Source organism: Streptomyces sp. NPDC048248 (assembly GCF_043201875.1).
In the GTDB taxonomy this organism is placed as follows: domain Bacteria; phylum Actinomycetota; class Actinomycetes; order Streptomycetales; family Streptomycetaceae; genus Streptomyces.
In genome coordinates this window covers 1-48,892 of sequence record NZ_JBICZL010000033.1, presented here as the reverse complement: position 1 = coordinate 48,892, position 48,892 = coordinate 1, and the positions used below count along the sequence as shown (strand labels likewise).

General features: G+C 70.8%; 50 protein-coding genes and 2 pseudogenes. 23 read left to right on the top strand and 29 right to left on the bottom strand.

The genetic code is table 11. The annotated features are described in order from the left end of the window. Positions 1–91: 91 nt before the first annotated feature. Positions 92–1,420: an MFS transporter gene (locus ACGFZW_RS37340; protein WP_393897787.1), complete on the bottom strand. Its 1,329-nt coding sequence runs from the start codon at positions 1,418–1,420 to the stop codon at positions 92–94. Between the two features lie 378 nt (positions 1,421–1,798). Between ACGFZW_RS37340 and ACGFZW_RS37335 the strand changes: the two genes are divergently transcribed. From ACGFZW_RS37335 to ACGFZW_RS37325, 3 genes and pseudogenes are all read left to right on the top strand, one after another. Next, a complete protein-coding gene (locus ACGFZW_RS37335) occupies positions 1,799–3,124 on the top strand; it encodes an enolase C-terminal domain-like protein (RefSeq protein ID WP_393897786.1) in 1,326 nt (441 codons plus the stop codon). Between the two features lie 4 nt (positions 3,125–3,128). After that, positions 3,129–3,872 (top strand): FadR/GntR family transcriptional regulator, encoded by a 744-nt coding sequence (locus tag ACGFZW_RS37330; protein ID WP_393897785.1) that lies wholly within the window; start codon positions 3,129–3,131, stop codon positions 3,870–3,872. Between the two features lie 90 nt (positions 3,873–3,962). Then, positions 3,963–4,361 (top strand): annotated as a pseudogene (locus tag ACGFZW_RS37325) (hypothetical protein); the annotation flags it as partial. Between the two features lie 42 nt (positions 4,362–4,403). On the opposite strand, the gene ligD reads toward ACGFZW_RS37325, so the two are convergent. Next, on the bottom strand, positions 4,404–5,414 hold the full coding sequence (ligD, locus tag ACGFZW_RS37320; protein WP_393897784.1) for a non-homologous end-joining DNA ligase: 1,011 nt from the start codon (positions 5,412–5,414) through the stop codon (positions 4,404–4,406). A gap of 124 nt (positions 5,415–5,538) precedes the next feature. On the opposite strand from ligD, the gene ACGFZW_RS37315 reads away from it, so the two are divergent. Continuing rightward, positions 5,539–6,600, top strand: coding sequence for an ATP-dependent DNA ligase (locus ACGFZW_RS37315; RefSeq protein ID WP_393897783.1), 1,062 nt, complete (start codon positions 5,539–5,541; stop codon positions 6,598–6,600). Between the two features lie 46 nt (positions 6,601–6,646). Here the strand turns inward: ACGFZW_RS37315 and ACGFZW_RS37310 are convergent, their stop codons facing one another. The 3 genes from ACGFZW_RS37310 to ACGFZW_RS37300 all read right to left on the bottom strand — a co-directional run bounded on the left by ACGFZW_RS37310 (position 6,647) and on the right by ACGFZW_RS37300 (position 8,979). After that, complete coding sequence (locus tag ACGFZW_RS37310; protein ID WP_393897790.1) at positions 6,647–7,636, bottom strand: MASE1 domain-containing protein; 990 nt, start codon at positions 7,634–7,636, stop codon at positions 6,647–6,649. 63 nt (positions 7,637–7,699) lie between these two features. Further along, on the bottom strand, positions 7,700–8,530 hold the full coding sequence (locus ACGFZW_RS37305) for a PP2C family protein-serine/threonine phosphatase (RefSeq protein ID WP_393897782.1): 831 nt from the start codon (positions 8,528–8,530) through the stop codon (positions 7,700–7,702). A 236-nt stretch (positions 8,531–8,766) separates the two neighbouring features. Next, on the bottom strand, positions 8,767–8,979 hold the full coding sequence (locus ACGFZW_RS37300; protein ID WP_393897781.1) for an acyl-CoA carboxylase subunit epsilon: 213 nt from the start codon (positions 8,977–8,979) through the stop codon (positions 8,767–8,769). A 353-nt stretch (positions 8,980–9,332) separates the two neighbouring features. Here ACGFZW_RS37300 and ACGFZW_RS37295 point away from each other — a divergent pair, with 353 nt between their 5' ends. Next, the gene (locus ACGFZW_RS37295; protein ID WP_393897780.1) at positions 9,333–10,595 is read left to right on the top strand and encodes a Dyp-type peroxidase; all 1,263 of its coding nucleotides are present in this window, start codon (positions 9,333–9,335) and stop codon (positions 10,593–10,595) included. A gap of 93 nt (positions 10,596–10,688) precedes the next feature. Here ACGFZW_RS37295 and ACGFZW_RS37290 read toward each other — a convergent pair whose 3' ends face one another. After that, positions 10,689–11,858 (bottom strand): lipase family protein, encoded by a 1,170-nt coding sequence (locus ACGFZW_RS37290; protein WP_393897779.1) that lies wholly within the window; start codon positions 11,856–11,858, stop codon positions 10,689–10,691. 84 nt (positions 11,859–11,942) lie between these two features. Next, positions 11,943–13,046 (bottom strand): AraC family transcriptional regulator, encoded by a 1,104-nt coding sequence (locus ACGFZW_RS37285; protein ID WP_393897778.1) that lies wholly within the window; start codon positions 13,044–13,046, stop codon positions 11,943–11,945. Between the two features lie 625 nt (positions 13,047–13,671). On the opposite strand from ACGFZW_RS37285, the gene ACGFZW_RS37280 reads away from it, so the two are divergent. The 14 genes from ACGFZW_RS37280 to ACGFZW_RS37215 all read left to right on the top strand — a co-directional run bounded on the left by ACGFZW_RS37280 (position 13,672) and on the right by ACGFZW_RS37215 (position 21,243). Beyond that, entirely contained in the window at positions 13,672–13,968 is a 297-nt protein-coding gene (locus ACGFZW_RS37280) for a gas vesicle protein (RefSeq protein ID WP_393897777.1), read from the top strand. 70 nt (positions 13,969–14,038) lie between these two features. Then, positions 14,039–14,479, top strand: a complete 441-nt coding sequence (locus tag ACGFZW_RS37275; protein WP_393897776.1) for a gas vesicle structural protein GvpA — start codon at positions 14,039–14,041, stop codon at positions 14,477–14,479. A gap of 3 nt (positions 14,480–14,482) precedes the next feature. Then, complete coding sequence (locus ACGFZW_RS37270; protein ID WP_393897775.1) at positions 14,483–15,196, top strand: GvpL/GvpF family gas vesicle protein; 714 nt, start codon at positions 14,483–14,485, stop codon at positions 15,194–15,196. A 19-nt stretch (positions 15,197–15,215) separates the two neighbouring features. Then, positions 15,216–15,473 (top strand): gas vesicle protein GvpG, encoded by a 258-nt coding sequence (locus ACGFZW_RS37265; RefSeq protein WP_393897774.1) that lies wholly within the window; start codon positions 15,216–15,218, stop codon positions 15,471–15,473. A 25-nt stretch (positions 15,474–15,498) separates the two neighbouring features. Further along, the gene (locus ACGFZW_RS37260; RefSeq protein WP_393897773.1) at positions 15,499–16,146 is read left to right on the top strand and encodes a hypothetical protein; all 648 of its coding nucleotides are present in this window, start codon (positions 15,499–15,501) and stop codon (positions 16,144–16,146) included. Further along, positions 16,139–17,311, top strand: coding sequence for an SRPBCC family protein (locus ACGFZW_RS37255; RefSeq protein ID WP_393897772.1), 1,173 nt, complete (start codon positions 16,139–16,141; stop codon positions 17,309–17,311). Before ACGFZW_RS37260 ends, ACGFZW_RS37255 begins: the two co-directional genes overlap by 8 nt. Before the next feature lie 32 nt (positions 17,312–17,343). Beyond that, positions 17,344–17,814, top strand: a complete 471-nt coding sequence (locus tag ACGFZW_RS37250) for a gas vesicle protein (RefSeq protein ID WP_393897771.1) — start codon at positions 17,344–17,346, stop codon at positions 17,812–17,814. After that, complete coding sequence (locus ACGFZW_RS37245) at positions 17,811–18,686, top strand: GvpL/GvpF family gas vesicle protein (protein WP_393897770.1); 876 nt, start codon at positions 17,811–17,813, stop codon at positions 18,684–18,686. The genes ACGFZW_RS37250 and ACGFZW_RS37245 overlap by 4 nt, the downstream gene beginning before the upstream one ends. After that, on the top strand, positions 18,683–18,916 hold the full coding sequence (locus ACGFZW_RS37240; protein ID WP_393897769.1) for a gas vesicle protein: 234 nt from the start codon (positions 18,683–18,685) through the stop codon (positions 18,914–18,916). Before ACGFZW_RS37245 ends, ACGFZW_RS37240 begins: the two co-directional genes overlap by 4 nt. 58 nt (positions 18,917–18,974) lie before the next feature. Further along, the gene (locus tag ACGFZW_RS37235) at positions 18,975–19,367 is read left to right on the top strand and encodes a gas vesicle protein K (protein WP_393897768.1); all 393 of its coding nucleotides are present in this window, start codon (positions 18,975–18,977) and stop codon (positions 19,365–19,367) included. A gap of 53 nt (positions 19,368–19,420) precedes the next feature. Then, complete coding sequence (locus ACGFZW_RS37230) at positions 19,421–19,807, top strand: hypothetical protein (RefSeq protein ID WP_393897767.1); 387 nt, start codon at positions 19,421–19,423, stop codon at positions 19,805–19,807. 112 nt (positions 19,808–19,919) lie between these two features. Continuing rightward, complete coding sequence (locus ACGFZW_RS37225) at positions 19,920–20,090, top strand: hydrophobic protein (protein WP_393897766.1); 171 nt, start codon at positions 19,920–19,922, stop codon at positions 20,088–20,090. Positions 20,091–20,365: 275 nt separating this feature from the next. Then, positions 20,366–20,716, top strand: a complete 351-nt coding sequence (locus ACGFZW_RS37220) for a PRC-barrel domain-containing protein (RefSeq protein ID WP_393897765.1) — start codon at positions 20,366–20,368, stop codon at positions 20,714–20,716. Between the two features lie 131 nt (positions 20,717–20,847). Continuing rightward, positions 20,848–21,243, top strand: a complete 396-nt coding sequence (locus ACGFZW_RS37215; protein ID WP_393897764.1) for a VOC family protein — start codon at positions 20,848–20,850, stop codon at positions 21,241–21,243. A 138-nt stretch (positions 21,244–21,381) separates the two neighbouring features. Here the strand turns inward: ACGFZW_RS37215 and hypE are convergent, their stop codons facing one another. From hypE to ACGFZW_RS37135, 16 genes are all read right to left on the bottom strand, one after another. Continuing rightward, positions 21,382–22,497, bottom strand: coding sequence for a hydrogenase expression/formation protein HypE (gene hypE / locus ACGFZW_RS37210; protein WP_393897763.1), 1,116 nt, complete (start codon positions 22,495–22,497; stop codon positions 21,382–21,384). After that, positions 22,490–23,614, bottom strand: a complete 1,125-nt coding sequence (gene hypD, locus ACGFZW_RS37205) for a hydrogenase formation protein HypD (protein ID WP_393897762.1) — start codon at positions 23,612–23,614, stop codon at positions 22,490–22,492. The genes hypE and hypD overlap by 8 nt, the downstream gene beginning before the upstream one ends. Next, positions 23,611–23,931, bottom strand: coding sequence for a HypC/HybG/HupF family hydrogenase formation chaperone (locus ACGFZW_RS37200; RefSeq protein ID WP_393897761.1), 321 nt, complete (start codon positions 23,929–23,931; stop codon positions 23,611–23,613). Before ACGFZW_RS37200 ends, hypD begins: the two co-directional genes overlap by 4 nt. Before the next feature lie 55 nt (positions 23,932–23,986). Next, positions 23,987–26,398, bottom strand: coding sequence for a carbamoyltransferase HypF (hypF, locus tag ACGFZW_RS37195; RefSeq protein ID WP_393897760.1), 2,412 nt, complete (start codon positions 26,396–26,398; stop codon positions 23,987–23,989). Beyond that, positions 26,398–27,285, bottom strand: a complete 888-nt coding sequence (gene hypB, locus ACGFZW_RS37190; protein ID WP_393897759.1) for a hydrogenase nickel incorporation protein HypB — start codon at positions 27,283–27,285, stop codon at positions 26,398–26,400. The genes hypF and hypB overlap by 1 nt, the downstream gene beginning before the upstream one ends. 12 nt (positions 27,286–27,297) lie before the next feature. After that, entirely contained in the window at positions 27,298–27,693 is a 396-nt protein-coding gene (locus ACGFZW_RS37185; RefSeq protein WP_393897758.1) for a hydrogenase maturation nickel metallochaperone HypA, read from the bottom strand. 125 nt (positions 27,694–27,818) lie between these two features. Beyond that, positions 27,819–27,923 (bottom strand): DUF6893 family small protein, encoded by a 105-nt coding sequence (locus tag ACGFZW_RS37180; protein WP_393897757.1) that lies wholly within the window; start codon positions 27,921–27,923, stop codon positions 27,819–27,821. Then, positions 27,917–28,498, bottom strand: coding sequence for a hydrogenase maturation protease (locus ACGFZW_RS37175; protein WP_393897756.1), 582 nt, complete (start codon positions 28,496–28,498; stop codon positions 27,917–27,919). Before ACGFZW_RS37175 ends, ACGFZW_RS37180 begins: the two co-directional genes overlap by 7 nt. Then, positions 28,495–29,889 (bottom strand): hypothetical protein, encoded by a 1,395-nt coding sequence (locus ACGFZW_RS37170; RefSeq protein ID WP_393897789.1) that lies wholly within the window; start codon positions 29,887–29,889, stop codon positions 28,495–28,497. The genes ACGFZW_RS37175 and ACGFZW_RS37170 overlap by 4 nt, the downstream gene beginning before the upstream one ends. Before the next feature lie 23 nt (positions 29,890–29,912). After that, entirely contained in the window at positions 29,913–30,614 is a 702-nt protein-coding gene (locus ACGFZW_RS37165) for a DUF6084 family protein (protein ID WP_393897755.1), read from the bottom strand. Next, positions 30,611–31,276, bottom strand: a complete 666-nt coding sequence (locus tag ACGFZW_RS37160) for a DUF5947 family protein (RefSeq protein ID WP_393897754.1) — start codon at positions 31,274–31,276, stop codon at positions 30,611–30,613. Before ACGFZW_RS37160 ends, ACGFZW_RS37165 begins: the two co-directional genes overlap by 4 nt. Beyond that, on the bottom strand, positions 31,273–31,857 hold the full coding sequence (locus ACGFZW_RS37155; RefSeq protein WP_393897753.1) for a hypothetical protein: 585 nt from the start codon (positions 31,855–31,857) through the stop codon (positions 31,273–31,275). Before ACGFZW_RS37155 ends, ACGFZW_RS37160 begins: the two co-directional genes overlap by 4 nt. Further along, complete coding sequence (locus tag ACGFZW_RS37150) at positions 31,854–33,638, bottom strand: nickel-dependent hydrogenase large subunit (protein ID WP_393897752.1); 1,785 nt, start codon at positions 33,636–33,638, stop codon at positions 31,854–31,856. Before ACGFZW_RS37150 ends, ACGFZW_RS37155 begins: the two co-directional genes overlap by 4 nt. A gap of 81 nt (positions 33,639–33,719) precedes the next feature. Then, on the bottom strand, positions 33,720–34,811 hold the full coding sequence (locus tag ACGFZW_RS37145) for a hydrogenase expression protein HypE (protein ID WP_393897751.1): 1,092 nt from the start codon (positions 34,809–34,811) through the stop codon (positions 33,720–33,722). Positions 34,812–35,015: 204 nt separating this feature from the next. After that, the gene (locus ACGFZW_RS37140; protein ID WP_393897750.1) at positions 35,016–35,753 is read right to left on the bottom strand and encodes a DUF4232 domain-containing protein; all 738 of its coding nucleotides are present in this window, start codon (positions 35,751–35,753) and stop codon (positions 35,016–35,018) included. A gap of 343 nt (positions 35,754–36,096) precedes the next feature. Further along, a complete protein-coding gene (locus ACGFZW_RS37135) occupies positions 36,097–37,635 on the bottom strand; it encodes a hypothetical protein (RefSeq protein WP_393897749.1) in 1,539 nt (512 codons plus the stop codon). Positions 37,636–38,273: 638 nt separating this feature from the next. Between ACGFZW_RS37135 and ACGFZW_RS37130 the strand changes: the two genes are divergently transcribed. Continuing rightward, positions 38,274–38,807 carry a GNAT family N-acetyltransferase gene (locus tag ACGFZW_RS37130; protein WP_393897748.1) on the top strand — a complete coding sequence of 178 codons (534 nt, stop codon included), beginning with the start codon at positions 38,274–38,276 and terminating at the stop codon, positions 38,805–38,807. Positions 38,808–39,374: 567 nt separating this feature from the next. Here the strand turns inward: ACGFZW_RS37130 and ACGFZW_RS37125 are convergent. Together ACGFZW_RS37125 and ACGFZW_RS37120 are read right to left on the bottom strand one after the other, a co-directional pair. Continuing rightward, the gene (locus tag ACGFZW_RS37125) at positions 39,375–41,903 is read right to left on the bottom strand and encodes an MFS transporter (protein WP_393897747.1); all 2,529 of its coding nucleotides are present in this window, start codon (positions 41,901–41,903) and stop codon (positions 39,375–39,377) included. Between the two features lie 761 nt (positions 41,904–42,664). Then, a complete protein-coding gene (locus tag ACGFZW_RS37120) occupies positions 42,665–43,363 on the bottom strand; it encodes a ScbR family autoregulator-binding transcription factor (protein WP_393897746.1) in 699 nt (232 codons plus the stop codon). Between the two features lie 227 nt (positions 43,364–43,590). Between ACGFZW_RS37120 and ACGFZW_RS37115 the strand changes: the two genes are divergently transcribed. Next, positions 43,591–44,526 (top strand): ScbA/BarX family gamma-butyrolactone biosynthesis protein, encoded by a 936-nt coding sequence (locus ACGFZW_RS37115; protein WP_393897745.1) that lies wholly within the window; start codon positions 43,591–43,593, stop codon positions 44,524–44,526. 96 nt (positions 44,527–44,622) lie between these two features. Here the strand turns inward: ACGFZW_RS37115 and ACGFZW_RS37110 are convergent, their stop codons facing one another. The 3 genes from ACGFZW_RS37110 to ACGFZW_RS37100 form a co-directional block, all read right to left on the bottom strand. Continuing rightward, positions 44,623–45,378: a 2OG-Fe(II) oxygenase gene (locus ACGFZW_RS37110; protein WP_393897744.1), complete on the bottom strand. Its 756-nt coding sequence runs from the start codon at positions 45,376–45,378 to the stop codon at positions 44,623–44,625. Positions 45,379–45,437: 59 nt separating this feature from the next. Next, on the bottom strand, positions 45,438–45,968 hold the full coding sequence (locus tag ACGFZW_RS37105; protein ID WP_393897788.1) for a methylated-DNA--[protein]-cysteine S-methyltransferase: 531 nt from the start codon (positions 45,966–45,968) through the stop codon (positions 45,438–45,440). Between the two features lie 564 nt (positions 45,969–46,532). Next, positions 46,533–46,760 (bottom strand): hypothetical protein, encoded by a 228-nt coding sequence (locus ACGFZW_RS37100; RefSeq protein WP_393897743.1) that lies wholly within the window; start codon positions 46,758–46,760, stop codon positions 46,533–46,535. Between the two features lie 226 nt (positions 46,761–46,986). Between ACGFZW_RS37100 and ACGFZW_RS37095 the strand changes: the two genes are divergently transcribed. Next, entirely contained in the window at positions 46,987–47,454 is a 468-nt protein-coding gene (locus ACGFZW_RS37095) for a MarR family winged helix-turn-helix transcriptional regulator (protein ID WP_393897742.1), read from the top strand. Positions 47,455–47,534: 80 nt separating this feature from the next. Beyond that, positions 47,535–48,716 carry a cytochrome P450 gene (locus ACGFZW_RS37090; RefSeq protein ID WP_393897741.1) on the top strand — a complete coding sequence of 394 codons (1,182 nt, stop codon included), beginning with the start codon at positions 47,535–47,537 and terminating at the stop codon, positions 48,714–48,716. A gap of 82 nt (positions 48,717–48,798) precedes the next feature. Here the strand turns inward: ACGFZW_RS37090 and ACGFZW_RS37085 are convergent. Continuing rightward, positions 48,799–48,892 (bottom strand): annotated as a pseudogene (locus ACGFZW_RS37085) (2-hydroxy-3-oxopropionate reductase); the annotation flags it as partial.

Here is a 48,892-nt window from a genome sequence, read left to right as displayed (position 1 = left end):
TCCTCCACACCTACAACCACCACCGAAGCCACACCGCACTCGGCGGCCAGCCACCCGTCAGCCGAGTTAACAACGCTCCAGGTCAATACACCTAGTCGACGACGTCGGCCGTGGGCCGGCCTGCTCGCGGGGCGGGTCGTCCCGCGTCACGGCCCACCCAGCGGAAGCCGGTGACGACCACCGCGCCGGCGGCGACCACCGCGCCGATGACGTACAGGCCGGCGGCGCCCGACCCGGTGGCGGTCTCGACCAGGCCCATCAGATACGGCCCGAGGAAGCCGCCGAGGTTGCCGAATCCGGAGATCAGCGCGATGGTGCCGGCCATCCGGGCACCGGTGAGTATCGTGGGCGGCACCTGCCAGAACACCGGCTGGGCGCCCAGGAATCCGAAGGCGGCGACGCCGAGCGCGCCGATCGCGGCGACCGGCGGCAGGACCACGGCGCCGATCAGCCCGGCGACGGTGAGCACCATCGCCAGCCGGAGCGGTCCGCGCCGGTCGCCCGTACGGTCCGAGATCCACGGCAGCAGGAGCACGCCGAGCAGCGCGAAAACCCAGGGCAGCGCCGACACGAAGCCGATGCCGAGGTCGCCGAGGCCGTCGATGCGCCCGACCAGCGCGGGCAGCCAGAAGGTGACGCCGTAGACGCCGATCTGGATGGCGAAGTACACGAACATCAGGCGCAGTACACGACTGTCGGAGAGGATCTGGCGGATCGCACGGGGTGGTCTGGCGTCGTCCCCCGGCCGGTCTGCGGCGATACGGTCGGACAACAGCCGTCGCTCCTCGGGCGTCAGCCACTTCGCCTGTTCCGGACGGTCGGTCAGCAGCCACGGGATGGCCACCGCGAGCAGTACGGTGGGCAGGCCCTCCAGGAGGAACATCCACTGCCAGCCGGCGAGTCCGCCAAGGCCGTGCAGGCCGATGAGATAGCCGCCGACGGGGTTGCCGATGAGGCTGGCGACGGCCACCGCCGACTGGAACACTCCGGTCGCCTTGCCTCGGTCGGCCCCTGGGAACCAGTAGGTGAGGTAGAGGATCACCCCGGGGAAGAAGCCGGCCTCGGCCGAGCCGAGCAGAAAGCGCAGGACGTAGAAGCTGGTCGGGCTGCTGACCAGGGCCATCGCGCAGGACAGCACGCCCCAGGCAAGCATCATCACCGACAGCCAGCGACGGGCCCCGATGCGGTGGAGTACGAGGTTGGACGGAACGCCGAGCAGCGCGTAGCCGAGGAAGAAGATGCCGGCGCCGAAGCCGTAGGCGGCCGCGGAGACCCCTACGTCCGTGGCGAGATGGGTTTTGACCAGGGCGACATTGGTGCGGTCCAGGAAACTCAGCACGAACATGACGAACAGCGGCGGGAGCAGACGCCGGGACACTTTCCGGCGCACGCTCTCCGCGGTGATGACGGCCGTGGTCATCGAACCTCCCTGCGGGACAGGCTGACGGGTGGGCGGTCGGGTGACGGGGGACGGTGGGGGCGTCGGCGGCTCGCGTGACGTCCGGCCGGGCGGGAACGGGTCGGAGAAGGCTTTCACCGAGCTGTTCCGGCCGAAGGGTGGCCGTGACGCCGGGACGGGAGACCTGACGGCAACCCCCGAGACATCTGACCGGTGCAACGTAGCCGCCCCTCTCGATCCCTAACAAGGGGCCGGTGAACGGCCTTTTTCTTTGATGTGTCCCCTGGCGACCGACCAAGACATCTGACATGTTGGCTTTCCCGGGGCGCACTCCGACGCGGAGGCCGCTCCTCGTTCGCCCTGCGCAGGACATCCGTTCGCTGTCACAGGAGAGTGCAGATGACCGCTCGTATCGTCGACGTCGAGACCATCGACGTCCGCTTCCCCACCTCGCGCGACCTCGACGGTTCCGACGCGATGAACGAGGCGCCGGACTACTCCGCCGCGTACGTGGTGCTGCATGTCGCCGGCGGCGACAAGCGCACGGCCGAGGTCGCCGAGGGGCACGGCTTCACCTTCACCATCGGCCGGGGCAACGACCTCGCGGTACAGGCTGCCCGCGCCATAGGCGAGCGTGCCGTCGGAATGTCCGTCGCGGAGATCGTCGGTGACCTGGGCGGCTTCTCCCGGCATCTGCTGGGCGACAGCCAACTGCGCTGGCTGGGCCCGGACAAGGGCGCGATCCACCTCGGCACCGCCGCGGTGGTCAATGCCGCCTGGGACCTTGCGGGCAAGCTCGCGGGCAAACCGGTGTGGAAACTGCTCGCCGATCTCTCGCCACGGCAGCTGGTCGACCTGGTCGACTGGCGCTACCTCAAGGACGCGCTGACCCCGGATGCCGCGCTGGAGATGCTGGAGGCCAGGGCCCCGGGCCGCGCCGAACGCGAGGCCCTGGTCCGCCGGCAGGGCTACCCCGCGTACACCACGAGTGCCGGCTGGCTGGGCTACGACGACGCCCAACTGACCCGGCTCTGCCAGGAGGCGGTCGAGCAGGGCTGGGACGCCGTCAAGCTGAAGGTCGGCGCCGATCTGGCCGACGACGTACGCCGATGCCGCATCGCCCGCAAGATCATCGGTCCTGGCAGGCGGCTGATGATCGACGCCAACCAGACGCTGGGTGTCGACGAGGCGATCGCGTGGATGGACGCACTGGCCGAGTTCGACATCTGGTGGTTCGAGGAGCCCACCAGCCCCGACGACATCCTGGGGCACGCGGCGATCGCCCGGAGCATCGCTCCCACCCATGTGGCGACCGGCGAGCACGCCCACAACGCCGTGATGTTCAAGCAGTTCCTGCAGGCGGAGGCGATCGGCATCTGCCAGATCGACGCCTGCCGGCTGGGTGGCGTCAACGAGGCGGTCGCCGCACTGCTGCTGGCCGCCGCGCACGGGGTGCCGGTCTGCCCGCACGCCGGCGGGGTGGGCCTGTGCGAGCTGGTCCAGCACCTGTCGATCTTCGACTACATCGCGGTGAGCGCGAGCATGGAGAACCGCGTCATCGAGTACGTCGACCATCTGCACGAGCACTTCCATGACCCGGTACGCATCCGCGGCTCGCGCTACCTGGTGCCCGAGGCCCCCGGATACAGCGCGCGGATCCGCCGCGAGACCCTTCGCGACCACCGCTACCCCGACGGGCCGGTATGGGCCGGGATGACATCCTGAGGCCATGGCATCGCAGAAAGAGGGGGGTGGTGGGGTGGGGAGCGTCGTCGACGAGGCGATCGGGCTGCTCAAGCACCGTATCGAGACCGGCGAATTCGCCCCCGGCCACCGGCTGCCTCCGGAGGCGACTCTCGCCGCGGAGCTTCAGCTCTCCCGCCCCTCGCTCCGCGAGGCGGTACGCGCGCTCGCCATGGCCGGAGTGCTCGAAGTGCGCCGCGGCGACGGCACCTTCGTCACCGACCTGCGGCCGGACCGCCTGCTCAACGCCATCGGCAGCTTCCTCGAACTCGCCCAGGACACCGGCATCGGCGAGATGTTCGAGTGCCGCAAGGTGCTGGAGCCGGGTGCGACCGCGCTGGCCGCCACCCGGATCGACGACCGGGCGCTGGCCGGCCTGCGGGAGCGGATCGAGCGGATGCGCACACTCCAGGACCCCGAGGAGCTGGTCCGTGAGGACCTGGCGTTCCATGCCGACATCGTGGCGGCGACCGGCAACCTCACCCTGCAGTCCCTGGTGTCCTCGGTCAGTCAGCTGACGGCCAGGGCTCGTATCTGGCGTGCCCTGGTCAAGAGCGACGTGCTGTCCTGGACCCACCAGCAGCACATGGACATCTACACCGCGCTGAGCGCGCACGACAGCCTGGGCGCCTTCACCGCGGCGACCCGCCACGTCAGCGATGTGGAGAGCTGGGTGCGCGAACGGCTGGACGCGGTGCGCGAGCACGAGGAGAACCTGCCGGATCGCTAGTCACGCGCCGCGCAGGACCGGGGCGGCCGACTTCCTGGAGCGTCTTCCCCCACGCGTCATCAGGACAACTGCATTCGGCCCGGCCCGACCCGTACGGTCGACGAGCTGGAGCGCGGTATGACCGAGGCGGGCCCCGTCATCGCCCGGTCCGGCGGGCGCCTCGACGGGGTGGCGCTGGGTGAGTGGGTCCACGCCGGGGACGTACGCGACGCGTTCGGGGAGCCCGGAGCGTACGGAGGCGCCGGGCTGGAGCACGCACTGGGGATCCTGGCCCACGTCTCCCGGCAGCGTGCCGCCCTGCCGTTGCGGGCCGACATCGCCGGCCGCGATGACCCGCTGGTGCTCGGGGCCGTCGGCGGCAGCCGGTCACCGGCCCACTACGTCGGCGATGCGCCGAGCCTCATCCGGCTGTACACGGGACGGCCACTCACCGGCACGCGCTATGAGCTGGTGGGCGCGAAGGAGAGCGAACTGAACCTCTTCGGCTAGGGCGGACACGCCCCAGGGGCGCGGGCCGGGAGCGGGGAGCGCTCATTTCTTCTTGGCCCGGCTCGGCTGTACCCGGGACGGCTCCCCCGGCATCTTCGGGTGATCGGGGGGATACGGCATCTCCCCGAGTCCGTCGTCCGCCGCCTGCCGGTCGGCGAGTTCCAGGACCGCTTCCAAACCGAAGGCGTGGTCGCTCATCTCCGCGTGCAGATCGCCGAGTTCGGCGAACCGCGGCGGGACGGTACGCAGGTCGAAGTCCTCCGGCTCGACGTCGGACAGCTCCTCCCAGCGCAGCGGGGCGGAGACGGTCGCCCGCGGCCTGGAGCGCAGGGAGTAGGGCGAGGCGATGGTGCGGTCCCTGGCCATCTGGTTGTAGTCCACGAACACCTTCTCGCCGCGCTCCTCCTTCCACCAGGCCGACGTCACCAGGTCCGGCAGCCGGCGCTCCAGGGCGCGGGCGAGCGCGATCGCCGACCGCCTGACCTCGGTGAACGTCCATTCGGGCCGGATCGGTACGTAGACGTGCACACCACGGCCGCCGGATGTCTTGGGCCAGCCGCGCAGCCCGAGCTCGGTCAGCAGCGCACGCAGTTCGTGGGCGGCCCGTGCGGCGTCGGCGAAGCCGGTGCCGGGCTGCGGGTCGAGGTCGATCCGCAGCTCGTCGGGGTGCTCGGTGTCGCCGCGGCGCACCGGCCAGGGGTGGAACGTCAGACAGCCCAGGTTGGCCGCCCAGAGCACCGCGGCGGGCTCCGTGGGGCACATCTCGTCGGCGAACCGTCCGCTGGGAAACGCGATACGCGCAGTGGGCAGCCACTCCGGCAGCCCCTTCGGCGCCCGCTTCTGGTAGAAGAACTCGCCCTCGACGCCATCGGGGAAGCGCTGCATGGTCGTGGGCCGGTCGCGCACCCCGCGCAGCACCCCGTCCGCGACGGCGATGTAGTACTGCGCGACGTCCATCTTGGTGAAGCCACGCTCCGGGTAGTACGTCTTGTCGGGGTGCGACAGGCGTACCTTGCGTCCGGCGACATCCAGCTCGACAGCTCCTGCGGCCATGCCTCAACGCTAAATTGCGCGGGCCGGGGCCGCGCGCCGGGAGCGAATGGCGCCCGGCCGGGCGCGGTCGCCGGTGCGGCGGCCCAGCGCGCGGGAACGCGGCACTCCGCGCAGGATCGGAACCATGGATCTGCCTGTCATGCCCCCGGTCTCCCCCATGCTCGCGAAGCTGGTGGCCGACATCCCCGCCGGCATGCAGTACGAGGCCAAGTGGGACGGCTTCCGCGTCATCGTCTTCCGGGACGGCGACGACATCGAGATCGCCAGCCGCACGACGAAGTCGCTCACCCGCTACTTCCCCGAGGTGGTGACCGCGGCGCGGGCCGAGCTGCCGCCCCGCTGCGTCGTCGACGGTGAGATCGTCATCGCCCATGACGGCCGGCTGCACTTCGAGGAGCTGCTGGAACGCATCCACCCGGCCGACTCCCGGGTCCGTACGCTCGCCGAGCGGACGCCCGCCTCGCTCGTGGCCTTCGACCTGCTCGCCCTCGGTTCGGAGTCGCTGCTGCACGAGGCGCAGTCGGACCGCAGGGAAGCGCTCGTGGCGGCGCTCGCGTCGGCCGGGCCGCCGGTGTACACCGCGCCCGCCACCACGGATCAGGAGCTGGCGCGGACCTGGTTCGACCAGTTCGAAGGGGCCGGTCTGGACGGAGTGATCGCCAAACCACTGCACCTGCCCTACCGGCCCGGCGACCGGGCCATGTACAAGATCAAGCACGCTCGTACCGCCGATTGCGTCGTCGCCGGCTACCGCCTCCACAAGAGCGGCCCCGTCGTCGGCTCCCTGCTGCTGGGGCTGCACGACAAGGAAGGGCGGTTGCAGCACGTCGGGGTGTGCGCGTCGTTCCCGATGGCGAAACGGCGCGCGCTGGTCGCTGAGCTGGAGCCGCTGCGGATGGACGAGGTGACGGGCCACCCCTGGGGCGACTGGACCGACGAGGCGGCACACGCGTCGAAGCGGATGCCCGGCGGCCCCAGCCGGTGGAGCGGCGGCAAGGACCTGTCCTGGGTGCCGCTGCGCCCGGAGCGGGTCTGCGAGGTCGCCTACGACCACATGGAGGGCGACCGGTTCCGCCACACGGCCCAGTTCCGCACCTGGCGCCCGGACCGGACCCCGGAGAGCTGCACCTACGCGCAGCTGGAGGAGCCGGTCAACTACGACCTCGGGGAACTGCTCGACAGCTGACGAAACCGGGGCGCTCGTACGCAACCGCCGAGCGGCCGTCCGTACGTCATCGTTCGTCGCCTTCCGGGGGCGGCCACCGTCGCATGGTCTCTCCGGGCGCGAGCCGTTCCACCACCTCCGCAAGGTCCTTGCACGCCTGCTCGATCTTCCGCCGGACGCTGTTCTGCTCGGTGACGATCGCCGAGAGCAGCAGCGCGGTGAGTGCCGCGGAACCGTTGAGAGCCTGGAGATTGACCATGGCCTCCAGCAGGCTCTGACCGGAGAAGGGCCCGCTGCGGCTCTTGGCCGCCGAGATGGCCAGCACCGACACCAGCAGCACGCACGGTGCCGCGCCCGCGAGCTGGAATCGCAGGGCGGCCCACACGATCAGCGGAAAGACCAGGAAGAGCACCGCCAGCGGGCTCTGCGTCGCCAGGACCGCGACGGCCGCGGAGCAGACCGCCAGCAGGGTCGCCTCGATCCACCGGTAGGGGCGCAGGTCACGGGGCCTTCTGACGGTACGGAAGACGAGCAGGAGCGGGGTGATCACGAGCACGCCCATGGCGTCGCCGACCCACCACGCCGCCCACGTCGGCCAGAAGCCGCTCGACGGCAGCGATCCCGCCAGCCATTGCACACCGCTGCCCAGGGTCGCGCTGATCAGCATGCCGCCGAAGGCGCCCAGGGTCACCAGCGCGATGCCGTCCCGCAGCCGGTCCAGCGCGAGGTGGAAGTCCACCGCCCTGAGCATCAGGCAGGCGCACACCGGCGCGAGGGTGTTGCCGGCGATGATCCCCAGGGTCGCGTAGGAGAGCGGGCCCAGACTCAGGATGACGAAGAGCGTGCCGAGCGCGATACCCGGCCAGGTCGCGAGTCCCAGGTAGAGCAGGCAGCTCAGCGCGATGCCGGTGGGCGGCCACAGGGGGGTCACCACCACCCCGTCGATCACCACCTGCTCCAGCAGGCCGACCCGTGCGGACGCGAAGTAGACGGCGGCGAGTGCGAGGATCTTCAGGACTGCTGGAGCGAGACGCCGGACTTCCTCGGTGCGCACCACGTCAGCCATCAGACAATGCCGACGCCCCGCCACCGGCCGCGACACGCGCGCCCGGTCCCCGCTTCACCCCGCCCTGTCCGCCGCGTCGTAGCGCAGGACGATCACCGCGGCGTCATCGGTGTGCCCGGTGAACTCCGCGACGCTCATCACCGCGTCGGCCACCGCGCCCGGGGCTTCGCCGGCCCGGGCGCTGACCAGGCGGCTCACCTGCGCCAGCCCCGCCTCGATCGGGAACGACGGGCCCTCGACCACGCCGTCGGTGAGCAGCACGAACACTCCGGCGGTGGTGAGCCGTCGACGCGTCACCGGGTACTGCTCGCCCGGCACGATGCCGAGCGGCAGTCCCCCGGCGTCCTCGGCGAGGCCGTAGCGGCCGTCGGTCGTGGCCCAGACGCCGGGCACATGCCCGGCCCGGGCGCTCGACACCTCCCAGGTGACCGGGTCGAAGCGCACGAACGTGCAGGTGGCGAAGAGGCCGCTGTCCACCGACAACAGCAGGTCGTTGGCCCGGCTCAGCACTTCTCCCGGATCGGCGGCGTGCGCTGCCACCGCGCGCAGCCCGATCCGGATCTGTCCCATGAAGGCGGCCGCCTCGACGTCGTGTCCCTGGACATCGCCGATGGAGAAGGCGAGCGCCCCGTCGGGCAGCGGGAAACCGTCGAACCAGTCGCCGCCGATGTCCAGACCGCTGCGGGCAGGCGCGTAGGTGGCGGCGGTCCGCAGCCCAGGCAACTCCGGCAGCACGGCCGGCAGCATCTCGCGTTGCAGGGCCTCGGCGAGCTCCACCCGGGCCTGCTGGAGCTCGGCCCCCTCCCGCGCCCTGGCGGTCAGCTGCCCGAGCGTGGTCAGCAGGTCGTCGGCACTCGCCGACCGCGGGGGACGACGCCGAGCCATGGACCGCTCCCAGGTGCATCGCTTCGTGGGCCACTACGGGGGTGCGCCGTGCGGCATATCCGAATCCGCCCTCCTGACCTGAACCTGTGCCACCGGAAGCGACCGGGCCCGGCTCCGAAGGAGCCCGGCCGCGACCGACACATCCGCTCCGATGGGCTCTCGGAAGCCCACCAATGCCGCATTCATCATATTTCTGGCACATGACTCGCGCTCCGCGACACCGCCGGGCCGGCCGCTCAGCCGCACGTCCAGCAGCCCGACCAGCAGGCGGTGTGCGCCGCGCGCTGCCGCCCGGCCGTCCCCTCGGCACGCCGGTACCACTCGATGTCGGACTGCGACAGCACGAGGCGGGCGCACAGCACGACGGTGAGCGCGGCGAGTTCCTCGGGCTCGGCATGGCCCTTCTCGATGCGCAGAAGGTCGGGAGGGGCTTCAGCGGGTCGGCTCATGTCAGGGTCCGTGGGGCTCGATGGCATGCCGTGCTCAGGGGGTCGGCCGGCCCCCGGTGCGCTTCCACAACGCGTTAGGGCAGGTCACAGGCCGACCATAGGAGCGCGTGGGCGGGCTGTCGCGTGGAGACCGGGCCCGTCTGCGCCATCCGTGCGGGCGCCGGTCAAGTGCCGCAAGGTGAACCGTCGCGGCGCGGGCCGGGGGCTGATCGGGGTAGCGGGAGGCGCATCCGGGCGTGATATCGGACGACGAGGCCGTGTTGCTCCCACCCTTCCCCCCGGCGGTGGAGACCATCGCGCTGAGGTGCACAGGCGGCTGGGTGCCCGATGACGCAGTCAGGGATGGCGGGACCATGAGACGTGACCGGACCGGCGAAGGCCGCACCCCTGCGCGGGGCGAAGGGCGTCGGGAGTTCCTCAGGTGCGCGGCGGGAATCGCCGGTGTGGCGGCGGCCGCGGGCCTCGGCGGGGAAGCGCACGCCGCCGGGGCGGGCGTTCCCGCCGCCGGGCTGCGGGCGGGCCCGCCGGTACCGTCCGACAGGATTCCGTTCCACGGACGCCATCAGGCCGGCATCGTGACTCCGCAGCAGCTCTTCGCCGCCTTCCTTGCCTTCGACGTGCAGGCGGAGAACCCGGTGCAGCTCACCGGGCTGTTCAAGAAGATCACCGAGCGGGCTCGCGTCCTGGTGTCCGGGGAACTGCCCGGGGACGAGGCACCGGCGGCGGACCGGCCCGGCCCCGACTCGCTGAGCATCACGCTCGGCGTGGGCGCGTCCCTCTTCGACGACCGGTTCGGCCTGACCGCGCAACGTCCCCGGCACCTCAAGCCGATGCCGGCCTTCCCCGACGACCGGCTGGTTCCGTCGCGCAGCCACGGTGATCTGTCCCTGCAGATCTGTGCGCAGCACCGGGACGCCGTCGTGCGGGTCATGCGCGATCTGGCGCGGGAGACCTCCGGCCTGATGCGGCTGCGCTGGCGGGCGGACGGATTCCTCAACCCGTCCGGGGCCTCGGGGACGCCGCGTGACTTCCTCGGCTTCAAGCAGGGGATCGCCGATCCGGCCTTCTCCTCGGCCGCCGAGAGGGACCGGCTGCTGTGGGTGACGCCACCGTGCGGCGAGCCGGACTGGGCCGTCGGCGGCTCCTATCAGGTGCTGCGTCTGATCCGGTTCCACATCGAGGCGTGGGACCGGCTGCCGGTCACCGCGCAGGAGAGGATCTTCGGGCGGCACAAGGCGAGCGGAGCGCCGCTGGGCGGTCGCGCCGAGACGGAGGTGCCCGACTTCCGCGACGACCCGAAGGGCGCGAGGACTCCGCTCAACTCCCATATCCGGCTGGCCGATCCGCGGACCCCCGCGACGGCCGACTCGCTCTTCCTGCGGCGGAACTACAGCTACGACGGCGGGTTCGACACCGACGGGCGGATGGATCTCGGACTGGTCTTCTGCGGCTACCAGCAGAACGTGGAGCGGCAGTTCGCCGCCGTGCAGCAGAGGCTGGAGCACGAGCCGCTGGCGGAGTACGTCACGCCGGTCGGTGGCGGCTATTTCTTCGCCCTGCCCGGCGTGCGGACGGGCGACGACTGGTTCGGTTCCGACCTGCTGCACAAGGGCTGACGGACCCGGCGACGCCTGACTCGCGCCCGGCCCGCGCGGCAGGCGCGAGTCGGGCGCGGGTCAGGCTCGGCTCCTGAGCGGTCCGGGCGCGGCTCAGGCGCAGTTGCCGTGCGTCGGTTTGCCGGCGAAGCGGTCCGCGAGCCAGTTGGCGGCCGGTGTGGAGCCCACCATCGCGCCGACGACATGCTCACCGAGCGGGATCGACGCCCACTGGACGTCGGCGCCCTCGCCGCACCAGTCGGCCCGCAGCCGTTCGCCGACCTCGTACGGAATGAGCTCGTCGGCCGTCCCGTGGTAGAGGTACACGGGCGCGTCCGGCCTTTCCGTGCCGAGGCGGGAGGCGAGAAGCCGCCGCTGCCAGTCCGGCTCGTGCAGCGGGTTCTCGACCGTCACATCCGAGATCCTCTTGAAGAGCCCGGCGACGGTGTCGATGGCCACACAGTTCTTCCGCATGAAGTCGACGTAGTGGCGGCCCTTGTCGTTGAGGTACTTCTCCAGATTCAGCTCGGGGAAGGCGGCGTTCTGGCCCGAGGCGGCCATCAGGACCAGACCGGCCCCGATGTTGCCGTCGTTGGCCTCGGCGACCTTCAGCAGATCGGCGGGGACGCCGCCGGTCGCGGTGCCTTTGACGTTCAGTTCGGGCGCGTAGGACGCGTGCAGTTCGGCTGCCCAGCCGGTGGCCTGGCCGCCTTGGGAGTAACCCATGATGCCGACCGGGGAGTCCTTGGTGAGGCCGGCCGCGCCCGCTTCCGGCAGTCGCTGCGCGGCGCGGGCGGCGTCCAGGACGGCTTGGCCCTCGGCGCGGCCCACGGTGTACGTGTGCTCGCCGGGGGTGCCCAGACCTTCGTAGTCGGTGATCGCGACGGCCCAGCCGCGGGCCGTCAGCTGTTGGATGAGGTTGGCCTCAACGGTGGTGCCCTTGGGGAAGCCTGCCGAGGGGGCGCAGGAGTCCGCGAGTCCGACGGTCCCCACGGCGTAGGTGATGAGCGGACGCGGGCCCGTTCGGCCGTCCTTGGGCACGATGACCGTGCCGGAGACGGTGTTGGGGGCACCCTTGGCGCTGGTGGAGCGGTAGGTGATGTGCCAGGCCCGAGTGGCGGTGGGTTGGCCGGGCAGGGGGTGGAAGGACGTGGCCGAGGAGGTCACGATGTCGCCGGGGGCGCCGTTCGCCGCCTGCTGCGCCGGCGCGGCGCTCGCACCGGTGAGGCCCAGGGACAGGGACAGGGCGGCGGCGAAGGCGAGCGCGGTGGACCTGCGGTTCATGCGGCTCTCCCAACTGACGTGTGTGCCGGGGTGGTTGGGGTGACCGTAGTGACTCGCGGGTAAGGAAGGCGCTGACCGGGACGCTCAGCTTCGTTGACCCAAGGCCTCAGGACCGCTGCGGACCGGGTACGACGGCCCGGAGGGCCTTTGCCCCTCCGGCGGCCCGTTCGAGCGGTACGCGCCGGGGGTCGTCCCCGTCCAGCGGCGGAACGCCCGTAGGAAGGCGGTGTCCTCCGAGAACCCGATCCGCGCCGCCAGCTCGGCGATCGGCTCCTGCCCGGCGGCGAGCGAGGCGATCGCCACGTCCCTGCGTACCGCGTCCTTCAGCTGCTGGTACGACGTCGACTCGGCTCGCAGCCTGCGCCGAAGCGTCGCAGGGCTGACCGCGAGCCGCGCCGCGACCGCGGGGACGTCCGGCAGACGCGCCGCCGGCTCGGCCCGCAGCGCCTGGACGAGCGTCCTGCGCACCTGATCGGCGACCGTGGTGCCGTAGTCGCGCCGGCTGAGCAGATCCGCCGGCGCCCGGCGCAGCATCCGCGCCAGCGCGTCCTCGTCGCGGACGACGGGGGCTGCCAGCCAACGCGCGTCCCAGCCGGCGGCGGTGTGCCGGGCGCCGAAGCGCACCGGGCAGCCGAAGAGCGTGTCGTATTCCCGGGCGTGCGCCGGCGCCGGGTAGGCGAACTGCGCCCAGCGCAGCGGGATGCGTCGCCCGATCAGCCAGCTGGAGAGGCGGTGCCAGATGATCAGCACGCATTCGGAGAGGAAGTGACCTTCGTCGTACGGGCGCAGGTCACTGCGGACGGAGAAGACCGCTTCGTCCAGGCCGCCCCCGCCCGTGACCGTCTCGATCGACAGGTCGGGCCCACCGGGGAAGAGCCCGTAGAAGCGGGCCGCACGGTCGAGGACCGCACCGAGGTCGGGGCAGCCCAGGCAGGCGTGGCACATCATCGCGAAGGTGCCGCGGCGGCTGGGCGCGGGGCCGAGGCCGAGGAATTCGTCGTCCGTGGCGTGGTGCAGCGCCTTGATCAGGCGGGTGAACTGCTCGGGAGTGACACGGGCCCGATCGTCGCTCAGCAGGAGCGGCGGGATGTGCGCGGCCTGCAGCAGCGGCAGAGTGTCGATACCGAGCCGCCGCGTGCCGCTCAAGGCGGCCCGGACATGGCGCATCGCGATCGTCGACCGGCTCATGCCCCGCCCCCTTCGATGCCTGATGAACGCGTCCCCGCGCTCCAGGATCGGCCGGTGCCCCCGGCCTCGTACAGGGTCGGGCGACCGGCATCGAAACCGAGGGTGGGCAGCGGAAGACCGTGTGTGGCGGAGAAAGGTGTGCGGAGCGGGAATCCCGGTTCGTCGAATTCCGAAAATGCCTCGGGCTTCCGCTGCATTCACGACGGAACCACTGCATCACATAGTCCGGTTGAAGACACGAAGCTGAATACACACCAGGGTGTGCACTCCTCTCGTGCACACGCCGCGGACCACCAGGGGCCGCGATCATGACGCCTCCCCATTCGCGATCACGTCCCGGCCGCCCGTCATGGAGCGGTCGACGGACGGCCGGCACCGAGCGGCACGCCGGGCAGGGCAGCCCGTACAGATGGTGATCAACGCATTTCACCGCACCGTCGCCCCGTGAACTGCGCCGTCGGGAAAAGCAGTTGACTATTTGACGAACGCCTTCCGGAAAGCGGAAACACTGCCGGGTGTCCGGCGATGCATATGTTCGAGTCGGTGGGGCACGCGGACTTCCATCGCCAACAGAACGGCCGACCGTACTTCACAAACACCCCTACAACGCACGACAGGCGGGATCATGGCGACAACGGAGAGCAAGGAAGACAAGAGCCGCCCGGAGCGCATCGCCGCTCCCACGGCCATGCGGCAGGCCGCCGGGCAGCTCGCGGAGTTGCTGGGCTGCGAGCCCGCCTCGGTGTCCGCACTCAAGGCCACGCGCGACGGTTGGTCGGCGGACGTGGAAGTGGTGGAGATCGAGAGGATTCCCGACACCTCCAGCGTCATGGCCTCCTATCGCGTCGCGCTCGACTCCCAGGGACAGCTCCTGGAATACGAGCGAATACGCCGCTATGCGCGGGGTCAGGTCGACCGGTGATCGGCAGACTTCTGTCGCCTCCCGAACAGGCCCCACGACCCGCCCGGTCAACTGGAAGGGAAGATCAATCATGACCGTCGTTCAGCAATCCAACGCACCGAACTCCGGTGGCGGCTCGGGCAATCTCTACGATGTGCTGGAGCTCATCCTCGACCGCGGACTGGTCATCGACGCCTTTGTGCGCGTCTCACTCGTCGGCATCGAGATCCTCAAGATCGATGTCCGTGTCGTCGTCGCGAGTGTCGACACCTATCTGCGATTCGCCGAGGCGTGCAACCGCCTCGACCTGGAATCGGGCCGCAAGGCACCCACCCAGCTCACCGACATCGTCGGGGACGCAACCGAAAGCGGAGCCAAGGGGAAGTCGAAAGGCGCGCTGACGGGCGCCGTCGAGGCATTCAGCGAGTCCTTCCAAAAGGGCCGCGACGAGTCCGCCGAGGAGACGGAGCGCCCGGCGCGCAAGTCCTCCTCGTCCAGCAGCCGCCGCACCGCCCGCAGCCGGGAGGAGTAACACATGCCGACCTACATCTACGCGATCACCGACAGCGGGCACCCGCTGCGTCTGGACGGCATCGACGGGGTCGGTGACCCCGCCACGCAGCTGCGCACCATCCGGACGAAGGAGCTGAGCGCGGTGGTCAGCGACGCGCCGGCGGACCTGCGGGCCAAGCGCCGCGATCTGGCCGCACACCAGGCCGTCCAGGAACGGCTGCTGGCCGACGGAGCCGCGCTCCCGATGCGATTCGGCCTGGTGGGCCCGGATGACGACCAAGTGGCCGCCGTCCTGGAGGAGCACCGCGACACCTACGCCGAGCGCCTCGAAGAGGTCGACGGCTGCCTGGAGTACAACCTCAAGGTCGCCCGGGACGAGGACGACCTGCTGCGGGAGATCATGAAGGAATCCGCCGAGGTACGCCGGCTCAACGAACGCACCCGGGACAACCCCGCCGCGCAGGACGACAAGATGGCACTCGGCGAAATGGTCTCGCAAGAGGTCCAGGCCCGGCAGGACCGCGCGGGCAAGGACATCGCGGCACGCCTCGCGGAGGGCGCGGTGCGTACCGCGGTCGCCGACCCGACGAAGAGCCACTTCCTGAACGTGTCGTTCCTCGTACGGCGTGAGGAGGCCGGCGCCTTCTCCGAGGCCGTCCACGCGGAGGCCGAGCGACTGGGCGAGACCTACACGCTCAACCTGCACGGACCACTGCCGCCGTACAGCTTCGTCTGACTCGACGAGCGGAGGACTCATGGGCCTCATCACGCAGATCCTCACCCTGCCGCTTGCTCCCGTACGGGGCACGGTCTGGGTTCTCGACCAAGTGCTGCTCACCGCGGAACGGGAGTACTACGACCCCGAGCCCGTGCGGGCGGAACTCGCCGAACTGGAACAGCAGTTGCTGTCGGGGCGTATCGGGGACGAGGAGTTCGACCGCCGCGAGGACGAACTGCTGGACCGCCTGGAGTGGCTGGAAGCCAACCAGCAGCGGCTACGTGCCAACTCCTGACCAAGGAGAACGAGGTGTACGAGAGATGATCAGCAACGCCAAGATAGGTGCCGCCGTCGTCGGTGGCTACCTGCTGGGACGCACGAAGAAAGCGAAGATGGCCATCGGCCTGGGCATGTTCCTGGCCGGCCGGAAGCTGAGCCTGAACCCGCGGGAGCTGGGCAAACTGGTGGCCAATTCGCCGGTTCTCGGCCCCCTCAACGACCAGGTGCGCGCGGAACTCGTCGACGCCACGAAGTCCGCGGCCACTTCCGCCGTGACACAGCGCATGTCGCATCTCGCCGACTCGCTGCACGAGCGGGCGCTGGGCCTCGGCGAGTCGGACGGCCCTCAGGACCGCGCCGAAGAGCCTGCGGAGGACGCGGACACCGACGCGGACGCGGAGGCCGACACGGACGACGACGACCAGAGCTCCCCGGACAGCCAGGACGGCTCCGGAGCCGAGACCGCGCGTCGTAAGAAGCCGGCCAGGACAGCCAAGTCGAGCGCGGGCAAGGCGTCCTCCGGGGCGCGACGAGCCGGATCGGGCACAGCGGGCGCTGCCCGCAAGAGTGCTTCCTCAGGCTCGCGCAAGGCGGCGTCGGGAACGGCCCGCAAGACCGCCTCCGGGGCGCGCAAGACGGCTTCGGCCGCGCGCCGCACGGCTGAGCGGGGTGGTGGCCGCAATGGCTGACTCCACGCTGAGCAAGATGAAGGACGAGTTGGCGCAGAGCCCGGCCGCCGAACAGCTCAAGGAAGAACTGCGTAACTACCTCCAGGCGCGCGCTCAGCACACCGTCACCCACCTCGGGCAGAAGCTGGGCGAGAGCGTCACCAAGCTCGCCGAACCCGGTCAGGGGCCGAGCGGGCTGGTGAGCGGCCTGGCGAAGGGCGGCAAGGCTCTCAGCGAGGGCAAGTCTCCCGCGCAGGCCGCACTGACCGCCGGCGCCTCGCACGTCAAGGACACCGTCAAGGACAAGGTCAAGGGCCTGTTCGGCAAGGGCCGCAAGGGCGGTGGTGGCAAGTCCAAGAGCGTCACCATCACCGAGGACATCGATGTGGGCGTTCCGGTGCGCGAGGCGTACGACCAGTGGACGCAGTTCCAGGAGTTCAGCACCTTCGCCAAGGGCGTCGTCAGTGTCGAGAAGACGGATGACACCAGCAGCAACTGGAAGGTGAAGGTCGCCAAGTCCACCCGCAGCTGGCGGGCGAACGTCACCGAGCAGGTGCCAGACGAGCGCATCACCTGGACCACCGAAGGCGCCAAGGGCACGGTCAAGGGGGTGGTGACCTTCCACCGCCTCGCGGACAACCTCACGCGCGTGCTGCTGGTTCTCGAATACTTCCCGAAGGGGCTGTTCGAGAAGACGGGCAACATCTGGCGCGCCCAGGGGCGCCGCGCCCGGCTGGACCTCAAGCTCTACCGCAAGTTCATCATGCTGCGCGGCGAGGCCACCGATGGGTGGCGGGGCGAGATCCAGGACGGAGAGGTCGTCGTCGACCACGAGGACGCCGTCGAGGACGAGGAACGCCGCGCGGAGGAGGAACGCGCCGAGGACGGCGGGCGCGAGCATCCGGAGGACCGTGACGACTCCGGCGCCGATGCCGCCGACGACGCCGATTCCGTGGACGACGAACTGGACGACGACGACCGCGATACGGACGACGACCTCGACCCGGAGGACGACCTCGGCGAAGAGAACGACGAGGAAGAGCCTGCCGACGAGGACGACCCCGAGTTCGCGGACGAGCCGGACGCCGGCGACGACGACGTCCACGACGAGGACGAGGACGAGGACGCAATGGAGGACGAGCAGCCGACCTCCCGTCGCCGCCGGGCCGTCGCGGCCCGCAGCTGACCCGTCCCGACCGCACAGATAGGGCTGATCACGTGTCCGACTCACTGGCCGGCCGTATGGGGCCGCCCTCCGGGGCATCCCCGTACGGCCAGCAGGGATCCTCCGCCAACCTGGCCGACATCCTGGAGCGCGTCCTCGACAAGGGCGTGGTCATCGCGGGCGATATCCAGATCAACCTGCTCGACATCGAGCTGCTGACGATCAAACTCCGTCTGCTCGTGGCCTCCGTGGACAAGGCCAAGGAGATGGGCATCGACTGGTGGGAGCACGATCCGTCGCTCTCCTCCCGGGCCCACGCCCCGCAGCAGGTCTCCGGCCCGCGGGCCCCGGCCGCCGCCGGCGGCGACGCACTGGCCGAGGAGAACGCGCAGCTGCGTGCCGAACTCGCCGAGCTGCGCGAGGCGGTCGGCCTGCCACCGGCATCCGGCCGGGCCGTCGACCCGGATCGGCCGGCCGCGCGCCGGGCGGACGCAGCAGAGGCGAAGCGCGAGGAGAACCAGTGAGCATCGACGCACACACCGCGACACCCGCCGCCACGCCGCTGAAGGAGCCGGTCGATCAGCCCCGCAACGGGCTCCGCAGCTCCTACGTCTACGCCATCGGCCGCGCGGGCACCGACCTCGACACCGCGGCGCCCCGGCTGACGGGGCTGGAGGGCGGCGCCCTGCGTACGGTCACCGCCGCCGGGCTCGCGGCTCTCGTGTCGTACGTTCCGGCCGACGGCTACAGCGCCGAGGGCATGACGGCACGCATGGAGGACCTCGCCGAGCTCGAGGCGATCGCCCGCACCCACCACGCGATGGTCGAGGCGGCGTACGCGAGCACGACCGTCCTCCCCATGCGGCTGGCCACGGTGTATCTGGACGACACCCGCGTGGAGTCGATGCTCCACGAGCGTGCCGCGGACTTCGGCGAACTGCTCTCCTGGCTCGAAGGCCACGTCGAGTTGGGAGTGAAGGTCTACGCCGATCCGCGGGCGGCGGCCGAGCCGCCGGCCGCGTCCACCGCCTCCGCCGGCACGGCCCCGCCGACGACGACCCCCGGCCGGGCGTATCTGCAGCAGCGCCGGGCGCAGCGCCGCACCCATCGCGACGCCTACCGCGCGGCGGGTGCGGTGGCCGCCCGTATACCTGAGGCCGTGGCGGGCGTCGGACGGGCCAGGGTCGCGCACCGTCCGCAGCAAGGAGAACTGGCCTCCGGCGCGGGCGAGAACATCGCCAACGAGGCCTACCTCGTTCCCGCCGGCAGCGTGCCGGAGTTCCGGCAGGCGGTGGCAGGTCTGGCCGACGAAGCGCCCGGTGTACGCATCGAGGTCACCGGGCCGTGGGCGCCGTACTCCTTCGCCACACCGTCCGCGGCGGGCGAGCGGTCATGACCGGTGGTGATGTGCCGGTGGGCGGTTTCGCCGGCGTCGCCGACCTGACCGAGGAGGAATCCCTCGCCGGGCGGCAGGTGGCCCTCATCGACCTGTTGGACCGCCTCCTGAACGGCGGCGCGGTGCTCACCGGAGACCTTGTCCTCTCCGTCGCCGACGTCGACCTGGTCCGGATCAATCTGCGCGCGGTCATTCACTCGATCACGCCGGACGACCCGGCGCCGTGGTGACTTCCGGTCCAACTCCCCTACTCAGCAACATGTTTCCCCGCACCGGTGAGGAATTTCCATGATGGACGAGCCAGCAGAGCCCGCGTTCGCCGAGGTGGCCCGGGCAGCGGCACGGGCCTTCGACCTGGTCCCTGCCGGGCCGGCCGAGCAACGGTCGGGCGGCGACGTCGCCCAGCGGCTGAAGACCGACCCGGAGACCGTGGAACGGGATCTCATCAAATTGGTGCTGACGATCGTCGAGTTGCTGCGTCAGCTCATGGAACGCACCGCACTGCACCGCGTCGACCAGGGCGACCTGAGCGAGGACCAGGAGGAGCGGGTCGGGATGACGCTCATGATTCTTCAGGACCGCATGGCCGAACTGTGCGACCGCTATGGACTCACCATGAGCGATCTCAACTTGGACCTCGGTCCGCTGGGTTCACTGCTTCCCCCTAATGCCGCGGAATGACTGCGACTGAACTCCCGGTGTTTACAACGGATTCGAGCGGAAAGGCGAATGGTATGACTCAGCAGCGTAAGAATTCTGACGGGCCCACCGGTAAGCCGCAGCGGGATTCGGCCCGCGCCGCCACGAAGGCCAAATCGTCGGCACATGTCGCCGAGGAAGCCGCGGAGTCCGGCGCCCGGTCGGCCAGGACGGCGACCGGACAGGCCGGGCGCGCCGCCGCGGCCGGAATCGAGACCGGCCGGCAGGCCGCCGTGGCCGCCACCGGGAAGGTCGCCGCCACGGCAGGCGCAGCCTGGACGGTCGTCACGAAGCGCAAGGCCGTCGCGGCCGGTGCGGGAGCCGGACTGATCGGTGTGGTCGGCGCCGCGTTCGCCGCGGGCCGCGCCACGGCGAAGCCGCAGCTCGGGCCGGTGACACGACTGACCCACGGCCGCATCTGAACGGCCTCCCCCGCTCTCGAATGATCATCCTCAAGAACATCACTCGACGCCTCCCGCCACCGCGGCGCACGCCCGATCCCTGGCGGGAAAGACCCCGATTCGGAGGTTGACAATGGTCCCCCTGCTTCTCGTCCTGCTTCTCGCCCTGCTGCTCTTCGGTGCCGGATTCGCACTGAAGGCCCTGTGGATCGTCGCCGTCGTGGTGCTGGCATTCTGGTTGCTCGGCTTCCTCATGCGCTCGACCACCGCGGGCGGCTCGCGCGGCCGTTGGTACCGCTGGTAGTCACATCCAAAACGCCCGACCGGGGCCCCGCCGCAAGAATGCGGTGGGGCCCCGGCGCTGTTTCGGATCACCCGAACTCCCCGCTCCCGGGTTTCACCCGGATTTTCCCGCCGGGATGCGTATCGGGAGATCCACCGGGCATCAGAAAACCGAACGCGAATGCAATGATCAGCGAATTCCGCGCCCTACGGCGCACGACTGGTACGTGCACTGCACACCGTGCCGGGCCGGCATCGCCCTCACCCGCCCGCGCACCGCAAGGAAGGGTCCCTCTCGTGACGGACAGCATCTGGGGTTTCCATGACGCCGCCGACTACCCGGCGGGCACCGACCTGACGGGATTCAAGGTCGAGGCGATCGACGGCACGATCGGAAAGGTCGACAAGCACTCAGTGGAGGTCGACGCCGCCTACCTCGTCGTCGACACCGGTGTGTGGATCTTCGGCAAGCATGTCCTGCTGCCTGCCGGAACGATCTCGTCCATCGACCTCGACGAGACCACGATCTACCTCTCCCGCACCAAGGACGACATCAAGCACGCACCGGAGTTCGACAAGGAAAAGCACATCGGCGACAAGGACTACCACGAGCAGCTGGCCGGCTACTACGGCGCTCCGCACTCCTGAGCACGTCGCCGGCGGTGGCTCACGCACGCCGCGACCACGGCAGGGCCGGGCCCGGAGTGCCGGGACCGATCGGGGGTAGCCGTTTTCAGCAGCGGCGGGCGCGGGCCCGCCGCAGTGGGGAGGGAGGCACAATGGCGGTGGCCAAGACCAGTGTCCTGGTGCTCGATTGCACCGAACCGGAGAAGCTGGCGGACTTTTACGCGCGTTTCCTCGGTGGCGAGCCCCGGACCGGGGCCGGTCCCGACTACATCGAAATCGTCGAGCCCCAGGGCATCCGCCTCGCGATCCGCCGGGACCACGGAGCCGCACCGGCCAGCTGGCCGCGTCCGGACGACTCCCAGCAGGCACATCTGCACTTCCTGGTGGCCGAGGACGACATGGACGCCGCGGAGCGCGAGGCGATCAGCCTCGGCGCCCGCCCCCTGGAGACCAAGGACAACGGCGGCCCGTTCGACGTCCGCCGCTACGCGGACCCGGCCGGCCATCCCTTCGTGCTGGCCGCGAGCGAGGGCCACGGAGTGACCTGAGCGGTGCGGTCAGTGGGGTCAAGCCCCCGCTGACCCGCGAGGCCCGCACCGCGCACGAACCGCCCGGGACACCCGGCCCATGGCCACTTCGGTGGCGGGCCCGGCGTCCCGGGCGGTTCGTGCGCGCGACTCGCTGCCTCAGCAGATTCGCGGCAGCTGTTCGCCCAGCGGCAGGTCGACCACCCGGGTCCCGCCGAGCGGTGTCCGGGCCACCACCATCCCGGGGTGTGCCTCGACGGCCTCGCCGATCACCGCCGCCTCGGCGCCGAGCGGATGGGCGCGCATCGCATCGAGCACCGCTTCGGCGTGCTCACGCGGCACAAAGGCCACGAGCTTGCCCTCGTTGGCGACGTACATCGGGTCGAGGCCGAGGATCGCGCAGGCGTTGGCCACGGTGGGCGGGACCGGGACGGCCCGCTCCTGGAGGACGACGCCGGTGCCGGAGGCGCTCGCGATCTCGTTGAGGGCCGCGGCCAGTCCGCCGCGGGTGGGGTCGCGCAGTACATGCAGGTCAGGGGTGACGGCGAGCATCGTCTCGACGAGGCCGCCGAGTGCCGCGCAGTCACTTTCGATCTCGACGCCGAACTCCAGGCCCTCGCGGACGCTCATGATCGCCACGCCGTGGACACCGATGGCACCGCTGACGATGACCACGTCGCCGGGGACCACCCGTTGCGGGCGCAGATCGACCCCTGCCGGGATCAGTCCGATGCCCGCGGTGTTGATGTAGACGCCGTCGCCGTGCCCGGCCTCGACGACCTTGGTGTCACCGGTCGCCACCTCGACACCGGCGGTCCGCGCAGCCGCTCCCATGGCATCCGCCACGGCGGCCACCACCGGCATCTCGACGCCCTCCTCCAGGATGTAGCCGCAGGAGAGGTAGGCGGCCCGCGCGCCGCTCATGGCGAGGTCGTTGACCGTTCCGTTGACGGCCAGGTCGCCGATGCTGCCGCCGGGGAAGAAGAGTGGCCGTACGACATAGGAGTCGGTGGAGAAGGCGAGGCGTACGCCGCCCAGGGAGACCGTCGCGGAGTCGCCGAGCTGACCGAGCACCTCACCGCCGAAGGCGGGCGCGAAGATCTGCTGGACCAGTTCGGCGGACAGTGCGCCGCCGCCACCGTGCCCCATCACGACCCGCGGCTGGTCGCGCAGCGGGGCCGGGCAGGTCCAGCCGGTGATGTCCACGGTGGGCAGGTCGCGGGCGGCCGGCACGGCGTCCGCGGTACCGGAGGGCGGCAGGGTGGTGTCAGACAACGGGGCTCGCCTCCATCGGAGTGGGCGTGACGCCGAGACGGCGGTAGAGGTAATAGGCGGCGCAGGCACCCTCGCTGGAGACCATGGTGGCGCCCAGCGGGGTGCGCGGGGTGCAGGTCGTGCCGAACGCCTCGCATTCGTGAGGCTTGAGCAGTCCCTGCAGGACCTCGCCGCTGCGGCATTCGGCGGGCTCACGGGTGGTGATGTCGCCCACCGAGAAGCGGTGTTCGGCGTCGAAGTCGCGGTAGCGCGAGGACAGCCGCCAGCCGCTCCGGGGGATGACCCCGATGCCGCGCCAGGGGCGGTCGGTGACTTCGAAGACGTCCGCCAGCATCGCCTGGGCCGCCGGGTTGCCCTCCGGGCGCACGGCCCGCGGGTAGGCGTTGTCCACGGTGTGCTCACCGCGCTCCAGCTGCTGGACGGTGCGGCGGATGCCTTCGAGGATGTCAAGCGGCTCGAAGCCGGTCACCACGATCGGCACCTCGAACCGCTCGGCCAGCTCCGGGTACTCCCCCATGCCCATCACGCTGCACACGTGTCCTGCGGCCAGGAATGCCTGGACCCGGCAACTCGGCGAGGTCATGATCGCCTCGATGGCGGGTGGCACCCGCACGTGCGAGACCAGCAGGCTGAAGTTGGGAATGCCGAGCTTGCGCGCCTGATACACCGTCATGGCGTTGGGCGGGGCGGTCGTCTCGAAGCCGATGCCGAAGAACACCACCTCCCGCCGGGGGTTCTGCTGGGCGATCTTCAGTGCGTCGAGGGGCGAGTAGACGACCCTTACGTCGCCTCCCTCACTGCGGACCCGGAACAGGTCGCGGTCGGTGCCGGGGACGCGCAGCATGTCGCCGAACGAACAGAAGATCACGTCCGGCCGGGAGGCGATCTCCAGCGCCTTGTCGATGACCTCCAGCGGCGTCACACAGACCGGGCACCCCGGACCGTGAATCAACTCCACCTTTTCAGGCAGCAGTTGATCGATGCCGTGTCGGATGATGGTGTGTGTCTGCCCGCCGCAGACCTCCATCAGTGCCCAGGGCCGCGTCACCGTGGCGTGGATGTCGTCGAGCAGGCGCCGGGCCAGCTCGGGGTCCTGGAACTCGTCGATGTACTTCACTGCCGCGCCTCCTGCGCTCCGTCACCCACGGCGGCCGCCGGCATGCCGACCGCCTCCGCGGCCGCCTCCCAGGGGTCGCCGAACTCCTCCTGCAGCAAGCCCATTTCCTCGAACAGTGCGAGGGTCTGCCGGGCCGACTCCTCATCCAGTCGCTGGAGCGCGAACCCCACATGGACGATCGCGTACTCGCCCACCGCGAGGTCGGGGACGTACTCCAGGCACACCTCCTTGACCACCCCGCCGAAGTCGACGGTGGCCATGCGGGTGCCGTCCCGCTCCTCGATGTCCAGAACTTTTCCGGGTACCGCCAGGCACATGGGGGGTTTCTCCTCGTCGTGGATACGTTCCGTGAGCTCGCCGCGGTGCGCCGCCTCAGGGGGCGGACGCACCGCCGTACGCGTGCGCGGTGCGCGCGGCGACCGCGATCTGGCCGAGGGCAAGTCCCCCGTCGTTGGGCGGGACCCGGCGGTGTCGCAGGACGGTGAAGCCGTCCTGCCGCAGAAGGCGTGAGGCGGTCTCCGCCAGCAGGGTGTTGGCGAAGACACCGCCGGTCAGGGCGACCGTCCGCACCCCGGCCCGCTCACGGGCCAGGACACAGCAGCCGCTGACGAGTTCGGCGACCGCGGTGTGGAAGCGGGCCGCGATCAGCGCCGGGGCGACGCCCGCGCGCAGGTCCTCGACGACGGAGGCGAACACCGGCGCGGGATCGGCGATCGTCTCGGCACCCGGTTCCCCGGGCGGCGCGGTCCGCAGCGCGAAGGCGTAGCCCGATGCCGGCTCGTGCTCGGCGGTCAGGGCCGCGGCCTCCAGTTCGACGGCGGCCTGCGCCTCGTAGCCGGCGTGGTGGCACACCCCGGCGAGGGAGGAGACGGCGTCGAAGAGCCGGCCCATGCTGGAGGTCGGTACGCAGTTGAGGTCGCGTTCGAGCTGTCGTGCCAGCAGCCGCCGCTCGTCGGGCGGGCAGGCCGCCACCGGTGGCAGGTCCTCGTCCCAGGCGATGCCCGCGGCACGCAGATGGGCGAGCGCCATGCGGTACGGACGCCGGACGGTGGCGTCGCCGCCGGGCAGCGGCACGTACGCGAGCTGCCCGATACGACGGTAGCCGTCGTAGTCGGCGAACAGGATCTCGCCGCCCCAGACCGCTCCGTCGTCGCCGTAGCCGGTGCCGTCGAACGCCACACCGATCACCGGACGGCTGCCGTCGAGGCCGTGCTCGGCCATAGCGGCGGCGATATGCGCGTGATGGTGCTGAACCCTCACCAACGGCCTTTCCCCGGTCCGCCGTTGGGCCCATTGACCGGATCGGTAGCCGGGGTGCTTGTCGGCGGCCAGGAGCTGCGGACGTACCCCGGTGACCGTCTCCAGGTGCGTCTCGGCCCGCTCGAACGCGAGTTGTGTCTCCAGGTCGTCCATGTCGCCGATGTGCGCGGACAGCCACGCGCGCCGCCCTTCGGCCAGGCAGAGCACGTTCTTGAGGTCGCCCCCGACGGCCAGCGCGGGCCGTACCGGCAGCGGGAGCGTGACCGGGAAGGGCGCATAGCCGCGGGAGCGGCGCACGAACAGCGGTTCCCCGTCGCACACACGCAGTACCGAGTCGTCGCACGGGACCTGGACGGGCCGGTCGTGGGTGAGCCAGGCGTCGGTCAGATGCGCGAGCCGCCGCACGGCCTCCTCGTCGTCGGTGACGATCGGCTCTCCGGCGACGTTTCCGCTGGTCATCACGAGCAGCCGGGGCCCCTGCGGGTCACCGGGGAGACCGAGCAGCAAGTGGTGCAGGGGGGTGTAGGGGAGCATGACGCCCAGGTCCGGGCTACCGGGAGCCACCGCGTGGGACAGACCCGGCGCTCCGGCGGCCCCGGTGCCCCGGGTGCGGCGCAGCAGGACGATGGGGCGGCTGACCCCCGTGAGCAGGGCCCGCTCCTCCGCTCCGACGCTCACCAGGTGCGCGATGTCGGTGAGGTCCCGGGCCATCAGGGCGAAGGGCTTGTCGCCGCGGGCCTTGCGACGCCGCAGCAGCGTGACCGCCCCGTCGTCGGAGGCGTCGCAGACCAGGTGGTAGCCACCGAGGCCCTTGACGGCCACGATCGCTCCGCGGGCGAGCAGGCGGCGTGCCTCGGCGACGGGGTCGGCGGCGGGAGCGGGGCGCGGCGGGCGGGTGCGGTCGTCGGGGTCCGCGATCAGCAGACTCAGCCGGGGCCCGCAGTCGTGGCAGGCGATCGGCTGGGCATGGAAGCGCCGGTCGGCGGGGTCCGCGTACTCGGCCGCGCACGCGTCGCACATCGGGAAGTCGGCCATGGTGGTCTGCGCCCGGTCGTAGGGCAGTCCGGTGACGATGGTGAAGCGCGGCCCGCAGTGTGTGCAGGTGAGGAAGGGGTGCCGGTGGCGACGGTCCTGCGGGTCCCTCAGCTCGGCGAGGCAGGCGTCGCAGGTGGCGGCGTCCGGGGAGACGAGGGTGCGGCAGGTCTCCGCGGCGTGGGAGGCCAGGATGGCGAAGCCGGCGCCGCCGGTTGCGGGGACGTCCTCCCCTTCGACGGCCTCCACGACGGCCAGGGGCGGCGCGTCGCGGCGGATCCGGAAGCTGAAGCGGTCGACCGCGGCGAGTGCGCCCTCGACCTCGGTGAGGACGCCTTCGCCGGTGTTGGTGACGTGGCCGGTCAGGCCGAGTTCGGTGGCGAGCGTGTGGACGAACGGGCGGAAGCCGACACCTTGGACGACTCCGCGCACCGTGATCCGGCGGCGTACGGCGGCCGTCGCGGGGGCCGCGCCGACCTGCCCCGTGGTCATCAGCGGCTCGACGCCACGGTGCCGGGGTCGGTCGTGTGGGAGCGGGCCCCCGGCGAGTCCGGTCCACCGGCCGGCGCGTGCGAGTGGCCCTCGCCGTGCGAGTGGCCCTGCGCATGTGTATGCCCCTCGCCGTGCGTGTGGCCCTCCGCGTGGGTATGCCCCTCGCCGTGCGAGTGGCCGGCGTCGTGGACGTGGTGGGACTGCCGGTTCATGACCGGGATGTGGACCGGGGCGCCGTCCCGCGCCGCCAGCGCCCGGTCGAGCAGGACGCCGTCCCCCTCGCCGCGGCGCGCCGAGGTGAGGACGATCTCGACACCGGGGTTGATTTGTTCGACGTTGGCGCGGAAGGCCTTCTCGTCGAAGTCGACCGCCTCGGCGATGTCGGTCTTCGTGACCACGACGAGATGGGCGAGTCCGAAGGCGGTGGGGTACTTCAGGGGTTTGTCCTCGCCCTCGGTCACGGACGCCAGCACGACCCGCAGCGTCTCCCCCAGGTCGTAGGAGGCCGGGCAGACGAGGTTGCCGACGTTCTCGATGAAGAGCAGCCGGGTGTCGGCCGGGAGCCACTCGTGAAGATGGCCACCCAGCATCTCGGCTTCGAGGTGGCACAGTCCGTCGGTGAGGACCTGCTTGACGGGCACCCGGGACCGGGCCAGCCGTACCGCGTCGTTCTCCGTGGCCAGATCCGCGGTCAGGGCCGCCACCGGTACGCCACGGCGGTGTGCGAGGGCGAGTTCGCGCTCCAGCAGGGCCGTCTTGCCGCTGCCGGGACTGGAGAGCAGGTTGATCACGGAGGTGCCCCGGGCCGCCAGGTTCTCACGCAGCGTGTGGGCGCAGGCGTCGTTCTTGGCGAGTACCGCCTGTTGCAGGTCGACGACACGGCACATGGTTCAGCGCTCCTAGTGGGTCGGTAGGTGCGGTGGTGAGTGCGGCGCCGCGGGCACCGGGGCGTCGTTCCAGCAGACGCTGACGATCTGCAGTTCGCGGCCCGACATCAGTTCCGCCGTCGTTCCGCCGCAGCGTGGGCAGAGCAGGTGCGGCGGCATTCCCACCGCCCAGCTGTCCGCACAGGGACCGCAGCGAGCACGCGCCGACACCGTTTCGGTGACCAGCTCCGCGCCCTCCAACACCGTGCCAGCGCAGGCGAGTTCGAAGGAGAAGGCCAGGGCGTCGGACACCACGCCGGCCAGTTCGCCGACCTGCAGCCGGACGCGGGTGACCGCCGTTGCCCCGGCGGGCCGTTCCGCGCTCGCGACCTGGTCCACGACCGCGAGCGCGATGGACATCTCGTGCATCGGTCTCTCTCTGGTGCGGGGACGACCGGGTGCCGCTCGGCTTCATTACACGGCGCGTGCGGAGCCCGGTCGGGATGCCTCGCCGGGGCGGCGTGGTCGCGTACGCCGGTCGGCGCAGCGGGCCGTCACATGGACCGGATGCGGAGGTAGCGCCTGATGTCCGGCAGAACGCTCTTCATGGCGAGGGCGAACACGGCCGCGGCCGCTCCGCCGAGGGCGAGCTTCAGCATGGTGTGGAATTCCTCTCGATGGTGTGGGGCCGGGCGGGGGCCGCCGTCGGCTCCTCCGGTTCGACCAGCCGCAGGATCAGGCTCACGGCCTCGTCGACCGCGGCGTTGACCGGCTCGCTGAGTCCGATGCCCTCCTCGACGTCGGCCGGTTCGCAGCCGACGACGAGGACACGCTCCGGACGGCACCCGCCGGTGCCCGCGCTGAGCGTGTCGAGCAGCGCGAGCACGGTGTCCGGCGTCATGTGGTGGCCGTCCAGCGCGGTGCTCTGCGGACGGGCGGTGGCCGGATCGGTGGCGTCCAGGAGGTAGACGGTGCCGGGCTCACCGCCGCGCGCGGAGGCGTCGACGAGCAGCACCGTGTGATAGCCGTCCAGCATCTGGTAGGCCAGGTGCACACCGCGTACGCCGGCGTCGACGACCTCGACACCGTCCGGGAGCGGGTGTTCGCCCAGCCGGCGGACGGCTTCGACGCCGAAGCCGTCGTCGCCGAGGAAGATGTTGCCCACGCCGGCGATCAGCGTCTTCCTGGACACCTCGGCGAGGGGGGCGTCGGTGAAGGGGGCGTCGGTGTTCACGCGTCCTCCAAGGGAGCCACTTCGTCGGGTTGGAAGTACAGGAACCGGCCCTGGGCGCGCCGGATGTCGACGCCGGGGTCGCCCTCGACGGTCACCGCGAGGTGTACCCCGCCGTCCACGTCGTGCAGGACCGCCTCGACGTGCGCGCTGCGGCCCTGGAGGAAGAGGTCCTGGGCGTCGGTGCGGCGCAGCCCGGGACGCAGCAGCACCCGGCTGCCCGCGCCGATGGACTGTCCGTCCACGATGATCCGGTCGGTCACCGGGTCGACGCTGCGGTCGCTCTCCGGGTCCCACCAGGGCGTGTCGGGGCGCAGGCCCGGTACGTCGGGGGTGAGGTCGGCCGGTTCCGCCGGGCCGGGCCCTGTCACCTCGCGCAGCGAGCGGACGGCGCCGTGCAGGCGTTCCAGCACCTCGGGGGGCATCGAGTCGGCGAGGTCGATGACCTCCGCCGCGCGGCGGTCCGTGCCGCGTGCCTCACGCTTCTCCTGGTCGGTGAGGGCGGCGGTGCGCAGGGCGAGGATCTCGTCGATCTCCAGGGCGTCGTAGAGGGCGCCGGGGCTCTCGGGGGCGATGGCCGGGTGGTCCTCCAGGATGATCGGGGAGGACAGGATCACATCGCTGCGTCCGGGCTCGCCTGCGAGGACCGGCCAGGCGTGCTCGTTCCGGCAGCTCGCCACGGCTCCACTTGCCCATTCGGGCGGGTCCGTCATCGAAAGGAAGGAGCCCGGGGCGAGGCCGAGCAGAAGGTGCGCCGCGACCAGGGAGCGGGGCAGCGCCGCGTCGCGGTCGGCGGCGCCCTCGTCCGCTGTCCAGGGGCTGGTGTTCTCGACGGTGGCGGTCAGCCGCATCGCCGCGTAGGGGCCCTCGAGGGGGCTCGCGGTCAGCCGCACCCGGCCGTTGATCTCCTCGCAGCGGCGCACCAGGCGGCCGACGAGCAGGCCGTCCGCGTCGTGCACCAGCTCGGTCTCCTCGCGCGCGGGCCGCGAGAACGGCACGGTGACGCCATCGCCCTGGAGTTCGTCGACGGCCACGACGTGCGTGACGCGTTCCTCGGCGCCCTCGTCCCACGGCACCAGCACCCGGTCGGGGAGTTCGAGTTCGGCGACCGTCTCGAACTCCCCACCCGGGGCGAGGCGTTGGACGACGCGCCGTTGGGCGTGCAGGAACCGCAGTTCGACCGAGAGGCGGGCGCCTGACCTGGGTTCCATCAGGCATTCGGTGCGCTGGAAGGAGTGCTCCTCGCTCTCGGCACCCCAGCCGGGCGGGACGAGCACGCCGAACTGCCAGCGCAGCTTGTTCTTCGCCGCGGACGCCCGGTACGGGTAGAGCACATAGCCCTCGAAGAGCACGGCGTCCGCGACCTGCCGGGCGACGGCGAACCGTGCCTCCATCTCGTCGGGCAGCACGGTGGTCGTCACGGCGCGGTCCTCTCGGTGACGGGACGGGCGACGGCGCCGGGGAAGATTCGCGCGCGTGGGGCGGCGTCCTCGGCGTCGACGGTGGCCAGGAGCGCCTCGACGGTCGCTTCCCAGGACGGCAGGGCCCGGCGGGAGCGGAAGGCGAGCAGCGCGTCGAGGGTTTCGCGCGGCAGCCGGAGCCAGCCGCAGCCCGGGAAGTGCTGTTCGGTCATCTCCTGCCAGACGGGCACCGGCATCCGGAAGGCGGCTTCCTTGTGCCAGGGCACCGGTGCGACGCGGAACCCTCCGGCGCCGGCGAACACCGTGCCGGAGAACAGCAGGAGCAGCGGGACCTCGCCGTCGCGCAGCGCGCGGAAGTAGCGGGACGCGGCGACGTCCATGTCGTAGGTGCACGGTACGGGGAGGTCCACCTCCGTCTCGCCGGTGAAGCCGGGGACGACGAGGGAGACCTGGGCGAACTGCAGCGGCTGCAGGGTGCTGCCCCAGCGGGACCGCTCGCCGAAGAGGTCGGCCAGCGCCGCGGCCTCCTCGGGCTCGTAGCTGCGGCGGGCCGGTTCGATGCGGAACTGGCAGCGCAGGGCGATGGCGTGCACCCGTGCGTCGTCGGCGGCCGTGATGCGCAGCCGGAAGACGAGGGTGGGGCCGGCAGCGTATTTGTCGGCCCGTACGCCGGTGCAGACGAAGGAGAGGTCGGTCACGGCCGGGTGTCCTCCTTCGGCGGGCGGGCCCGCCGGGCTACCTGGGTGAAGAAGTCGGCCAGCGCGGTGCGCGCCTGTGGCCCGCCGTCGAAGCCCTGCCACAGCAGGCGCATCCGGCCGACCAGCTCGTAGCAGATGTCGACGGGCACCAGGTAGCACTCGATGCGGCCCTCGGTGCGGCGTACCAACAGGGCTTCCACGTCGGGGGCGAGCAGCTGCGCGAGCCGGCTGGCGCCGACGACGGTCTGCCAGGTGGACGGGTCGAGTTCGCTCTCGGTGGCGCCCGCCGGGCTGGGGTAGAGCGCCACCAGCCGGTCCAGGTCGGCGTTGCGCAGGAAGAAGGCGACGCCGACGGGGATCTGGAGCTGCTCCCAGGCCGCGTCGTCGAGGGTGTGGCCGGTGTCGACGAGGTAGCGGTCGGGGACCGTACGGAACTGGCCGGTGCCGGCCCCCGGCCGGTCGAAGAGCAGCGCGCAGGGCGTGCAGGCGCAGGCCAGCGCGCGCTTCTTCGTGTCGACGAGATGGCGGTGGTTGTGCTCGGCGAGGACCGCGGAGCACAGCTCACAGCGTTCCGGGGCCTGTGGCCGGGGCGCGCGGAACCGGCGCAGGCCGCGGTGGGCCGGTGGTGCGGGGCGCGTGGGCGCCGTCTGCGGGCCGGTCACGACGGTGTGGCGGCGGTCGGCGGGCGGCTGGAGATCTGCAGCAGTGTCGGCTCCTGCGCCGCCTTCGCGGGCTCCATCTGCACCGACGTCACCTCGGGCGCGAAGCACGACAGGGCGCCCTCGATGGCCTGTTGGGCCTCCTGCGAGGTGCTCGGGCAGCCACAGCCTCCGGAGTCGGCCGACCGCAGGCGCAGCACACCGGTGTCCTCGTCGAAGCCGGCCACCTCGGCGGGGTGCTGTCGGCGGACGCTCTCCAGCGCCCGTTCGATGCGGGTCGCGACGTCCTCGGGGTGCAGGTCGTGCAGCACCAGCAGGCTCGCGACGAGTTCGTCGCGCAGCACGGCCGCGCGCGGGCTGCCACCGCCCTCGCGGTTTCCGGCGCGGTCGAGGAGATGCACGATCCGCGCCAGTCCCGCGCCGTAGAAGTCCATCAGGACGCGGACGAGTTCCTCGGCGGACGCGGTGATCTCGCTGTCGTCGCGCTGCGCGATGCGGTCCAGGACCTCTTCGACGCGCCGGCCGGTCGCCTCCGCGTTCGGCGCGGCGTTCCGGGGCGGGGCGGTGTCCACCGCGGCGCTCATCCGCCGAGTCCGCTCAGGCCGGTGGGCACGTGCATCTTCTGCACGGACTTGCCGCCGCCGACGTACATGTGGACGCCGCAGGGCAGGCAGGGGTCGAAGCTGCGGACGGCGCGCATGATGTCGATGCCCTTGAAGTTCTCCGGGGAGTTCTCCTCGAAGATGGGGGTGTTCTGGACGGCGTCCTCGTACGGGCCGGGGGTGCCGTAGGTGTCACGCGTGCTGGCGTTCCACGGGGTGGGCGGGTAGGGGTGGTAGTTGGCGATCTTCCCGTCCCGGATGACCATGTGGTGCGAGAGGACGCCGCGGACCGCCTCGGTGAATCCGACGCCGATGGACTCGTCCGGCACCTCGAACTTCTCCCAGGTCTGGGTGCGTCCGGCGCGGACCTCCTCAAGCCCCTTCTCGGCGAAGTGCAGCGCCATGGCGGCCGAGTACGCCTGGAAGTACGTGCGGGCGCGGTTGCGCTCCAGCGCGTTGCTCCACTTGGGGATCTTCCACTCGAACCGGGTCTCGGGCTTGGTCATGCTGCGCGGCAGGTCGATGACCACACTCTGGCCGGTGGACTTGACGTAGGGCGTGTCGACGAGGCCGGACAGGGCGGTCGACCACAGGCGGGCGATGGGGCCGCCACCGGTGTCCAGTGCCAGGTAGTCCTTGCCGTCGAACCACCGCGGGGACATCACCCAGCTGTACTTGTCACCGAAGTCCCGCTTCTGCGGAGCGGGGATGGTGTGCTGGTTCCACGGGTGACGCGGGTCGACGGGGTTGCCGAGCGGGTCGTGGGTGACGAACTGCTCCTGGCCCTGCCAGTCCTGGTAGTAGGAGCTGCCCAGCAGGATCCGGATGCCGAGGTTGATCTCGGTGAGGTCGTTGGTGACCAGCTTGCCGTCGACGATGATGCCGGGGGTGACGAACATCCGCCGGCCCCAGTCGGTCATGTTGCGGTACGTGAAGTCGCAGTAGTCCGGGTCGTTCAGCGCGCCCCAGCAGCCGAGCAGCACCCGCCGCCGGCCGACTTCCTCGTAGCCGGGCAGCGCCTCGTAGAAGAAGTCGAACAGGTCGTCGTGGAGCGGGACGACGCGCTTCATGAATTCGACGTAGCGCATGAGCCGGCTGAGGTAGTCGGTGAACAACTGCACGCTGGCGATGGTGCCGACGCCGCCCGGGTAGAGCGTGGAGGGGTGCACATGGCGGCCCTCCATGAGACAGAACATCTCGCGGGTGTAGCGGCTGACCTGGAGCGCCTCGCGGTAGAACTCGCCCTCGAGGGGGTTGAGCGAGCGCATGATGTCGGCGATGGTGCGGTAGCCGTGTTCGCCGGCGTGCGGGGCCTCGGTGCGTTCGGCAAGTTCCAGGACGCCGGGGTTGGTCTCGCGGACCATCTTTTCGCAGTAGTCGACCCCTACCAGGTTCTCCTGGAAGATGTTGTGGTCGAACATGTACTCGGCGGACTCGCCGAGGTTGATGATCCACTCCGCGAGGTGCGGGGGCCGCACGCCGTATGCCATGTTCTGCGCGTACACCGAGCAGGTCGCGTGGTTGTCACCGCAGATTCCGCAGATGCGGCTGGTGATGAAGTGCGCGTCCCGCGGGTCCTTGCCGCGCATGAAGACGCTGTAGCCACGGAAGACCGACGAGGTGCTGTAGCACTCCGCCACCCGCTTCTGCTTGAAGTCGATCTTGGTGTGGATGCCGAGGCTGCCCACGATCCGGGTGATCGGATCCCAGGCCATCTCCGTCAGACCGCTGCCGTCACCGGCCGCCTTTGTCTTCGGTGCCATCGTGTGTGCCGTGCCCTTCTTTGTGCGGGAGGTGGGGTCGGACGGAGAGGCCGGACGCTCAGGCGGCTCCGGTTCCTGCTGTTACCAAGGGGACCGGTAACCGGTGGTCAGCTTGTCGCCGCGGTGACGCCACTTGGGCTCGTTGTCGACGGTCTTCGCGGTGACCTGTCGCAGACGGCGGATGACGCTGCCGTACGCGGCACTCGCGGTGCTGGAGACCTTGCCGCCGGGCGGCTCGTCCATGAACGGCATGAATTTGTCGGGGAAGCCGGGCATGGTGCAGGCGATACAGATGCCGCCGACGTTCGGGCAGCCGCCGATGCCGTCCATCCAGCCCCGCTTGGGCACGTTGCATTTCACCACGGGGCCCCAGCATCCGAGCTTCACCAGACACTTGGGCGAGTCGTAGGTGGTGGCGAACTGCCCCTGCTCGTAATACCCGGCCCGGTCGCAGCCCTCGTGGACCGTCGCGCCGAAGAGCCAGGTGGGCCGCAGCTGGTCATCCAGCGGGATCATCGGAGCCGAGCCCACCGCCTGATAGAGCAGGTAGGTCAGGGTCTCCGAGAAGTTGTCGGGCTGGATCGGGCAGCCGGGCACGCACACGATCGGGATGCCGGCCTTGGACGTCCAGTCCCAGCCCAGGTAGTCGGGCACGCCCATGGCGCCCGTCGGGTTGCCGGACATCGCATGGATGCCGCCGTACGTGGCGCAGGTGCCGATGGCGACCACGGCCAGCGCCTTGGGGGCGAGACGGTCGATCCACTCACTGGTCGTGATCGGCTGGCCGGTCTCGGGGTTGTCACCGAAGCCGCACCAATAGCCTTCCGGCTTGATCGACTCGTTGGGGATGGACCCCTCGATGACAAGGACGAACGGGTCGATCTCGCCGCGTTCGCCCTTGAAGAACCACTCGATGAAGTTGTCGGCACCCTGAACGGGCCCGCATTCGAAATCGATCAGCGGCCAGTGCACGGCCACCTTGGGAAGGCCCGGCAGCACACTGAGCGCGATCTCCTCAATGCTCGGCTGGGTCGCGGCGGTGAGCGAAACGGAGTCGCCATCACAGCTCAGTCCCGCGTTGATCCAGAGAACGTGGATCGGGGACTCGTCCTCGGCGGACGGCTTTCCGGCCGTATCCGCACTGTCGGCCACGGTCGAAGATGCTGCATCCATAGGGATGCCTCCTTGGGGAGGTATGCAACGAAAGCGCACATTTCACGGCTTCCGTACACAGTGGTAGCACCGAACCCGCCGACCGGAACCACAACGGGGGCCGTTCCAGTGACCCACCGGCGTCGCGGGCCCCACACCCCCGCACACAGCTGAGCGGGCCGGTCCATGACCGGCCCGCTCAGGCCCCGTCCCACCCCGAAGACGTCAGCTCGTGGAGCCGCTTTCCATCGTCGTGACGGTGAACCGTCCGCCGCACACCCGCAGCCCGCGACTCTGCGTGGTCATCGAGTCCTTGGAGCCGGGCGGGTACACGTGGACGATCTGCGACGAGGACCAGCACGGAGTGTCCGAGACCCCGTCGTTGACGGTGTGCAGCACGGCATGGGCGCTCTGCCCCGGCCGCAGCGTGACGGAACCGCCGGCGCCGCCCTCGCGGGTGGCGGGCTTGCCGATGACCGAACCGTCGCGGGACATGAGGGAGACGCCGGGGTAGCCGCGCAGCGAACAGGCGTTCTTACCCTTGTTGGTGAAGACCAGCGGGTAGTGAATGTTGCCCGCGCCGATGTCGGAGGGGCCCAGGCGCAGCGACATCTGCGTGGCGGTGCAGCGCCCCGAGGGCGACGTGGTCGCGTTCTTGCTCCGCGACGGGCTCGGGCTGCCGGCATCAGGCGATTTACGCCCTGAGGGCTTCGACGCACCCGCGGAGGGCTCCGTGTCCGCGGAGGGCGCCTGGGTGCCGGACGGCTTGAGGGCGTCGCCGGACGGCTTCGCACTGTGGTCGCCCTCGGAGCTGTGGGACGTCTCCGGCGAGGAGGCGGACGGCGGGCCGGCCGCGGAGTTGCTCCCGTCCTGGCAGGCGGTGAGCGTGAGCGCCGCGATGGCGATCAGCGAACCGGCGGCGGCACGACGGCCGCGGCCGAGGGTCTTGGCGGTGAGCGACATGAGGTGTCCCCCTCGTCTTGTGCGTCCGTACCCTCATGGTGCGGGTGCGTATGGTCCGTCCGTTGCTTCCAGCGTGGCCCAGGGCGCTGCCGGTCCGCTAACGCAGCGCTAACGCACCGCTAACGGGCCGGGCGCCCCGGCCCGCGGTGCCTCCGCTGGTCTGTGTGACCAGCCGGAACGTCGGGTGTTACACCAGGCTCGCAGAAGTTTGGGAGTTTCGAACGCGGCACCACGGTGTTCGGCCGCACCTCCCACCGGACGCCGTAACCTCCTCGGCCTCGGCAGCCCCACCGGCCCCGCCGGACCCGGACCTGCCGGGCCCCGCCCCGCCCGGCAGGCGGCGTTACCTCCCACTCCCCTGGTCCGCCCCGATGTTCGGCGGGTCGGGGACCGGGTTGCCGTAGAAGTCCCGGCCGCCCGAGCCGGGCATGGCCACGCCCGCACCGAGGGCCGGGGAACCGGCACGAAGACGGACGTCACCCGGGGAGACGAACCGCGGGTCGGCACGTACCGCCGCGCTGTCGCCGGGGACCCCGGAGATACGGGCGTAGAGGTTGTGGTCGTAGCCGTTGTGCGGGTCGGCGATCGGAGTGGTCGTCCCGGCGCCGGCGAAGATGTTGTTGCGGAAGGTGACGCCCCCGGGTCCGTTGCTGCTGACCATGGCTGTGCCGGCGGCGCCGGTGGTGATCGTGTTGTTGTGCACCAGGGTGTTGGTCGCGGGGCCGCAGACGACCGAAATGACGCCGTAGGGCGCCGACTTGTTCTCGTCGTCGACGCTGACGTTGTAGCGGACGATGTTGCGGTCCGACGTCATGCCCTCGCCGTTGCAGATGAGCAGGAAGCCGCCCTCGTTGTCGTGGCTGTAGTTGTACTGGTAGACGTTGCCGTTGTTGCCGCCGTCGATGTCGTACGCCATCGAGTCTCGGGTGCCGTGACCGCCGGTGACCTCGTTGAACTGGTAGACGACGCGGTCGGAGTTCCAGGCCCAGATACCCGCGTTGTAGCCCGCCGAGCGGGTGTTGAAGCCGGCGACCAGATTGTGTTCCACCCGCGCCCCGACGGAGTTCTGCACGACGATGCCGTCGCCGCCGACATCCCGCACGGTGTTGTGGTGCACCGAGAGTCCCGTGATCGGCGCGAAGGACGCCCCCGGCCCCTGGGGGTGCTCCGGCCTGCGGCCCCAGGTGGAGGAGGTGCCGATGCCCGTGCGGTCGGTGTGCTCCACTGTCGAGTGACGCACCGTCACCTCTGCGAAGCGGGTGGGCACGGCGGAGCCCTGTACGGCGAAGAGGATGCCGCCTGAGGGGTCGGGGTCCTTGAAATCGGCCCCGTTGACGTCGTGCACGTCGACGCCGTCCACCAGGTAGTGGCGACCGGTGCCGAAGTCGTGCAGCCGGACGAGTATCCCGGCGCGGCGGTCGGTCGTGGTGGCCGGGCCGGTGTTGGTCACGTCGAGGTCGCGCAGCTCCCAGCGCTGGACGTTGTCGAGCAGGATCGCGGCACGTGCGCCGGCCCCCGCGAGGCGCGGTTTCGCGCCGCTCCCGTACGCGCCCGCGCCGAGCGGTGCGCCGGCGGCCCCCGATGCCGAGGGGGCGAAGGTGCCGGTGCAGGTGACGCCACGCTTGAAGAGGACGCGGTCACCCGGGCGGAGGGTCGCGGCGCTCGCCTTTTCCAGGGTGCGCCAGGCGGTGGCGGGGCTGGTTCCGGGAGCGGAGTCCGATCCGTCGGCACAGTCGACGTGGTAAATGGCCGCTTTTGCAGCGGTGTTCGTAGATGCGGGCCCTGCCTCCGCCTGCGCGGGCGACGCGGCGAGGGGAGCGAGGGCGGCGAGAACAACGAGGACTGCGGTGCCGCGCAGAGCGGTCACAGCCGTTCGGGGCATCACGGGTGCCTTTGTGGGCAGCCCCGGCGCGGTTCCATGCGGCCGGCGGCTGATGCGGTGGGGCATCGTCTCTCCTGGTTCCGATGGCCGACCCCTTCCTGCCGCCGGACGCCGGCGGTGTGGCATCCACTGAAGAGACCGTGACGGAAGGCGGACCGGGCGGGCTTCATGCCGCCGGGCAGCGGCGGGTCGCCACATCGTCGAGCCCCATGCGAAGGGGTGACAAGCCTTGCCGACGAAAGTGCAAGCCCTTACGCGGAAAGTACAACTGCCCTTGCGTGTAGGCAAGTTGCTTGCGCCGTGACGTAGCGCCGAATGCCGCTCCTCCGGGCGGGAGCGAGCGAATGGCGCGAGGGTGGAGCGCCGGGGTGGTTCATACGGTGGGCGCTGCCTGACCACCCACCGCTCAGGGTGCCTAAAGCGGCGAACCGCGACGCCCTCGGCCAGCCCCCCCCCCCCCGCGCCGGGAACCCCTGCCTTCGGAGCGGAAACCCTCCGGAAAACGGTGACGGAGCATTGCGCCGTTCGGCGGCACCGGCCCTGGACGGGGCGAGGGAGAAACCTGGACGTCAGCCTCACCCCGTCCCCGCCGTCCTGCCGATTACCACTCCCGCCCCGCATTCGACAGGATGGGCGGCATGACCGAGATCCACACTCCCCGCCTCCTCCTCCGCCGCTGGCACGACGACGACCTCGCCCCGATGGCGGACATCAACGCGGACCCGGTGGTCATGCGCTGGGTCGGGGACGGGTCGGTCCTCGACCTGGACCAGACCGCGGAGGCCATCGAGCGGTGGGAGGAGGAATGGGACGACGAGGGGTTCGGTCTGTTCGCCGTCGAGCTGCTGGCCTCGGGCGAACTGGCCGGGTTCGCGGGTCTGTCCCTGCCCGAGTACCTGCCGGAAGCGATGCCCGACGTCGAGATCACCTGGCGCCTCGGGCGACAGTTCTGGGGGCAGGGCTACGCATCCGAGGCGGCACAGGCCGTGCTGGAGTTCGCTCTCCAGGACCGCGGACTCGAACGCGTCATCGCCATCGACCGGCTGGGCAACGAGGCGTCGGAGAATGTGATGCGCAAGCTCGGTCTGGCCTTCGAGCGGGAGACCGCCCACCCCGAATACGGTCACGCGCTGACCGTGCACAGCATCGACCTGACCGAATACCAGGCCTGAGGTCACTCCCGGCCGCTGGCCTCTCGGGGTTTCTTCGGAGCGGCCCGCGTCAGCGCCGTCTCCGGGGCGGCGCGGTTCAGCACCATCTCCAGGAGGGCCCGCCATCAGCACCAACGCCGGTCCGACTCTCATCAGAGCCATCTCCGCGTAGCGCGGTTCAGCCGTCTCCGGGCGCCACTGCCCGCCAGGGTCGTCTCCGGCCCGCCGGATATCTCTGAGCAAGCGAGGGCGGCGCGAGGCGATGCGGTGTAGGAGCACGCAGCGACGACCGGCCGCCCGGGGCGACGATCCGACGGGGCGCCTGGGCTGACAGGACGACGGAGACGGGGCGTGCTCCTCCACCGCACGCCTGTCGAGGCGAGGCGCGGCGAGGCGGGGCGACCGCCGAAAAGCCGCGCGCCATCTGCCGGGGCCCGGTCCCACCCAGGCCGCGGGACCGCCATGCGCCGACCGGCGCCGCCGCTCCTGCCCCCTCCCCCGCCTCTCGCCGCCCCGCCTCCCCCCGCCGGAACCGAAGGGAGGGACATGGGGCGGCACCGTGGCGGCCGCGAGCGTCGTCGCGAAACCTCAGCCGGTGGCACCGGCCGGCTGGACCAGGTCCAGGTCGAGGACCTCGGTGGCGCCGCCTGCGACGGATATCGGTTCGGCGTGCGGGGGATAACCGGCCGCCGACAACGTGTAGTGACATCCGCTGAGTTCGGAGAACGCGAAGACACCATCCGGGCCCGTGACGGTGTGGGCGGCGACCGTGCCGTCCTCGACAAGGGTCACGGCGGCGTCGGCCAGTGGCCGTCCGTCCGGGCCACGCACCGTTCCACGAACGGTTGCGGCAGGGTGCAGACGTACGTCCTGCCGTGCCGGCTCCCCGCCGGACAGCTCGACGGCGCGGGCCTCCGGCCGGTGTCCTTCGGCGCTCATGACCACGGTGTAGGTGCCCGGCAGGAGCCGGCTGACCTCCCAGGTCCCGTCGCTGCCCGACGTCGTACGGGTCACCACGTCGCCACCGCTGTCGGTGACCACGACGCCCGCACCGGCCAGCGGGAGGCCGTCCGGCCCGCCGAGCAGGGTGCCTGTCAGCCTGCCGGATGCCGTAAGGATCAGGTCCACCTCGACCGGGGCCGTCCCTGCACGGTACGTCGCCGATGCCGCGTGCGGCGTGTGTCCTGCCGCGGCGCCGGTGAGGACGTAGGTGCCCTCGGCGGGGGCGGTCAGGGCGTAGCGGCCGTCGGCACCTGCCGTCGTGACGCCGGCCTGTCGGCCCTGCCGGTCGATCAGGGTGATGCTCGCCCGCGGCACGGGCCCGCCGGACGCGTCCAGCACCCGGCCACGGAAGCCCATGGAGGCGTCGTCGCGCGCGGCAACACCGACGGTCGCGGGCGTTGACGGGTCGGCCTGCACCACGGCGGTGGGAGTGGGCCGTGCCCAGGAAGGCGCGGGCTTGGCGAGCGTCTCGGGACGCTCCGCCGGCAGGTGGGAGGTGAACGCAACAGGCTCCGTGCCCGAGGAAACGAGGGGCGCGGGCGCCGCCACACCCGCATCACCGGCCCCGGCAGTTTCGGAAGCACCGGCAGGCCCCGCCGCTTCCTCCGAACCGTCCGTGCTCTGTGCGACCAAGGTGGGCCGGGACGTCTTGCTCTGTGACGGCAGGAACGCGGCCAGGGCCACGCCGACGATGACCGCGCCCGTGGCGATCAGGAAGGAGACGCGGAAGCCGCCCATGGTGGGCACCGTGACCGACCCGGCCCGCGTGGACATATGGGCGAGGACCATGCCGATGACGGCGCTGGAAACGGACGTGCCGATGGAGCGCATGAGGGTGTTGAGGCCGTTTGCCGCACCGGTCTCGGACGGGTCGACGGCACCGATGATCAGGGCGGGCAGCGAGGAGTACGCGAGTCCGATGCCGGCGCCGACGGTGACCGCGATGATGACGGTCTGCCAGGGCGCGTTCATGAGTCCGATACCGGCTCCGTAGCCGATCGCGATCACCAGCATGCCGAGGAGCAGCGTGACCTTGGGGCCCCTCCGTGCGGCGAGGCGTGCGTAGAGCGGCGCCACCAGCATCATCGTCAGTCCCAGCGGCGCCACGCACAGCCCGGCCACCACCATGGACTGGCCGAGACCGTAGCCGGTGGACGTCGGCAGCTGGAGCAGCTGCGGCAGCACCAGGGAGATCGCGTAGAAGGCCACGCCGACGGTGATCGAGGCGAGGTTGGTGAGCAGCACCTCGCGCCGGGCGCTGGTGCGGAGGTCGACCAGCGGGTCGGGGATCCTCAGCTCCATCACGCCCCACAGCACCAGAATCACGGCGGCGAGACCGAACATCCCGAGGGTGAGGGGCGAGCCCCAGCCCCAGTCGCTGCCCTTGGTGATGGGGAGCAGCAGGGCGACCAGCCCGGCCGACAGTCCGATGGCGCCGGCCACGTCGAAGCGTCCGCGCGCCCGTACCTCCGTCTCGGGGACCACGAGGACGGTGAGCAGCATCGACAGCACGCCGAGGCCCGCGGCGGCGAAGAACAGGGCGTGCCAGTCGGCGTGTTGTGCCACCAGGGCCGCGGCGGGCAGGGCGAGTCCGCCGCCGACGCCTATGGAGGAGCTCATCAGGGCCATGGCCGAGCCGAGCCGTTCGCGCGGCAGCTCGTCGCGCATGATGCCGATGCCGAGCGGAATGGCGCCCATGGCGAAGCCCTGGAGTGCCCGTCCGACGATCATGGTGAGCAGGTCGTCGGTGAATCCGCAGATCAGGGATCCGACGACCATCACGGCGAGGCTGGACAGCAGCATCCGCCGCTTGCCGTAGAGGTCACCGAGGCGGCCCATGATCGGCGTCGATACCGCGCCCGCGAGGAGGGTTGCCGTCATGACCCAGGTGGCATTGCCGGCCGCGGTGTTGAGCAGCGTCGGCAGGTCCTTGATGACCGGCACCAGCAGGGTCTGCATGACCGCGACGACGATGCCGGAGAAGGCGAGGACCGGGACGATGCCGCCAGGGGTTCTCCGGGGCCCGGCCTCGGTCGGGGCGGGCCCCGGGCGCGCGACGGACGGGTCTGCCGTCGCCCTCTCGGTCAGCTGATCGGTCGTCGTCGTCCGGGTCATACGTGCGGCCTCCAGGGCGGCAGAGAGGAAAGGCAGGATGAATGAGGTCAGCAGGGAGTGATTGCGGTCAGTTAGGGATGAATGCGGCCAAAGGCGCTGCGAACGACCCTGGTGCGGCGGCGCCGACGGCGTGCGGGTCGAGCAATGGTCAATGGCCTGCGGAGCCGTGAAGGGCGGCGTCAGCAGGCCGGGTGATGTTCCGTTGGGACGGTGGGGTCGTGGAGCGGTGAAGTAGTGGGAGCGGCTTTCGATGCGACAGGGACGGGCGTGACAGGGATGTCGGGGACGGGACGTCGGAACGGCGGGCATGGGCGCGGTCGAACCGACTGAACACCCGTTACTTGCATAGCGAACATATTATTCCGACGCCGTATTCCGGTACGCGGGCAGTCATCTCATGCCGCGCGACGTGATCTGCCTCACGCGCATCGCGTCCATTCCGGCCGTTCTCCCCCATAGGACCTCCCCCGTCCCGGACTTCTCAAGGGCCTTATTCACCAAGGCGCTTTCACCGGCCCTCGACGCCGCCCCGGCGAATAGCCCCAGTGAACCGCACGGCACTGACAATGCCCGATCGCGAGCCACGGCCGCACCGCGCCCGGCCCGACCCCATCACCAGCCGAAGCCACCCCGCCCCGACCCACGCCCCACCCAACGACAAAGGCGCCGCGAGCACGCGACGCCTCCGACCCCAACACCGACTGTGCGGTATTTTTTCAGCCCGTCATCAGCCGGAACAACTCCCCGAGACCCCCGCCCCCTCAGTCCGCCACCCCATCCACGTCGCCCATCTCGTCCCCCTCGCCCACCTCATCGGCCAGGGCTTTCCCCCGAAGCGCGGCATCGAGCTTCGCACCGCGCTCCGGATCGAGGTTCAGTCTCCCCAGGACCATGGGCGCGGCGATACTGGGCAGAGTGTGCTGGAAGAAAACGGTCAACCGGTGCCCGAGGTCGGCCTGGTTCGAGATGGCATTCGACATCAACTGGAGCCCGGCGAACGCACCGACGAACAGTTCCGCGGCGTCCCGAAGATCAACACTCTCCAGAATCTCACCGCGCTCCCTCGCCTCTTCGAACAGCGCCTCGACAAAGTGCGTCCAGGAGATCATCGACTGCTTGCGATCAAGGTGGTTGGAGCCCTGCTCGACCGCCAGGCGCGCCGCACCGCGCTGGATCGGGTCGCTCCGCAGCCGATACGCGAGGACCTGACCCGAGTCCACGAACTCCTGCAGCTTGATCTTCTGTGGCTCGACCGCGATGTCCACCACGTGCTCCCTCAGCACGGCGAGGGCCAATTGCTCCTTGGAAGCGAAGTGGAAATACAGGGCGCCCTTCGTCACGCCGGCACGCTCAAGGACTTCGGCGATGGTCGCACGGTCGTAGCCGAGGTCGTCGAAAACCGCGGCCGCCGCCTCCAGGATCATTCGGCGGGTCCGGATCGCGCGATCCTGTTGTGCCACAGGACGCCTCCTGTCTTTCGAAGATTTTCCATTCAGCAACAGTTAGCTACAACTTCAAGTCGCCCGCAGACCAGCCACTTGTCCTCTTTTTCACATGGCATTGAAAATAAAACCGGATGGTACGTATCTTAACAGCGTTCGACACCATCCCGTTGAGACGCCTGGGGGCAGTCATGAGCGACACGATGCACGTCGAAAGCCCAGTTCACCCCAGCACTACGCGCGTTGTGGCACCCGTCCGGAACCGGGCCGCCGTGCCGCGCACCCGGCGCGATGCCGCCACCACCGTTCCCAGGGAGTTGGTGCACCGCCCCACCCCTGAGGACATCCTGATCACCTCCTGGCGCCGGCTGGACGAGACACACTTCTCGCTGACCGCCCAGTGGCCCCACGACCACGGGTACTTCACCCCGAGCCACGGCCGCCATCACCTCATCCTCACCGGCGAGACCATCCGGCAGGCGGGACTGCTGATCTCGCACACCGAGCTCGGCGTCCCCGTCGGACACCATTTTGTCCTGGGCGATCTGGCGTACACCACGCACCCCGAGCACCTCGCCGTCGGCGACGGGCCCACGGAACTGACCATCGACGTGACCTGCAGCAAAATGCGGATGCGGGCCGGCGCGATGGCCGGCGGCCACTTCGGCATGACCATCCGCAAGGCGAACGGAATCGTGGCTACCGGCAACTCCGCCGTCACCGTCACCTCCCCCGCCGTCTACCGCCGGATCCGCGGCGCGCAGCTGACGGCACGCCACGTCCAGGGACCGCTTCCGGAGCCCGTCGCGCACACACTGACCGGCAGCACGAAGAGCGAGGACGTCCTGATCGCGCCCACCGACCGGCCGGGCCGGTGGCTGCTGCGCGTCGCCCCCGGCCATGCCGCCGTCGTGAATCCCGCGAACGACCACGTCCCGGGGATGGTGCTGCTCGACGCGGCGCAGCAGGCCGCCCGCGCCCTCACCTCCCCGGCCACCTTCGTTCCGTACGCCTTCGGCACCGAATTCCGCCGCTACGCCGAGCGCGACGCGCCCTGCGTGATCGAGGCGCACCTCGTGCCGTCGGCGATGCCCAGCACCACGACGGTCCGGGTGACCGGCTTCCAGGAGGGCGAGCCGGTCTTCGTCTCCACACTCACGGCGCTGGACGAGCGCTCCTGAGACACCTGCCTGCGCATGGGCAGCGGCTCCCCGCTCCGATCGGCGGACGCCGGAACGGCCAGGGGTCGCCTGATGCCGATGACACGGCTGCCGTGGTCACGCGTCGTGGAAGACCAGGCCCAAGGAGTGTCGATGGCCTGATCGGACGGTGCTCACGCCATGGCGCACCGGCCCCGCCGTCCACCCGCGGGTGGACCGCACGGGGCGGTCGCGAGTGGTGAAGACAAGGCCGTGGCCCTGCCGAAGGACGGTCGTGGTGCCACGGGACTGCGCCCGCGGGCGCTGCTCGACGAGAAGGAACTCGCCGCCTGTGTAATCGGTGCCCTGCTCGTCGAGCCCGATGACGACCTGGAGCGGGAAGACCATGTCGCCGAAGAGATCGCGGTGCAGCGCGTTCCAGTCACCCGCCCCGTAACGCAGCAGGATTTGGGAGGACTTGCTCTGGCCCGCCTGGTGACACATCGCCAGCCACTCCCCCAGCTGGTCGGGCCACGGCGACGGCCTGCCGAGCTTGCCCCACCAGTCGCGGGCGATCTCCAGCAGGTACGGATAGAACGCCTCGCGCAGGGCCTGGACGGGTTCGGGAAGCGGCCGCGCGAAGTAGCGGTACTGGCCGGATCCGAAGCGGTGGCGGGCCATGTCGATCGTCGAACGGAAGCGAGCGGTGTCGTCGTACAGCTCGATGAGGTCGCGGCATTCGGCGGGCGCGAGCAGCTGCGGGGTCAACGCGCAGCCCAGGGAGTCGAGTTCCTCGGTCAAGGCCGGCCAGTCGCAGGCGGCGACCCGGTCACCCAGGGCGGCGGGCCGGGAGCCCCCGGCGCCGCGCGCTCGCTGGGTGGTGTGCGTAGGCATGGGGTGCTCCATCGGCGTTGATTCGGGGACCGCCCATGTCGGGGCGCGCGTACGGAGGTTCAGCGCTCCCCGGGGGCCACGCCCGCAGGGCCCGCGAGCCCCTCCAGGCCGAGGAGTTGACGCTTGCGGTCCAGACCGCCCGCATAACCGGTGAGCGATCCGTCCGCACCGATGACGCGGTGGCAGGGCCGGACGATGAGGAGCGGGTTGGCGCCGATGGCCGTTCCGAGAGCACGCACGGCGCCGGGCGCGGCACCGATGTCGGCGGCGAGCCGGCCGTAGGTCGTCGTGGTGCCGTACGGAATGGACTCCAGGGCCTTCCACACCCGCTGCTGGAACGCCGTGCCACGGGTGGTGACGCACTCGATGTCGAAGCGCGTCAGCGTCCCGTCGAAGTACCCGCGCAGCTGGCGGATGATCTCCTCGAACGCGGCGGCGTCCTCGTGCCAGGTGTCCTGGACGACCGCGCCGCCCTTCTGCCCGGGAACGGACAGCGAGGCGAGCGTGGTGCCGCCGTGCGCGGAGTCGGATGCCCGGCCCACCAGGAGAAGTTCGCCCAACGGGCTCTCACAGGTGGTGTACAGCATCACGGACGACGCGGAGAAGAGGGGCGATGCGGGCTGCGGCGTGGTCATCGAAGTCCTGGGAAGCGTGTCGGGCAGGGGCGGGGTGTGGGGTACGCGCGCGGTCACAGGCGCTGTCATGAGTCTGCTCTTTCCTCGAAGCCCGAGTGGATCGGACGGCGTCTCCCGCGCGGTCAGGGGCGTGGGGTCCAGTGCACCAGGGCCCGACTCGCGCAATGAGCGGGCATGGGCGACACCACGTCTCTGGCGGGAGGGGCACCATCCGTCGGCGGATCCGGCCATCGCGGCCGGCTGTGGCTCGGGCGGGACGGCGGTGGCGCCGGAGGCGTCCCGCTGTCCTCTTTCATCATCACGGTCACCACTCTGCGGCACGGGGGACGGCGATGCTGGCGGGAATCGGACAGAGCATTTCGCGGCCGACCGTACCCACGGGTCCGGACGAAGGTCACCCCTTGCCTGCCGCGCGATCGGTCGACATGTCTGCACACGTGGCTGCTGGCATACGGCCAGGGGTGGTACACCTGCAGCCGCCGGCCGCCGCGTGCAGGCCGGTGACATCGGCCTCGCTGTTCAGGCCGGTGGCATCGGCCAGTCGTTCAGGCTGCCACCGCGCCATTCCACGAGGCGGGGATCATCCAGCTCGATGTCCTCGGCAGGTTCGGCGACTCCGGCACGGCGGAGGAATTCGGCGACATCGCCGCGTCCGTGAGCCAGCCCGACGATCTGTCCGCGCACGGTGACCCGCCGCCCGCCGGAGGGCGTGGGGGGATGCACGATGACAGGCGGATGCTCGGTCATGCCTACAGCGTGCGCCGGGCTCCGCTCGCGCGCACGTCGAAGAGCGCCTCCTTCCACCGGGGGTGAAGCGGGGCGAGCACGGACGAAGCGATCCGTGACCCTGTGGATGTCTCCTACACGTCCACCGGATGGCGGGCTAGGGTTTTCCATGCCGCGCCGGAGCGCAGCCCGCCTCCCCGCGCCGGCAAACTTCGAGACTCAAAGCACTCCTCGGTAGACTGGACATGTGGTGCCATCGACACAGGCCGAACTGACGCGAGAGCTGCTCACCGCCATGCACGAGGTCGTGAGCTGGTCCCAGGTGCAGCTCCGGACGACCCTGGACCGGCTGGAGCTGACCGCACCGCTCTCCGAAGCGCTCTGGGCGCTCGATCCGGAACTGCCGGCTCCGTCGATGAAGGTGCTGGCGGGCCGACTGCACTGTGACCCGTCCAGCGCGACCTTCCTGGTCACCCGTCTTGAGCGCCAGGGCTTCATCGAGCGGGTCCCCGACCCTGCGGACCGGCGGTCCAAGACGGTCGAGCTCACCGACAAGGGGGCGAAGGTACGCCATGAGCTGATCGAGGCGATGATCGACCAGTCGCCGCTCACGGCGCTCGGCGTTCCGGATCAGGAGGACGCCTTGCGGCTGCTCCGCAAGGCGCTGTCCCGGGCTTCCGCCGCGTGGGAGAACCTTCCTGACGACGACAGGTAACGCGGCGTCCGAGCCCGCGCCCGCTCTCCCCCCACCTCTCATGCCCCGCACTCCACGCCCCGATGAGGATCCGAGTCGACGTGCCCGACCCCCTGGACTCGGCAGAGTTCACCCAAGATCCCTATCCCCTGCTCGCCGCGCTGCGTGAACGCGGCCCCGTACAGCAGGTGCGCACGACCAACGGCCGTACGACGTGGGTCGTCACGGGATGGGCGCAGGCACGGTCGGCGATGGCCGACGCACGGCTGTCGAAGGACACCGCCCGTTACTTCGCCGGACGGCCGTCCACCCGCGATCTCGCCCCTGCCGTCAGCCGCACCATGCTCGCCACGGACCCTCCGGACCACGGCCGGCTGCGGAAGCTGGCGATGCAGGCGTTCACACCGGCGGCCGTGGCGCGCCTGGAGCCGCGCATCCGCGAGATCGCCGAGGGGCTGGCCGACTCGCTGGCGGACGGCGGCGCCGCGGACCTGGTCGAGGAATTCGCCGTCCCCCTGCCCATCGCCGTCATCAGCGAGCTGCTCGGCGTACCCGAGCACGACCGCGCGATGGTCCGCCGGTGGTCCGACGATCTGTTCGCCGCCGCGGACCCGGACACCGTCGACCGCGCGTCACACGCCATCAGCGACTACATGACGGAGCTGATCGCGGCGCGGCGCGACGACCTCGCTGACGACGTACTGAGCGCTCTGATCACCGCCCGGGACGACGAGGACCGGCTCACCGAGCCCGAACTGGCCTCCCTGGCCGTGCTGTTGGTGGTCGCCGGTCACGAGACGACGGCCAACCTGATCGGCAACGGCATGCTGGCCCTGCTCGACGACGACGCGCTCCGCTCCCGCCTCCGGGCCGATCTCTCGCTCCTGCCCGCGGCCGTCGAGGAATTCCTTCGCCACGACTCCCCGCTCACCCTCGCGACCTTCCGGTACGCCCGCGAGCCGCTCGATCTCGACGGCGTCCGGATCGCGGCGGGGGACGTCGTCCTGGTCTCCCCCGGCGCCGCCAACCGCGATGCCACACGATTCCCCGGGCCCGACGCCGTACGCCTGGACCGCCCGGCCGGGCACCTCTCGTTCGGCCACGGCCCGCACCACTGCCTGGGCGCGGCACTGGCCCGCACCGAGGCCCGGATCGCCTTCGAGGTTCTGCTGACCCGCTTCCCCGACATGCGGCGGCCGTCGACGGGCTCGGACGCACTCAACTGGCGGCGCACACGGCTGATGCGCGGCCTCGCCGCTCTCCCGGTGACTCTCGCGCCTTAGAAAAGCCGACGCCGCGACTGCAGTGCGGCAGTCGCGGCGTCGGCCGGTTCGGGTCGGTCACGGCAAGGAGCCGCGAACCGGCTCAGCTTTCGGTGGTGGTTCCGGAGAGGCGTTCGACGCCGCGCAGGAGGGCGGAGTGGTCGAGGTTGCCGTCGCCCTGGGCGCGCAGGGAGGCG

Bases quoted from the DNA above. Each gene is read 5' to 3' on its own strand.
- ACGFZW_RS37340 (WP_393897787.1), bottom strand. From the start codon at position 1,420: ATGACCACGGCCGTCATCACCGCGGAGAGCGTGCGCCGGAAAGTGTCC.
- ACGFZW_RS37335 (WP_393897786.1), top strand. From the start codon at position 1,799: ATGACCGCTCGTATCGTCGACGTCGAGACCATCGACGTCCGCTTCCCC.
- ACGFZW_RS37330 (WP_393897785.1), top strand. From the start codon at position 3,129: ATGGCATCGCAGAAAGAGGGGGGTGGTGGGGTGGGGAGCGTCGTCGAC.
- ligD (WP_393897784.1), bottom strand. From the start codon at position 5,414: ATGGCCGCAGGAGCTGTCGAGCTGGATGTCGCCGGACGCAAGGTACGC.
- ACGFZW_RS37315 (WP_393897783.1), top strand. From the start codon at position 5,539: ATGGATCTGCCTGTCATGCCCCCGGTCTCCCCCATGCTCGCGAAGCTG.
- ACGFZW_RS37305 (WP_393897782.1), bottom strand. From the start codon at position 8,530: ATGGCTCGGCGTCGTCCCCCGCGGTCGGCGAGTGCCGACGACCTGCTG.
- ACGFZW_RS37300 (WP_393897781.1), bottom strand. From the start codon at position 8,979: ATGAGCCGACCCGCTGAAGCCCCTCCCGACCTTCTGCGCATCGAGAAG.
- ACGFZW_RS37295 (WP_393897780.1), top strand. From the start codon at position 9,333: ATGAGACGTGACCGGACCGGCGAAGGCCGCACCCCTGCGCGGGGCGAA.
- ACGFZW_RS37290 (WP_393897779.1), bottom strand. From the start codon at position 11,858: ATGAACCGCAGGTCCACCGCGCTCGCCTTCGCCGCCGCCCTGTCCCTG.
- ACGFZW_RS37285 (WP_393897778.1), bottom strand. From the start codon at position 13,046: ATGAGCCGGTCGACGATCGCGATGCGCCATGTCCGGGCCGCCTTGAGC.
- ACGFZW_RS37280 (WP_393897777.1), top strand. From the start codon at position 13,672: ATGGCGACAACGGAGAGCAAGGAAGACAAGAGCCGCCCGGAGCGCATC.
- ACGFZW_RS37275 (WP_393897776.1), top strand. From the start codon at position 14,039: ATGACCGTCGTTCAGCAATCCAACGCACCGAACTCCGGTGGCGGCTCG.
- ACGFZW_RS37270 (WP_393897775.1), top strand. From the start codon at position 14,483: ATGCCGACCTACATCTACGCGATCACCGACAGCGGGCACCCGCTGCGT.
- ACGFZW_RS37265 (WP_393897774.1), top strand. From the start codon at position 15,216: ATGGGCCTCATCACGCAGATCCTCACCCTGCCGCTTGCTCCCGTACGG.
- ACGFZW_RS37260 (WP_393897773.1), top strand. From the start codon at position 15,499: ATGATCAGCAACGCCAAGATAGGTGCCGCCGTCGTCGGTGGCTACCTG.
- ACGFZW_RS37255 (WP_393897772.1), top strand. From the start codon at position 16,139: ATGGCTGACTCCACGCTGAGCAAGATGAAGGACGAGTTGGCGCAGAGC.
- ACGFZW_RS37240 (WP_393897769.1), top strand. From the start codon at position 18,683: ATGACCGGTGGTGATGTGCCGGTGGGCGGTTTCGCCGGCGTCGCCGAC.
- ACGFZW_RS37235 (WP_393897768.1), top strand. From the start codon at position 18,975: ATGATGGACGAGCCAGCAGAGCCCGCGTTCGCCGAGGTGGCCCGGGCA.
- ACGFZW_RS37230 (WP_393897767.1), top strand. From the start codon at position 19,421: ATGACTCAGCAGCGTAAGAATTCTGACGGGCCCACCGGTAAGCCGCAG.
- ACGFZW_RS37225 (WP_393897766.1), top strand. From the start codon at position 19,920: ATGGTCCCCCTGCTTCTCGTCCTGCTTCTCGCCCTGCTGCTCTTCGGT.
- ACGFZW_RS37215 (WP_393897764.1), top strand. From the start codon at position 20,848: ATGGCGGTGGCCAAGACCAGTGTCCTGGTGCTCGATTGCACCGAACCG.
- ACGFZW_RS37200 (WP_393897761.1), bottom strand. From the start codon at position 23,931: ATGTGCCTGGCGGTACCCGGAAAAGTTCTGGACATCGAGGAGCGGGAC.
- hypF (WP_393897760.1), bottom strand. From the start codon at position 26,398: ATGACCACGGGGCAGGTCGGCGCGGCCCCCGCGACGGCCGCCGTACGC.
- hypB (WP_393897759.1), bottom strand. From the start codon at position 27,285: ATGTGCCGTGTCGTCGACCTGCAACAGGCGGTACTCGCCAAGAACGAC.
- ACGFZW_RS37185 (WP_393897758.1), bottom strand. From the start codon at position 27,693: ATGCACGAGATGTCCATCGCGCTCGCGGTCGTGGACCAGGTCGCGAGC.
- ACGFZW_RS37180 (WP_393897757.1), bottom strand. From the start codon at position 27,923: ATGCTGAAGCTCGCCCTCGGCGGAGCGGCCGCGGCCGTGTTCGCCCTC.
- ACGFZW_RS37170 (WP_393897789.1), bottom strand. From the start codon at position 29,889: ATGGAGGCACGGTTCGCCGTCGCCCGGCAGGTCGCGGACGCCGTGCTC.
- ACGFZW_RS37155 (WP_393897753.1), bottom strand. From the start codon at position 31,857: ATGAGCGCCGCGGTGGACACCGCCCCGCCCCGGAACGCCGCGCCGAAC.
- ACGFZW_RS37150 (WP_393897752.1), bottom strand. From the start codon at position 33,638: ATGGCACCGAAGACAAAGGCGGCCGGTGACGGCAGCGGTCTGACGGAG.
- ACGFZW_RS37145 (WP_393897751.1), bottom strand. From the start codon at position 34,811: ATGGATGCAGCATCTTCGACCGTGGCCGACAGTGCGGATACGGCCGGA.
- ACGFZW_RS37140 (WP_393897750.1), bottom strand. From the start codon at position 35,753: ATGTCGCTCACCGCCAAGACCCTCGGCCGCGGCCGTCGTGCCGCCGCC.
- ACGFZW_RS37135 (WP_393897749.1), bottom strand. From the start codon at position 37,635: ATGCCCCGAACGGCTGTGACCGCTCTGCGCGGCACCGCAGTCCTCGTT.
- ACGFZW_RS37130 (WP_393897748.1), top strand. From the start codon at position 38,274: ATGACCGAGATCCACACTCCCCGCCTCCTCCTCCGCCGCTGGCACGAC.
- ACGFZW_RS37125 (WP_393897747.1), bottom strand. From the start codon at position 41,903: ATGACCCGGACGACGACGACCGATCAGCTGACCGAGAGGGCGACGGCA.
- ACGFZW_RS37110 (WP_393897744.1), bottom strand. From the start codon at position 45,378: ATGCCTACGCACACCACCCAGCGAGCGCGCGGCGCCGGGGGCTCCCGG.
- ACGFZW_RS37100 (WP_393897743.1), bottom strand. From the start codon at position 46,760: ATGACCGAGCATCCGCCTGTCATCGTGCATCCCCCCACGCCCTCCGGC.